The sequence below is a fragment of the Bacteroides sp. ET489 genome (genome assembly GCF_030518095.1).
Taxonomy (GTDB): Bacteria; Bacteroidota; Bacteroidia; order Bacteroidales; family Bacteroidaceae; genus Bacteroides; species Bacteroides ndongoniae.
Genome location: NZ_JAULLJ010000029.1, coordinates 1 through 48449, shown reverse-complemented (window position 1 = coordinate 48449; position 48449 = coordinate 1). Strand labels below are relative to the sequence as shown.

The 48449-nt window shown below is 40.8% G+C and carries 54 protein-coding genes and 2 tRNA genes; 53 read left to right on the top strand and 3 right to left on the bottom strand.

Annotation, left to right across the window (positions count from 1 at the left end; all coding sequences use genetic code 11):
* Positions 1–180: 180 nt before the first annotated feature.
* On the bottom strand, positions 181–438 hold the full coding sequence (locus Q3C19_RS14145; protein WP_302730145.1) for a hypothetical protein: 258 nt from the start codon (positions 436–438) through the stop codon (positions 181–183).
* A 34-nt stretch (positions 439–472) separates the two neighbouring features.
* On the opposite strand from Q3C19_RS14145, the gene Q3C19_RS14140 reads away from it, so the two are divergent.
* Positions 473–706 carry a hypothetical protein gene (locus tag Q3C19_RS14140; RefSeq protein ID WP_302730143.1) on the top strand — a complete coding sequence of 78 codons (234 nt, stop codon included), beginning with the start codon at positions 473–475 and terminating at the stop codon, positions 704–706.
* A gap of 428 nt (positions 707–1134) precedes the next feature.
* Here Q3C19_RS14140 and Q3C19_RS14135 read toward each other — a convergent pair whose 3' ends face one another.
* Both Q3C19_RS14135 and Q3C19_RS14130 read right to left on the bottom strand, forming a co-directional pair.
* Positions 1135–1500, bottom strand: a complete 366-nt coding sequence (locus Q3C19_RS14135; protein WP_302730141.1) for a hypothetical protein — start codon at positions 1498–1500, stop codon at positions 1135–1137.
* Positions 1497–2204, bottom strand: a complete 708-nt coding sequence (locus Q3C19_RS14130) for a S24 family peptidase (protein WP_302730139.1) — start codon at positions 2202–2204, stop codon at positions 1497–1499. The genes Q3C19_RS14135 and Q3C19_RS14130 overlap by 4 nt, the downstream gene beginning before the upstream one ends.
* Before the next feature lie 178 nt (positions 2205–2382).
* Between Q3C19_RS14130 and Q3C19_RS14125 the strand changes: the two genes are divergently transcribed.
* The 52 genes from Q3C19_RS14125 to Q3C19_RS13870 all read left to right on the top strand — a co-directional run bounded on the left by Q3C19_RS14125 (position 2383) and on the right by Q3C19_RS13870 (position 47118).
* Positions 2383–2685 (top strand): hypothetical protein, encoded by a 303-nt coding sequence (locus Q3C19_RS14125; RefSeq protein WP_302730137.1) that lies wholly within the window; start codon positions 2383–2385, stop codon positions 2683–2685.
* A gap of 414 nt (positions 2686–3099) precedes the next feature.
* Complete coding sequence (locus Q3C19_RS14120; RefSeq protein WP_302730135.1) at positions 3100–3309, top strand: hypothetical protein; 210 nt, start codon at positions 3100–3102, stop codon at positions 3307–3309.
* Positions 3306–3692: a helix-turn-helix transcriptional regulator gene (locus Q3C19_RS14115; protein WP_368045239.1), complete on the top strand. Its 387-nt coding sequence runs from the start codon at positions 3306–3308 to the stop codon at positions 3690–3692. The genes Q3C19_RS14120 and Q3C19_RS14115 overlap by 4 nt, the downstream gene beginning before the upstream one ends.
* Complete coding sequence (locus Q3C19_RS14110) at positions 3689–3952, top strand: hypothetical protein (protein WP_302730133.1); 264 nt, start codon at positions 3689–3691, stop codon at positions 3950–3952. Before Q3C19_RS14115 ends, Q3C19_RS14110 begins: the two co-directional genes overlap by 4 nt.
* Positions 3953–4203: 251 nt before the next feature.
* Positions 4204–4324: transfer RNA gene (locus tag Q3C19_RS14105), tRNA-OTHER, on the top strand.
* Between the two features lie 124 nt (positions 4325–4448).
* Positions 4449–4552, top strand: a tRNA-Asp gene (locus tag Q3C19_RS14100).
* A gap of 312 nt (positions 4553–4864) precedes the next feature.
* Positions 4865–5803 carry an ATP-binding protein gene (locus Q3C19_RS14095; protein ID WP_302730131.1) on the top strand — a complete coding sequence of 313 codons (939 nt, stop codon included), beginning with the start codon at positions 4865–4867 and terminating at the stop codon, positions 5801–5803.
* The gene (locus tag Q3C19_RS14090) at positions 5787–6605 is read left to right on the top strand and encodes an HNH endonuclease (protein WP_302730130.1); all 819 of its coding nucleotides are present in this window, start codon (positions 5787–5789) and stop codon (positions 6603–6605) included. Before Q3C19_RS14095 ends, Q3C19_RS14090 begins: the two co-directional genes overlap by 17 nt.
* Positions 6606–6651: 46 nt before the next feature.
* Positions 6652–7032 carry a hypothetical protein gene (locus Q3C19_RS14085; protein WP_302730128.1) on the top strand — a complete coding sequence of 127 codons (381 nt, stop codon included), beginning with the start codon at positions 6652–6654 and terminating at the stop codon, positions 7030–7032.
* Between the two features lie 2 nt (positions 7033–7034).
* Complete coding sequence (locus Q3C19_RS14080) at positions 7035–7667, top strand: hypothetical protein (RefSeq protein WP_302730127.1); 633 nt, start codon at positions 7035–7037, stop codon at positions 7665–7667.
* Positions 7668–7926: 259 nt separating this feature from the next.
* Positions 7927–9357, top strand: coding sequence for a DEAD/DEAH box helicase (locus tag Q3C19_RS14075; RefSeq protein WP_302730126.1), 1431 nt, complete (start codon positions 7927–7929; stop codon positions 9355–9357).
* 6 nt (positions 9358–9363) lie between these two features.
* Positions 9364–10005 carry a DUF3560 domain-containing protein gene (locus tag Q3C19_RS14070; RefSeq protein ID WP_302730125.1) on the top strand — a complete coding sequence of 214 codons (642 nt, stop codon included), beginning with the start codon at positions 9364–9366 and terminating at the stop codon, positions 10003–10005.
* Positions 10002–10364, top strand: a complete 363-nt coding sequence (locus Q3C19_RS14065) for a VRR-NUC domain-containing protein (RefSeq protein ID WP_302730124.1) — start codon at positions 10002–10004, stop codon at positions 10362–10364. The genes Q3C19_RS14070 and Q3C19_RS14065 overlap by 4 nt, the downstream gene beginning before the upstream one ends.
* The gene (locus Q3C19_RS14060; protein ID WP_302730123.1) at positions 10361–11125 is read left to right on the top strand and encodes a hypothetical protein; all 765 of its coding nucleotides are present in this window, start codon (positions 10361–10363) and stop codon (positions 11123–11125) included. Before Q3C19_RS14065 ends, Q3C19_RS14060 begins: the two co-directional genes overlap by 4 nt.
* A gap of 148 nt (positions 11126–11273) precedes the next feature.
* Entirely contained in the window at positions 11274–11618 is a 345-nt protein-coding gene (locus Q3C19_RS14055; RefSeq protein ID WP_302730122.1) for a DUF6633 family protein, read from the top strand.
* A 247-nt stretch (positions 11619–11865) separates the two neighbouring features.
* Complete coding sequence (locus Q3C19_RS14050; protein WP_302730121.1) at positions 11866–12264, top strand: PcfK-like family protein; 399 nt, start codon at positions 11866–11868, stop codon at positions 12262–12264.
* A gap of 135 nt (positions 12265–12399) precedes the next feature.
* The gene (locus tag Q3C19_RS14045; protein WP_302730119.1) at positions 12400–13572 is read left to right on the top strand and encodes a PcfJ domain-containing protein; all 1173 of its coding nucleotides are present in this window, start codon (positions 12400–12402) and stop codon (positions 13570–13572) included.
* A 114-nt stretch (positions 13573–13686) separates the two neighbouring features.
* Positions 13687–14610, top strand: coding sequence for a radical SAM protein (locus Q3C19_RS14040; protein WP_302730117.1), 924 nt, complete (start codon positions 13687–13689; stop codon positions 14608–14610).
* On the top strand, positions 14607–15260 hold the full coding sequence (locus tag Q3C19_RS14035) for a hypothetical protein (RefSeq protein WP_302730115.1): 654 nt from the start codon (positions 14607–14609) through the stop codon (positions 15258–15260). Before Q3C19_RS14040 ends, Q3C19_RS14035 begins: the two co-directional genes overlap by 4 nt.
* Positions 15261–15278: 18 nt before the next feature.
* Positions 15279–15494, top strand: coding sequence for a hypothetical protein (locus tag Q3C19_RS14030; protein ID WP_302730113.1), 216 nt, complete (start codon positions 15279–15281; stop codon positions 15492–15494).
* Entirely contained in the window at positions 15491–15898 is a 408-nt protein-coding gene (locus Q3C19_RS14025; protein ID WP_302730111.1) for a hypothetical protein, read from the top strand. Before Q3C19_RS14030 ends, Q3C19_RS14025 begins: the two co-directional genes overlap by 4 nt.
* A gap of 1 nt (position 15899) precedes the next feature.
* Positions 15900–16412, top strand: a complete 513-nt coding sequence (locus tag Q3C19_RS14020) for a hypothetical protein (RefSeq protein WP_302730109.1) — start codon at positions 15900–15902, stop codon at positions 16410–16412.
* A gap of 71 nt (positions 16413–16483) precedes the next feature.
* The gene (locus Q3C19_RS14015) at positions 16484–16960 is read left to right on the top strand and encodes a hypothetical protein (protein WP_302730107.1); all 477 of its coding nucleotides are present in this window, start codon (positions 16484–16486) and stop codon (positions 16958–16960) included.
* A 17-nt stretch (positions 16961–16977) separates the two neighbouring features.
* A complete protein-coding gene (locus Q3C19_RS14010) occupies positions 16978–17157 on the top strand; it encodes a hypothetical protein (RefSeq protein ID WP_302730105.1) in 180 nt (59 codons plus the stop codon).
* A 310-nt stretch (positions 17158–17467) separates the two neighbouring features.
* Positions 17468–17905: an ASCH domain-containing protein gene (locus Q3C19_RS14005; protein ID WP_302730103.1), complete on the top strand. Its 438-nt coding sequence runs from the start codon at positions 17468–17470 to the stop codon at positions 17903–17905.
* Positions 17883–19184 (top strand): hypothetical protein, encoded by a 1302-nt coding sequence (locus Q3C19_RS14000; RefSeq protein WP_302730101.1) that lies wholly within the window; start codon positions 17883–17885, stop codon positions 19182–19184. The genes Q3C19_RS14005 and Q3C19_RS14000 overlap by 23 nt, the downstream gene beginning before the upstream one ends.
* A 221-nt stretch (positions 19185–19405) precedes the next feature.
* A complete protein-coding gene (locus Q3C19_RS13995; protein ID WP_302730099.1) occupies positions 19406–19897 on the top strand; it encodes an HU family DNA-binding protein in 492 nt (163 codons plus the stop codon).
* A gap of 117 nt (positions 19898–20014) precedes the next feature.
* Positions 20015–20227, top strand: a complete 213-nt coding sequence (locus Q3C19_RS13990; RefSeq protein WP_368045238.1) for a DUF4248 domain-containing protein — start codon at positions 20015–20017, stop codon at positions 20225–20227.
* Positions 20228–20351: 124 nt separating this feature from the next.
* Complete coding sequence (locus tag Q3C19_RS13985) at positions 20352–21638, top strand: AAA family ATPase (RefSeq protein WP_302730097.1); 1287 nt, start codon at positions 20352–20354, stop codon at positions 21636–21638.
* A 47-nt stretch (positions 21639–21685) separates the two neighbouring features.
* On the top strand, positions 21686–22315 hold the full coding sequence (locus tag Q3C19_RS13980) for a hypothetical protein (RefSeq protein ID WP_302730095.1): 630 nt from the start codon (positions 21686–21688) through the stop codon (positions 22313–22315).
* Positions 22316–22589: 274 nt separating this feature from the next.
* On the top strand, positions 22590–23093 hold the full coding sequence (locus Q3C19_RS13975) for a Rha family transcriptional regulator (protein WP_302730093.1): 504 nt from the start codon (positions 22590–22592) through the stop codon (positions 23091–23093).
* Positions 23090–23824 (top strand): Rha family transcriptional regulator, encoded by a 735-nt coding sequence (locus tag Q3C19_RS13970; protein ID WP_302730091.1) that lies wholly within the window; start codon positions 23090–23092, stop codon positions 23822–23824. Before Q3C19_RS13975 ends, Q3C19_RS13970 begins: the two co-directional genes overlap by 4 nt.
* 116 nt (positions 23825–23940) lie before the next feature.
* Positions 23941–24429, top strand: coding sequence for a DNA-packaging protein (locus tag Q3C19_RS13965; protein ID WP_302730089.1), 489 nt, complete (start codon positions 23941–23943; stop codon positions 24427–24429).
* The gene (locus Q3C19_RS13960) at positions 24422–25738 is read left to right on the top strand and encodes a phage terminase large subunit (RefSeq protein ID WP_302730087.1); all 1317 of its coding nucleotides are present in this window, start codon (positions 24422–24424) and stop codon (positions 25736–25738) included. The genes Q3C19_RS13965 and Q3C19_RS13960 overlap by 8 nt, the downstream gene beginning before the upstream one ends.
* A gap of 1 nt (position 25739) precedes the next feature.
* On the top strand, positions 25740–26285 hold the full coding sequence (locus Q3C19_RS13955; RefSeq protein WP_302730085.1) for a hypothetical protein: 546 nt from the start codon (positions 25740–25742) through the stop codon (positions 26283–26285).
* On the top strand, positions 26282–26710 hold the full coding sequence (locus tag Q3C19_RS13950) for a hypothetical protein (RefSeq protein ID WP_302730083.1): 429 nt from the start codon (positions 26282–26284) through the stop codon (positions 26708–26710). Before Q3C19_RS13955 ends, Q3C19_RS13950 begins: the two co-directional genes overlap by 4 nt.
* A gap of 2 nt (positions 26711–26712) precedes the next feature.
* On the top strand, positions 26713–27180 hold the full coding sequence (locus Q3C19_RS13945) for a hypothetical protein (RefSeq protein ID WP_302730081.1): 468 nt from the start codon (positions 26713–26715) through the stop codon (positions 27178–27180).
* Positions 27167–28264, top strand: a complete 1098-nt coding sequence (locus Q3C19_RS13940; RefSeq protein ID WP_302730079.1) for a hypothetical protein — start codon at positions 27167–27169, stop codon at positions 28262–28264. Before Q3C19_RS13945 ends, Q3C19_RS13940 begins: the two co-directional genes overlap by 14 nt.
* Positions 28261–30156 carry a hypothetical protein gene (locus Q3C19_RS13935; protein ID WP_302730077.1) on the top strand — a complete coding sequence of 632 codons (1896 nt, stop codon included), beginning with the start codon at positions 28261–28263 and terminating at the stop codon, positions 30154–30156. The genes Q3C19_RS13940 and Q3C19_RS13935 overlap by 4 nt, the downstream gene beginning before the upstream one ends.
* Positions 30157–30158: 2 nt before the next feature.
* On the top strand, positions 30159–33446 hold the full coding sequence (locus Q3C19_RS13930; protein ID WP_302730075.1) for a phage tail tape measure protein: 3288 nt from the start codon (positions 30159–30161) through the stop codon (positions 33444–33446).
* Between the two features lie 433 nt (positions 33447–33879).
* Positions 33880–35013: an ATP-dependent Clp protease proteolytic subunit gene (locus Q3C19_RS13925; protein WP_302730073.1), complete on the top strand. Its 1134-nt coding sequence runs from the start codon at positions 33880–33882 to the stop codon at positions 35011–35013.
* Positions 35014–35035: 22 nt separating this feature from the next.
* Positions 35036–36103 (top strand): hypothetical protein, encoded by a 1068-nt coding sequence (locus tag Q3C19_RS13920; RefSeq protein ID WP_302730071.1) that lies wholly within the window; start codon positions 35036–35038, stop codon positions 36101–36103.
* Positions 36104–36117: 14 nt separating this feature from the next.
* The gene (locus Q3C19_RS13915) at positions 36118–36729 is read left to right on the top strand and encodes a hypothetical protein (protein ID WP_302730069.1); all 612 of its coding nucleotides are present in this window, start codon (positions 36118–36120) and stop codon (positions 36727–36729) included.
* Complete coding sequence (locus Q3C19_RS13910; RefSeq protein ID WP_302730067.1) at positions 36726–37358, top strand: hypothetical protein; 633 nt, start codon at positions 36726–36728, stop codon at positions 37356–37358. The genes Q3C19_RS13915 and Q3C19_RS13910 overlap by 4 nt, the downstream gene beginning before the upstream one ends.
* A gap of 20 nt (positions 37359–37378) precedes the next feature.
* Positions 37379–38566 carry a hypothetical protein gene (locus Q3C19_RS13905; RefSeq protein WP_302730065.1) on the top strand — a complete coding sequence of 396 codons (1188 nt, stop codon included), beginning with the start codon at positions 37379–37381 and terminating at the stop codon, positions 38564–38566.
* On the top strand, positions 38541–39053 hold the full coding sequence (locus tag Q3C19_RS13900; protein ID WP_302730063.1) for a hypothetical protein: 513 nt from the start codon (positions 38541–38543) through the stop codon (positions 39051–39053). The genes Q3C19_RS13905 and Q3C19_RS13900 overlap by 26 nt, the downstream gene beginning before the upstream one ends.
* Positions 39053–41233, top strand: a complete 2181-nt coding sequence (locus Q3C19_RS13895; RefSeq protein ID WP_302730061.1) for a hypothetical protein — start codon at positions 39053–39055, stop codon at positions 41231–41233. The genes Q3C19_RS13900 and Q3C19_RS13895 overlap by 1 nt, the downstream gene beginning before the upstream one ends.
* 1 nt (position 41234) lies before the next feature.
* Entirely contained in the window at positions 41235–44186 is a 2952-nt protein-coding gene (locus Q3C19_RS13890) for a glycosyl hydrolase family 28-related protein (protein ID WP_302730059.1), read from the top strand.
* Between the two features lie 2 nt (positions 44187–44188).
* Positions 44189–44491 carry a hypothetical protein gene (locus Q3C19_RS13885; RefSeq protein WP_302730057.1) on the top strand — a complete coding sequence of 101 codons (303 nt, stop codon included), beginning with the start codon at positions 44189–44191 and terminating at the stop codon, positions 44489–44491.
* Position 44492: 1 nt separating this feature from the next.
* Positions 44493–44768: a hypothetical protein gene (locus Q3C19_RS13880; RefSeq protein WP_302730055.1), complete on the top strand. Its 276-nt coding sequence runs from the start codon at positions 44493–44495 to the stop codon at positions 44766–44768.
* 8 nt (positions 44769–44776) lie between these two features.
* A complete protein-coding gene (locus Q3C19_RS13875) occupies positions 44777–45715 on the top strand; it encodes a hypothetical protein (protein ID WP_302730053.1) in 939 nt (312 codons plus the stop codon).
* On the top strand, positions 45712–47118 hold the full coding sequence (locus tag Q3C19_RS13870; protein WP_302730051.1) for a glycine rich domain-containing protein: 1407 nt from the start codon (positions 45712–45714) through the stop codon (positions 47116–47118). Before Q3C19_RS13875 ends, Q3C19_RS13870 begins: the two co-directional genes overlap by 4 nt.
* Positions 47119–48449: the final 1331 nt, after the last annotated feature.

Here is a 48449-nt window from a genome sequence, read left to right as displayed (position 1 = left end):
GCATAAAAAAAGAGGGTGTATCTTTCGGTACATCCTCTTTCGTGGAGCATAGCGGACTCGAACCGCTCACCTCGACACTGCCAGTGCGGCAGATATTTCTTTATATATCTCTATGCTACAGCTATTTATGTACTAATTGCAAAACGCCTCCGATTCGTTTTGGGTAAAATGTGTGTTAGCTTACGATTTGGAATGTCCTATATTTTCAAGAACTTCATCAATGAACAAAGAACGGTAGTGTGGACATTCCAGCACTCCTTTCTCTTTTGCTTCCCTATATACCTTAGAGAAGAGCTTTGCTTTCTCTTTGTCTGTAGTAGGTATTTCATCGATGGGTGTCCCAAGAAACCTACATCCCCAACCTTTGCAAGTTGGAGTAAGTTGGCAGTGATTTTCATTTTTCCACTGACATGAGCAGTCAGTAATTATATTATTCATATTGCGTATATTTGTTGAACTTAAAATTAAAGACATGGTACTTGAAAGAATTCGCAAAGCCCATGAACTTCTCTTTGAACTTGAGAATGTTCGCTATACACTCGTTACTATTGGTACATTAACTAATTCTCATTTGGCCGAGACCTATGAGGCAGAACTGATAGAAAAACTGATAGAAACAGAAATGCTTCTTGATCGCATCAAGGATTGCCTCTCAAAACAAACGGTTAATCCACCTTTATCCCCAGATGCTGTAATAGAGGTTTGATACATTCTCTGTTCCTTTCTGAGATGACGCCAATAGGTGCCCCGCCCAAGAATTCATATACTTCTTGTAATGAGATCTTGTAGGCTGTTATCATATCCGCATAAGGTTGATAAGTCTTGGAATGGAGATTGATTTTGTTCAACCGTTCAAGCTCTCTGCGGGTATCTTCCAGGATTTCTATCAAATCCATATTGCAGCATCGGGTAATATAATGGTCGAAGCTGTAATTGTCTTTATGTAAATCTATGATATTCATAGTTTATAGATTGATTACCTATAGGTAGTTTGTCGACTACTTATAGGTAATTTGTTCACTACCTATAGGTAATTGGTAAACTACTTATGGGTAGTTTAAAATCCATCTCTTATATCATTTGATGCTTTGGCATTGGAATATAAACAATATTTTTTTAATTAACTCATTTATTTCAATCTGATTTTCTTACAAATTCAATTTTCCCATCAGTGTTGATATAATAATTGAAACGAACAGTATCGTATTTTGAATCAAGAGATTTCATATAAATATACCGAACTTCAAAATCGATATAAGCTTCCCCCTTTGTATTTACTGCTATTTGTAAACTATCAAAATCTTCAAATTCGATTATTTCAGGTATGCCGAGCTGTCGAATTTTTACATCTCTCTTGACTTTCTCATAGCATTCTTTAAACTTTATATTTCTATCCTTTATTTCACTCTTTTTATTTACATCTTGAATATAGAAATAAGTGAAATAACCGATTAGTAGGATAATGATAGAACAAACTATGGTAATTATCTTTTTTTTCATAATCTCATATTTCTTTCCACAACCTTAATAACATTATATATCTCGACAACATCATCCAAATTAAGCGTGTAGTCATTGAACATGTTGTTTAATGAGTGGCATGTTATATTTCCGTTCTCGTCCTGATTGATAATTTGCTTAATTGCGATGCCTTCTGTACGGTGCACAATTACAAAGTACCAGTCGTTGATGTGAAGTTTCGGGAGCCATAGATCCCGGCGTACTTCCCGACAGAGAAGTTTGTCACCGTCACATATTGAATTACGTGTACCATCGTCCATGCTGTCACCTTCTGCTTCGAATATCATATACTTCCCATGATATGTACGGTCAACGATAACAGGCATTGTAGGTAGTGTTCCTATATATCCTGCATCTTCATATCCTGCCAGATACCCGCACCGTGCTTTAATATGCACCACTGGTACACTCATATAATCGAGATTCTCTACTATATGAGCATTAGGGTGAACAGTCGGTGTTGTTTGGTTTAGCATTTCTCCTTCGCCTGTAAGCAACCATTTAAGATTGTATTTAGGGAAAGCAGCTACAATCTTATCGCATGTACTTTTTGAAGGAGAACGTTTTTCATTAATTATTCGAGTTATTGTGACATTATTAGAAATGCCAATAGCCTTGCTGAAAGAATTTTTGTTTAATCCTTCTTCATCAATGATTTTTTGTATTCGTTCCCAAGCTTCCATATATAGTTGTACTAACAGTTAGTTAAATGTTGTGAATATACTAACTTTTAACGTGATAAAGTTTGTATTTATGCTAACTGTTAGTATCTTTGCAACATCAACAACGACATCAACGACAAATTAAGCAAAAATCGTTGAAACAGCAAAAAAAGTAACATACCTAAAAGACAGTATAGCAATGAAAAAGTACGATTTGCACAAGATTATGAAAGAAGCTCATGAGATATACAGTAAGTATTTTAAGCTGTATCAGATTACTCACGGAGTTAAGAGTTTCGGTGATTGTCTTAAGGTTGCATGGGCTAACGAAAAGAAACTCGTCGCTGAAAATGAAGCACGGGAAGCGGAAAAGTCGGCTATGAAGGATGCTTTACTGCAACCGGAGCGTAGGAGTTCATTCGATTTTTACAATGCTTCTTATTCGGCATATTATAACAAGAATAGCAAAGGATATATGGGTTCGCATTATTGCGGAGATTAAATGGAAAAATTAAGCTGCTGAAAGGTTAGTGCTATTATCCGGTGACAAAAGCCGCGAGGGATGCCAAGGCGCCGGCTACCCCTTTACCCCGCACCGGGCAGCTTACTAAATATCCTCACCTGGTCATAGAACCTACCCTTTGATGTGGAGGTGGGGAACTGAATGGAGTGATGGCCCTAAGCAATCCGTTCCAGAAAGCGATACTGGCGCATACCCTCAGACCCAGCATAGAGGACGCGAGAGATACCCGGAGTAGCAATAATCCAGCGATGATATGAGCGGAGGACTTGCAACGGTGCGAAATAAGAAGCCGACATGCCTCGAACGGTCATGCAGTGAAGAATAGTAGCTGATAACTCCGGTGGGAAGAGCAGAGAGAGCTTATCGAGGCACTAACTAATAAATAGATTGGATATGAAAAAGGTAATAACAGAAAACTACACTCCTGCATTGCGGGAAATGAAAGTCGGGGATATCTATATGTTCCCCGTAAAAGCATATACATCGGTAAAATCTACTTTAATTCCAAGGTTAAGATTGGAAATGTGTGTAGAAGATGCTAACTGGGAGGTCGGAGAGATTGACAAGAAAAAGGGTATTTTCCCGGTAGAAAGGACAGCATGATGGTACCTGTTCTATCTCCTACGGAAAGGTTGGTCGCTCAAGAATACTGCAAGGGGCTTGCTGATAAGGAGGTGGCAGATAACCTCGGAAAGTCTGTCTGGACTATTCGGACACAGAAGCGGACCATTTATAAGAAGCTCGGAATTTCAAAGGACACTGAGCTTCTTCTATATATGATCTGTGACCGGCTGAAACGGAACTTTGATTTGAAAGAGTTACGAAAGCACGGTCTTGAACTATTGTTCTCCATTCTATTCATCGTGATGCAGGTAACATGTAATGGAATAGATTTGAGAAGGATGCGCATATCTGGAAGAGCACGTACATCTGTACGTTGTTTTCGTCCAAGTCGGAAATGTAACGATGTAGATTTTTGTTTATGAGATATACTAATCAGATACTTATTGATGGAACGGCTGAAGCAAGATTAGCCGATATTATGGCCATTATGGACCTTGAGACATTTGGGCAACGGAAGTCTGCAAAACTTGTTGGGGGACTTAAAAGGCTTATGAGATTGATGGAAGAGGGTAAGATTCGCACTGATAAGCCTACTAATAGTCAGAATGGGAAATGGTTCTGTAATGCTGCTGACGTGTTAAAATATGCAATTAAACCATATAGAAGGAGGAGAGCGGTATGAGTGTTAGTAGATTATCTTCTATTATGGTTGTATCATTTGTTCTCTGTGCGGTCACGGTTTCAGGTTTGGGGCTGTTGTTTTGGATATCGTTGACCGTTTTTTCTTGGTCCTGCCTATATATCGCGAGACACAAAGATGACTTATTTGCAGAGCTTGATAAATTATTCGGTAGTGATGAAGAATTCAGATGAATGCATTTTGTGTGAAACAGTCAGTGTGTGCGGTCTGTGAAGATAGCACACAATTTTTATGGGTGATTAGCTCAGTCAGGTAGAGCGGCGCATATTTCGGTATTTGTTGTGTGTTTTCCATAGTTTATTTAAGGTTAGTTAGATATGCGCAGGTCGCGGCGTTCAAGTCCCGCATTACCCACATTTGATTCAGTTATCAGTAATTGTTTAATTCAAATTGCCGGGTTAAAGGAGCCCGTAGGGAGAATGCCCCTATTTAAGTTTTTATAATCCAATTAACAGACAGCCCGGAAAGACGGGCATATGGTTCCGTGGCGGAATTGGGAGACGCTATGCTCGATGATTGGACGGTCAATCCATAGATGCAAAGAACTGACAACTCATGCAGGTTCGAGTCCTGCCGGTACCACTATCTGCGCAGATAAGGCAAGTTGGGAAGACAACTGGAGGACATTAGTTTAAGCAGGTAAAACAGATGGACGCATCTATGCGAGTTCGACTCTCGTATGTTCTGCAACCCTTTACAAGAAATCCGCTACAATCCGAAAGTAGGGCGAAGATAGCGCAGGTTTTATCCGCGCGGCATCGGTTAGCCGCTGACTCTATCTGAAAGGTAACGCGAAATCGGAAAAGGATTAGAATGTGTCATGTGCTGTGCCCCGGAGAATACGCTTCGGGGCTTTTTGTTGGACTATTATTAACCACTTTAAATATTATCATTATGGGATTAATCAAAAAACCTAACGAGCTGACCGTTAAGACTACTTTGTCAGCACTGATTTATGGACAACCAGGTATGGGTAAAACAACTTTGGCTTTGAGTGCACCGACCCCTCTTCTTCTAGATTTCGACGGTGGTGTACACCGTGTGAATGCTGCACATCGTGTAGATACTGTTCAGATTTCAAAGTGGGAAGATGTTAACGAAGTACTTTCTTCACCTGAAGCAGCGACTTACGAAACGTATGTGATTGATACTGCTGGAAAGATGCTTTCCTTTATGGATGTGTATATCATGCAGAACAATCCAAAGTTACGTAAGAGTGATGGAACACTGTCCCTGCAGGGGTATGGAGTACGGAAGAACATGTTTATCGACTTCGTGAAGAGAGTGACTATTATGGGGAAATCTGTGATATTCGTTGCGCACGAGCGAGAGGAGAAGGTTGGAGAGGATAAGCAGATTCGCCCTGAAATCGGTGGCTCATCTGCCGGCGACTTGATTAAGGAACTGGACTTAGTAGGATATATGGAAGCAATCGGTAAGAAGCGGACTATATCATTCAATCCATGTGAGAAGTTCTATGGGAAGAATACGTGTAATCTGCCAGATCGTATGGAAATACCGACCATAATTGATGAACAAGGTAACCCCACAGGGGCGAACAGCTTCATGACGAAAATCATAGTAGCATATACTACGTATCAAGCAAAGCAAACCGAACTTTCTTCCGAATATGAGGCACTGATGGATGTCATCAAAGAGAATATCGAAATGGTAACAGATGTTGTAAGTGCTAACGAAGTGGCAACTGCGATAGGTAATATGCAACATATTTTTGATTCCAAGTTGAGAGCTGGAATGCTGCTTAATGAGAAGTGCAAATCGATGGGCTTGAAGTTCAATAAACTATCTAAAAAATATGAAGCAGCAGCCTAAATACCGTATCTACCCGTCACTGCTCGACAAGTTCGAGCAGTACTTACGGGCGGACGAAGAAGCGGAAAGCTTTTTCAACATAGATAATGAGACGGGCGAATACAAGAAAAGTCCGGATGAAGTGGAGGAGGAGTTGAAGCAATCACTTATTGATTGTATAAACCGCGTACCGTTTGCCAGTGAAGCTGCTGATAAGGGAACTGCATTTAACGCAATTGTGGATAGCTTCATTCATCGTAAAAAGCATATACCTACTGAACGCGAACCGTACACAATCATTGGAGACAGTGAAACGAATGTGGTACAAGTCTCTTTCCCGAAGTCGGAATTGATGGAAGAACATCATTTCATGTTTGACCGACAATGGTGTATAGAGCAAGCTTCCTACTTTGAAGGTTCATTGAGCCAAGTGTTTGTATCTTCCATTTTACATACTCGGTATGGCCCAGTTGAACTATATGGGTTTATTGACGAATTGCGAAGAGATGTAGTTTATGACATCAAGACAACCAGCAGCTATACGTTCGGTAAGTATGAACATGGTTGGCAACGTCATGTATATCCATATTGCTTGATTGATTCCGGGCAGATGGCTGGCGTAAAAGCATTTGAATATACAGCTTTTGCTTTAAAAGGTGGAACGAGCCGCACCCCTCTCATCAGCGGTACTCGCTATCCAGAATATTATACGTACAACCATGAGCAGACGGTGAAGTTGCTCACAGTACATGTGGAACGGTTCATCGAGTTCCTGGAAGCCAACAGAGATTTGATAACTGATAAGAAAATATTCGGAGAGTAATATGGCACAAGAAGCGATCCTTGAAAAAGTAAAAGGTGAGATACATATGGAAAAGTCTTTTGACTTCATGTGTAGCCAACTTCGCAATGGTAGATATCGGGTGAAAATAGAACGGTACACGGAGCCACGGACTATTCCGCAAAATGCACTAATGTGGATGTGGTTCACCTGCATCGAACGGGAAACCGGAATGGACAAGCAGGACATACATGACTACTATTGCAGTCGTTTCCTTCGTAGGACGACTTGTATCAATGGCAAAGAAATCGTTGTGTCCGGAAGTACTTCCAGACAGAATACATTGCAGATGACAGATTTTCTTAATAAGGTTCAGGCTGATGCGGCTGCCGAGCTTGGAATACGATTGCCGCTTCCGGCCGACCGATATTACCAAGAATTTATTGACGAATATAAAGATAGGAGGTAAAAATGAATATCATTAAAGCAAAGATCACTAAAGACAAAACATTAGTGGCCGTTTATAAAAATGAGAATGACGACACGGTGACCGTGGAAGGGAAGAACCTTGTTCACAAGGACCTTGAAGCTGCCTTGGATGCGTTGGTCCCTCACTTGGCCTTCCTTTGTGAACAGAAGGAAGCAGATGACAAGACCTTCATTGAGGATATCCCCGAGGAAATTCACAATGTACTTGAGGTGAGTGGGTATAGTATAGGTAGTACTGATGAAGATAAAGGTGTCACGCTTATTGGCAAGCGTTTCTTGAAATCCAAGAAGGTACTTAATCTGAGCGCACCATTTACAAAGTTCAATAATGAGAATGAAGAATACACTAACGCTTTCGAATTGCAGCAAGCTATTGAAGCATGTAACTACGAAGTGGAGCAATACCTGACGGCCAAGAAATGGGCCATCGTACAGCAGGAACTTCCGTTTGATGAATCGGAAACAGGAGACATAAAAGCGGACGATGTTCCGGATGCACCATTCGGTGAAGCGCAAGCATTTATTAACAAGGCGCTTGATGCAGGAGCGAACATTACTATTAATGGTACGCGGATGAAGCCGCGTCGTAACCGTAAGAAAGAAGCTGTAGCTTGATATGCCGGCACCATTTATAATCAATCAATACACAGACGGCTTCAAAATAAAGTTCAATTTCAATCCAACGCTCAATATTCTTGTAAAACGAATACCGTCGGTTGCAAATAATCCTAAGAAAGCATATCTGTTTCAGGAGAAGGCTTGGTGGGTTGATAAAGCTGACGAATATTATGTTAATACGATGGCGGATTGGGCTGTGAAACACGGTTATTGTGGAAGTATCCAGCGATATGAACAAAAGCGTTCATTAGATAATATGGATATTGCTCCAATGCCTAAGTTAACCGTTCCACATGGATTGCTATTGGAACCGTATGAGTATCAGAAAGAGGGCATCGCTTACGCATTATTGCATAAGCGGTGCATTTTCGGAGATCAGCCAGGGCTCGGTAAGACTTTGCAGGCCATTGGTACGGTGACTATAGCAAAATCTTATCCGTGTTTGGTGATCTGTCCGGCTGCGCTGAAGATAAACTGGCAGCGTGAATTCAAAAAGTTTGCCGGCAAACAGGCACTGATCCTTGATGATAAGAACAAGAATTCTTGGCACCGTTTCGTAGAGACAAAGTGTTGCGATGTATTTATCACGAACTATGAGAGCCTGAAAAAGTTCTTTGTCTTGGACGTGAAGAATGACACACGCTTCACTCTCCGTTCCATTACGTTTGATCCACGAATTAATCTGTTCAAGTCGGTAGTTATTGATGAAAGCCACAAGTGCAAGTCAACCAAGACGCAACAAAGCAAATTCGTGGAAGGTATCTGCAAAGGGAAAGAATTTGTGTTAGAGCTTACCGGGACACCTGTTGTCAATGACAATACTGACCTTATCCAGCAGTTGAAGATTATGGGGCGTCTTGAGGACTTCGGAGGATATAAAAATTTCGTGGAAAGATATTGTAATGGTCCCAAGAAAGCTTCTAATCTGAAGGAACTGAACTGGCGCCTGTGGACATCATGTTTTTTTCGCCGGGAGAAGGCCAAAGTGTTGACGCAGCTTCCTGACAAGACAAGGCAGTATATCGAGATGGATATCACGACAAGGGATGAATATTCCCGTGCTGAGAATGACCTTATCAATTATTTGCGGGTCTATAAGAATGCTTCCGACGAGAAGATTGAAAAGTCTATGCGCGGCGATGTGATGGTCCGGATGGGTATCTTGAAAGCTATATCTGCCCGAGGAAAGATTAAGGCAGCCGCGGAGTTTATTCACGATGTCATCGACGGCGGAGAGAAGCTGATAGTATTTGCCTATCTGAAAGAAGTCGTGATGGAAATGAAGAAACTGTTTCCCGAGGCTGTTACGGTAACAGGCGAGGATAATGTTGCCCAAAAGCAGGCTGCTGTAGATTCCTTTCAGAATGATCCGAATTGCAGGCTGATTATTCTGAATTACAAGTCCGGTGGTACGGGCCTCACGTTGACAGCTAGCAGTCGTGTAGCGTTCATAGAGTTTCCTTGGACATTCAGCGATTGTGAGCAGGCGGAGGACCGAGCCCATCGAAACGGTCAGAAGAATAACGTGAACTGTTACTACTTCCTTGGGAAGGATACCATTGACGAATATATGTACCAGGTGATACAAACGAAGAAGAGCATCGCTAATGGTGTTACTGGTACGGATGATGTCGTCAAAGAGAACGTAGTAGATATGGCTATGAATATATTTAATCAAAGATTATAATTGATTATGAATACCTATTTCAAATTTTGTCCGAATGTTTTTCTTGCAAAGTGCGAAGAGAAGCATGAAAGAGGTGAGTCCATTTTTGTGACTACCAAATATGGTAAAGAGAATGAATGTCTTGTGTTCAATCTGATATTTGAACGTGATGGCTTCTATTATTACTCGATAGTTCGTGCTGATGGCTTTAACGTTCAAGAATGGGCAAAGCGAAAAGCAGAACGCCGGTTGGATTGGGCCGCCACTGCAGAACGAAAGAGTGAAGAATACTTCAAAGCATCAAATAAAGACAGTGATTTTCTCTCGCTGGGTGAACCTATTAAAATCGGCCATCATAGCGAAAGACGACACAGAAAAGCCATTGAAGATGCCTGGAATAATATGGGCAAGAGTGTAGAGTTTGACGAGAAAGCCAGAGAGCATGAAAGAATTGCTCAGTATTGGGCAAATAAGGCTGATACTATAAACCTTTCAATGCCTGAAAGCGTGGACTATTATGAGCATAAGTTAGCAGTGGCTAAAGAGTATCATGAGGGGTTGAAATCCGGCAAATATCCACGTGAACACTCATACTCTTTGACGTATGCAAAGAAAGCGGTAAACGAAGCTCAAAAAAACTTCGATTTGGCAAAAAAACTTTGGTTATGAAAAGACAGACTACACCACAATCCGAAAGCCAACTCCAGCATAGCTGTTTGGAATGGTTCCGGCTTCAGTATCCCAGCTTGAGCATGATGATGTTCGCCGTTCCGAATGGTGGAAAGCGTGATACAAAAACGGGGGCACAGATGAAGTACGAGGGCTGTATTCGTGGAGTGGCTGATTTGATTCTGCTAATCCCCAAGAAAGGATACGCCTCTCTCTGCATTGAAATGAAAACTCCGAAAGGGGTACAGAGCGAACACCAGCGAACGTGGCAGAGAGAGGCAGAAAAGTACCGAAACAGATACGTCGTATGTCGTTCCCTGGAACAATTCATAAATGAAGTAAATACTTACTTGCGATGACTTATATTGACTACATCAAGAACTTTTGGTTGCAACATAACGCATATTCGCTAACTGTCACAGAAACCGCTTTGTACTTCTACCTGTTAGAAACTAACAACCTCTGTAGGTGGGCGAATACGTTTAACCGCAACAATAGCAAGGTTCTTGCCGATCTTGGTATAGCGTCATTGAAAACTCTTTCAGCAGCTAGAAACCGGTTAAAACAAGTTGGTCTGATTGACTTCAAAACGAAGAATGGAAGCCCAAATGTTTCCTATACCTTGGTAAAATTTACCGAGGTCAGGGAGCAGGTTGATACCGAGGTTAGGGAGCAGGTCAGGGAGCAGGTTGTTACCGAGTTAAATAAGACAAAGAAAAAGACAAAGACTATAGGGGAAAATAACTCTGGCGAGTTATTCCCGCCCGACCCACCACCGAAGAAACCTTCCAAGCAAAAGCAGGAGTTTGTACCACCGACTATCGACGAAGTGAAAGAATTCTTTCGCGGCCAACTTCCGGACTGGGAAGAGCAGGCTACGTTATTCTACCATCACTTCAACGGGTTGGGGTGGAGGACGGCTACTGGCGCTAAGGTGGAACGCTGGGACAGCCGGGCAAATCTTTGGATAACCGAGAAACAAATCAAAGCGAAAGATGGAAAACAAGACCATAGGCCAGTTGATAAAGCTGCAAAAGCAAGAATGCTCGTTGACGAATACGCGGCTATCGAGCAGGGAGGTGATGCTGGAACACGTACGGCAGAGATACCCGACCTTTAGCCAAGCTGCCGCTGCCTTTTCAAGTTCTCTTCAGCCGTTATTGTTGAATGATTTGGAGAAGGTGTACAGCGAGAAGTCGCCTGTCATAAGTGATCTGGATCGTATGTATTCTCCTGGATCGTCCGCATTGTGGGTGAAAACTCAGCTTTTGACTATAGACTTCACGTCATCGGTCAAGGAGGGGGCGGATATGTCAGCATTGGAAGAGTTCTCCAAGTTATTTGCGGCTCAGTATCACTACATCAAGCTGACTGAATTTCTGTCATTCGTGGCCCGCTTCAAGCTTGGCAGATACGGAAAATTCTATGGCTACTTCGATACAATGACTATTGGTGAAGCTTTCCGCAGGTTTCTGAAAGAGCGGAGCGATGAACTGGATACCGTTATTCGTCGTCGTAAACCTCCAGAAACAGAAGTGAAGGTTGAGAGGAACCATGAAATGCCGGATTATCTAAAGCGAATACCATCATGGGGGAGAAAGAAAAAAAGTTAATCTATGTGTTTTGCCGTCGGTGCAGGAATGCTTCGCAGTTTATTGAGAATTCATGTTATTGCCGATCATTCAGAAAGAGAGTATGTGCTTGCAACCGGTATGGCAGAGTCTGTGATAAATTTGAGAAAAGATGAAAGACATCAAGATTATGGCGACAATACTGGCTATTCTTGCTGCGTATGTCGCCTTTTATGTTGCCTTATATTGGGTGACAGATTATTGTTTAATCCATTATTTGTAATGCGATATGGAAGCAAAAGAAGTTATCAAGAACTATTTGGATGAACGTGCTAAAACAGATGAACTCTTTGCTAAGGCTTACTCAAAGGAAGGGAAGAGTATTGACGAGTGCTTTGACTATATTATTGGGGAGGCAAGAAAGCGAGGTACACAGGTATGTATGAGTGATGAAGAAGTATTTGGCCTTGCTGTACATTACTATGACGAGGATGATATCAAGGTATCTTCTGTCTGTGATACCGCAAGGGTAGCAACATCCAAAGAAGTAAAACTTAGCGCAGAGGATGAAAAAGCTGCCCGTGATGCAGCGATTAGGCGGCTTACTGAGGAGCAATATTCCCTGCTGAAGAAAAGGCCGCAGAGGGCAAAGAAAGAAGCGGATGTTCAACAAATGTCATTGTTCTAAGCCATGAAACCGAGAACAGAGTTGGAAAAGAGGGTTGTGTCACTGAGCGAGCATCTTCCATTAATTACTACTTCTCAAGAACAATGGGCCAAGAAGCATTGCTTTGAACGAATTGCCTACAGATGCAAAAATGAAATGTGGTGCACAGTATGCGGTGGAAAATGGATAGATGCTACTGGACAGAAAAAAGGGTACATTACATGCCCGCACTGTGGAGTAAAGCTGAAGGTAAATGTTAGTACAAGGAAGAATCTGAGTGAAGCTTCCTACATGACTATTGTCACTACTTCGGAAGAGTTCCAAGTACTGCGTCATATATATATAAGACGTTATCGCAGAGAGAATCATAATAATGGCGAGGTATTCTACTTTTTGTCGGAAGTATGTCAGCAATGGTTTAGCTTGGAACATAGAGAGCTGGTCATTTCAAGGCCGCTTACCATGTTCAACAATGCATGGAAGTACGAAGAGCCTATGACATTAAAAAAGGAGAAATGTGAATGGTATAGCAATTACAATAAGTACAATATCAATGGATGGGTATATCCTTCAGTGAAACTGCTTCCCATACTTCGCAGGAACGGGTTGAGGACATCATTTCACGACATCACACCGGCATCATTGGTACGAGCATTGCTGAACAACGATGTTTTAGTTGAAACCCTGCTGAAGACACGTCAATATGACCTGATCCGATACCGATTCAGTCATTATTCGATTTCGTATAAATGGGCAATCAACATCTGCAACCGGAACAGATACATTGTGAAAGACGCAAGCATGTGGCAAGATTACCTTCATCTGCTGACCTATTTTAATCTTGATACCCACAATGCCCACTATGTATGTCCGAAGAACCTGAAAGTGGAGCATGACCGCCTGAAGAGAAGAAAGGAGAAGCATGATGCAGAGAACCGTCGTCGGATGATTGAGGAGGACAGACGTAAGAACATCGAAAACCTAAAAAATGACATACACGAGTTCATTCAGCGCATACGTCCGTTTCTCGGAATGGAGATACGCGGACAAGGCATCGTCATACGGCCACTTGAAAGTGTCACGCAATTCTATGTCGAAGGAAAGGCAATGCACCATTGCGTATACACCATGAAATATTATTCACGTCCTGACTGCCTCATTCTTTCGGCCCAAAAGGAGGGAAAGCGACTGGAGACAATAGAGGTTTCACTCAAAACGTTCAATGTCGTTCAGAGCCGTTCGGTCTGCAATAAGATATCCGACTACCACGATAGTATATTGAATCTGATGAAAGATAATATGTGGATGATCCGGAACAGAGCATCATGACCATTTTGGGTAGTCAACCACGCCCCCATGCGACATCCGCCCGGATGACATGGAGCTGTTGAGGGAATGCGAGAGGAGAGGTTTTTTGATGATAAAATTAAAAAAGGAAACAGAATGAAAATTAATAAAATAGGACTTCTTGCAATAGACAGCACTTATCCCAATCTGGCACTGATGAAGATAAGCAGCTATCACAAGCAGCGCGGAGATATTGTTGAGTGGTACAACCCGTTGGATCATTACGACAAGGTGTATGCAGCCAAGGTTTTTACCTTCACACCAGATTACGGGTTCTACATCAATGCTGACGAAGTAGAGTTTGGAGGAACTGGTATCGACATCCACAAGACGCTGCCGGAAAGTATAGACCGGTGTACTCCGGACTACAGCCTATATCCTTCCATCGACAGCCGAACCGCATACGGTTTCTTGACTCGCGGATGCCCGAACCGATGCAAGTGGTGCGTGGTACCTCAGAAGGAAGGAAACATACGACCTTACATGGATGTGGACGATATTGCCGTCGACGGTCGGAACAGACTTATTCTGATGGATAACAATGTGCTGGCAAGCGATTACGGATTGCAGCAGATTGAGAAGATCGTTCAAAAAGGATATAAAGTCGATTTCAATCAAGCACTTGATGCACGTCTTGTTACAGATGATATTGCTAAACTACTTGCAAAAGTAAAATGGATTAATCGCATACGATTTGGGTGCGACACTCACGGGCAGATAGCCGAATGTGAACGAGCCATTAACTCGATTCGGTCGCATGGCTACAAAGGGGAATTCTTTTTGTACTGCATTTTAATGGAACTAAAAGAAAGCTATCAACGCATAAACTACTGGAAGAAGTACAAGAAAGTTCTCCCGCATGCGCAACCTTATCGCTCACTTACCGATCGAGCACAGATCGTTCCTCAATGGCAAATTGACATGGCCAGATGGACAGACAGAAAAGAGATTTATCGAACTTGTGATTTTTATGATTTTGAACCCAGAAAGGGATTTAAATGTAAGGAGTATTTTTTATGAGAACAATATCCCAAATCAGAACCCTTATCAATGCCGGCGTCGGAACCAGCATATCCGCCGGCGAACTGATGGCATACAATGTACCACCGGAGACAACCCTGAAGCTGGTATATATCCCAGTTGTCACCAGCCGCGCGGCATTCGAATACGCAGATGTAGTTTGCCAGATATGCGCACAGAAAAGGCTGAACTACAAAGAACAGACCCGAACGCTCAAACAGGAGATGAAAGAATATGAGCGCGAAACGATGGGACTTGTAGGTCATGAGATAGAAGAAGACCTGAAAGACAAGGTAGATTTCTTCTTCGACGAAGCATACGGTCACATCGAGAAGTTGCAGCAGTCGGTTTATGCTGAAATGAAAAAGCAGTGGCCCGATCTGACAGACTATACCTTGCTACTCAACCTCTACATGTGCGTCATTTTGATAGACTACATTTGGAAGTTTGAGCGTGCCACGGCACAATTCATCCAGAAAGCAACCATGTCGCCATACATCCCACGGCCCAACCAGCACCTTGTTAACATCCGCCGTGCGTGCATGTCCATTGCCGGCGATCACGTACTTCCCAGTTCGGATAACATTCGTCTTGCAATCAAGATTCTGGCGATGAACATCGAAAAGATGGTAAAGGTAGAGTTTAATTAATAAAAATGAGAAAGCATAATGGCAAACAAGAACACATTACCTCCAGCTAAAGAGCGCAAGGCTGATACCAGCAAGAACGGTAACGATCTGACCGAATTTATTCAGAGACAGTTGAAGCGTGAAAGGAATCTTTATCCATTGCGGATTAATGCAACTACCGTCATTTACGTCACCAAAGCAAAGTGTACGAAAGAGTATGCTGAGAAATATAAGCGGGAGAAGATGAGACTATGAGTAAACTGAAAGTCTATTATGGGTGGTCGAGAATAGGAAATGTCCGCAAAAAACGTGCATTGTCCGTTATGTTCGAAAACGAAATACAGGGCTGCCGAAGCGACCGTGGACAAAGATGTTTGCGGACAATACAAGACACTGTATTTGAGCGGTACCAGACAAATGAAGAAATGGCCGATGGGAAACGTCAAAACCGGATATTCACAGAGTACAGCCTGTTCCTCGATGAGAAACCTATCAGCGGGAGCCTTGAAATATGCTTGCTGATTAATAACGAAGCTGATAAGAACCATGTGACGAAGGCTATGCGTGATAGGATCTCAGATGCTTTAAGAAAGGCTTTCCTTCTTGCAAATCCCGGGTATAAAGAACCGAATAACCAACTCTCTTTAAACTTCGAATGATATGGGAAAGCAGGAAAGTATGGACGACTGGTTCCAGATGGCTAAGGATTATGCCAAAGCAGAAAAGGAACTGAAGGTTGAGCAGTGGGTTGAAGTAACTCTGTATTATGGATATGCAGATAAACAAGTGAGTCTTTATCACTACAACCTTCCCCGTGAAATGTATTTCAGATATGAGTGGGTAATCAGATGGAGGATGGCGAGATTACAATGTAAATATCCCAAACAGATTATATCTAAAAGCCTATATTTCTATGACAAGCGATCTGGAGAGTCTATGGATGTTAGCAGTTGCCTTTCTAAGTTGATTTCCGCCAAAGCCCAGGTGACGAAGGCCGAGCGGATGATGCGTGAATACATCGAGCACAACCGTCAGAATAACATGTTCTTTGACGAGAATACGGACGAGGAACTGATAAGATTCCGTAAGAAGTTGGAGAGTAAGAAAAGCAAGTGTGCAGAGTGTGAGGAGAGGTTAGAAGTATTAGTTCAAAGAAGGAGAAATAATCAATGAAAATGAAATTGTATTACCTGTTCCTAGCAGTCATGTGGTGGCTGCTGGGGTAGGTGGAAAGGAGAAACGAAATGAGCTTACTTGTACATGAAACGCCGTTGCAGCGAATCATCAGAAAAACAGGCCGAAAACCGGTCCAGTGTAAATGCAAGTTATGTAAACAGCAATGTCATACGCCCTGCTTGGGTACTCCACAAGATATTCTAAGGCTTATCGAAGCAGGATATAAAGATAGACTTGCACCAACGGATTGGTATGTAGGTATCATTATGGGAGTTACTGAAATGTCTATACCCATGGTACAGGCCAAACAAGAAGGAGACTGGTGTACATTCTACAAAGACGGTCTATGTGAACTGCACGATGCAGGATTGAAGCCGACAGGGGGAAGATTATCACACCATAGCATTCGAATTGATAATTTCAAACCAAGTAAAAGCATTGCATGGAATGTGGCCAAAGAGTGGTTGAATGAAGAAAATGTTGAGTACATAGTTAAGATATGCGAGGCTATGTCACCATATAATGAAACAGGATTCGTTGTGTAATCGAAAGATATTGATCTATGAAGAAGATACTAAACATCATCAAAGAAATACTTGGCGTAATAGCTTACGGTTCAGGAATGACTTTGGTTGTGATAGGGTTGTATTCCAGGTTTAGCGTGCTTGAGTTGGTATTGATAGCAACATGTGCAGCAATTCTGTACATTGGTTTGTCCAAGACATTGAAAAACCTTGAATGAGATTAAGAGCATTTTAAGAGCATTTTAAGAGCAAATTAAGAGCAATTTAAGAACAGAGCCAACCGTTCGGAAAAGTCGAACGGCTCAAAAAAGGAGAACAAGCAATGACAATACATAAAGTTTCAGTTAGTCTGCATGGCATCAGGAAGTATGCCTGGCGGAAAAATCTTAGTGGATTCTTTAGCGTCAATGGCCGGAGTTTGACCAATGCAGAAGTAAGAATGGTAGTCGATTACGGAATAGCGAGAGGCTATGAAACAAACGAAGATATACCTACAGAGGAAGTGATTAAATTGTTAGGATGGGAGAAATGAAAGCAATATCTATCAAACAGCTGTGGGCGAGCTTAATCGCTCACGGTATCAAAGACATTGAGAACCGGACATGGAAGTGTCCTCAGAAGTACATCGGCCAAAGGGTACTGATTCATGCTTCTTCTGGTAAAGGAGCACGTACATGGAGTTATAATCAGGATGACGAAATTCGTAAAGACAGGAACATATATTTCAACTGCGTATATGATAAGTTCCCTAAGGGAGCTATCATAGGAAGCGTAGTGATAGCCGACTGCGTACAGAACCATCCGTCTGTTTGGGCTGAGAAAGGTTGCTGGAACTGGGTGCTGAAAGATGCGGTTCTGTTTGATAAGCCTACTGAAAATGTGAAAGGAAATCTAGGTTTTTGGAATTGTAATATTTATATTTGCGATAAATATCAGCTAAGCTATGAAAATAAGAAAAGTAAATGAAGTATATGGTGTTTCAAATCAAATGATAGAAACATACATTGAACGTACAATGGTGGACGGTTTATTTTTAGATGGCTTACATCGAAATAAGCATATTATTGTATATGGAGCCTCCAAACAAGGTAAAACTTCTTTAGTAAATAAACATCTGAAAGAAGAAGATTATGTGAAAGTCAATTGTTCTACTGGTACAAATGTTATTGATATTTATAAATCAATAATCAGACAGTTGGGGATAGAAATATTAAGTTCTTATGATGATACGAACTCTACGGAAGGAAGTGTATCTGGAGGATTAAAAATGAAATTTAAGATTCCTCTCATGGTAGAGTGCGAAGGCTCTGGAGAAGTTAAAGGAGGAAAGTCGAATGAGCATGTGGAAAATTATAAAACTGTTGAATATAATTTGGAATTAGCCCAAGATATCTCAGAATTGTTAATAGCCATAAATTTTAAAAAGAGAATAGTCTTGGAAAATTTCCATTATCTTCAAGATGATGTTCAACGCCGGCTGGCGATTGATTTAAGAATATTTGAAGATTACAATATTTTATTTATTATCCTTGGTATATGGCGAGAACGTAATAGATTAAGTCAGTACAATGGTGACTTAGTTGATCGAGTAATAGAAGTCCCAGTAGAGCCATGGGATGCACAAGACTTAAAAAGAATTATAGAAATTGGACTCCCTTTGCTTAATGTATCTTTTGAATATGTCGTTGATGATATAATTTCTTCTTGTTTTGATAGTGTAGGCGTTTTTCAAGAAATATGTAAAGAGGCATGTTATGCTTGTAAAATTCATCAAACATCTGAAGAACTAATATATATATCTAAGGATAATGTCAATTCTGCTATTCAGAAAAAACTAGATGATTATTCAAGTAGACATATTCGATGTTTAGAGAGTTTTATAGAACAAATTGTGAAGAGTTCAAATGAAATACCATTGTATATACCATATTATTTTGTAAAGGTTTTGTTAAAAGAACCTTTTGAGCAGATTAATAAAGGAATAAAGAGAAGGTATCTACATGAGAAGATTAAGGAAATACATCATAGACCTGAAGATGTAAGACCTTCTGATATTGGATATTTTCTAAAGAATTTGGTGCAGAACCAGCTCAAGAAAAATATATCACCACCCATTTTTGATTTTGATTTGAGTACCAATTCTGTTAAAATAATTGACTCAACTTTCTATTTCTTTATAAAAAACTGTGATCGGGATGATGTGTTAGACACGCTATCTGTTCCTAAAGGAATCCCTATATCATAAAATTTAATTTATTTAATCGAATACCCGTTAACTGCTTTGTGACGGTTATCGGGTAACTTTATGTCCGTAACGCAAATTATGTATTATAAAACCGAATTTTACCATTTATTACCAGTTTTCCCGTCTTAGTGCGTCATGTCGAACACCGTGATAAAGATTAGGGATAATTTCGCATCGTGATAATCAAACGGAGTATTAATTAAAAAAGAAAGGAGTAAATTATGAGTGTGAATTATTCCCTTGCTCACATGAGCAGCGAGCCGGGCAACCCGGGCGGTGAGAAGAAGTACTACGCCAAGGCGCAAGCCAGCGGAGAGGTGACAATGGACGAGATGGCAGAAGACATTGCCTACGCAACGTCGCTGACAGACGGCGACGTTCTGAATGCCCTTCGGGCACTGATAAAGCAGGTGAACAAGCACCTTGCAGCTGGAAAAATTGTGCGGCTGGAAAATTTCGGCAGCTTCCAGCTGCAGCTTCAGAGTGACGGTACACTGACAGAGAAAGAGTTTACGTCGGCCAACATTACGGGTGCAAGCATCCAGTTCCGTCCGGGCAAGCCCATTAAGGCTGCCACCCGTGCAGGCGATGGCGGACTGACGTTCAAACGCGTGCCGACCTTGAAGGAAGCCGCATTGTCGGGCAGTGAGGATGAGACACCGGGAGGAAGTACGCAACCGGGAGGTAGTGACAACGAGGATCCCTTGGGCTGACAAACTACCTATAGGTAACCAGTTAACTACCTGTAGGTAATTATCTGACTACCCGTAAGTAGTTTCACAACTACCTATGGGTAGTTTTCAAACATCCGTGAGGACTTAATAATTGGAATGATGAAAGCTATATATATGAGTGAACTGGCGCAATCCTATTTTCCGAAAAACACACCGCGCAGTGCATCGGCACAGCTTCGCCGATGGATTCAACTGAACACTGACTTGCTCCGCAGGCTGGAGCAGCTTCATTACAAGCCCCGACAACGTGCATTGACGCCGTTGCAACATGAGGCCATTGTGACGTATCTGGGAGAGCCGGGAGAATAGATTTGTAATGTGCATTAGAGAAAAACTTCATTAATATCAAAAAACAAATTAATTATTGGATTTCTTTAATCAATTAAAGAATTTCTTTTGTTATCTTTGTATGCCCAACAAGTGAATAAATAAAATGAACCCTGTAGTATTCCATATTAAAAAATTAGGTGCTGTAAGAAATTCAAAAATTGAACTCAAGCCCTTAATGATATTTTCTGGTGAATCTGGATTAGGTAAAAGTTATGTTGCTTTCTTAGTTCATTATCTTTATACTTTGCTTGTATCAGATAGATTAATTTCTTTTTTTAATGAAAAAAGCATTGATTTTAAATCAATCTTTGAGAAAAAACAATCAGGTCAAGTACTTCTTAGCATCCCAGCAGACGAGTTATTTGCTTGGATTAATAAGGATGCTATTAATTACATAGGATATTTGATAGGGCATGAGAAGTTTGAGGGTGAAGTTGAAATACAGTTTCCGTATGAGAATCAGACTTTAGAATTCATCTATGATGATGAATTGAGTGGTTTAGATAATAAAGAAGAATTATTTTATAAAATAAAGTTAGATCATTTTACATATCGTGTCGTATCCCGCTCTTTTCAACCAGATTCAGTACCTTTTTCTGATTTAACATGTGCGGTATTATTGGATGCAATATGGGGTGACTATCGAGCTCTAAAGTATTGCTATTTACTCCCACCTTCAAGAGGAGCTCTAATGGAATTGACGGAAAGACCGGCTTTTCGTTCAGGGATGTATGAAGAGTTTTTTGATTTAAAAGTGGCTTTAAGTAGGCCATTGGCAAAATCGGTGGAACAAAATGCTACCATAACAGAGTGTCTGTCGGAAGTGAACATGGGAAGTTTACAGCAAGTAGAAGGACGAATTATGTATTACACGAAGGATGGAGCAGACATGCCTTTGACAGCAGCGGCTTCGTCCATTAAGGAACTTGCACCTTTTACAATGATGCTGAACAAGTTCTCTCCAGAGGGAATCTCAATACTGTTTGAAGAGCCGGAAGCTCATTTGCATCCGGAAAGACAGGTTAAGGTCGCGGATTTAATAGCCTGCTCGGTCAACAAAGGTTGTCAAATGCAAGTAACCACTCACAGTGATTATTTCATCAAGCGTATTAACAATTTGATGAAACTTCATTTGCTGAAAGAAAGGATGTCATCAGAAGAGTTTTCTAAATTATTGGTTGCTTACAATATTGAAGAAGATTGTCTGATAGACCCGGAAAATGTGGGGGCATTCCTCTTAAGAAGAAATGGAAATGGATATTCTGAGATTGTGACACAAGATATTTCTTTGGATAATGAAATTCCATTTGAGTCATTTTACCAAGTGATAGATGAAGATATTCAACTGTCCGGCACAATTAGAAACTTGTTTAAAAAGGAAGGGATTTAATTATGCCGTTTTGTGATGATTTGAAAGTTTTGTTCCCTAAGTATTCCATGGAATATTGTAAGAGGACTGTATCCATAACAGAGGATTCTTCATCCGCAAAGGTAAAAGAACTGATTTGGTCTAATTCAGATTTTCATAAAATAGATGCAACTATTGTGAAAGATATGACTTCCTTTTTTCAAAAGGCAAACTCTTCGGATATTTTTCATTTAGATTGCGATGGGATTGTGATATTTGAAAAAAATGGGAAAAAATACATGTTTTTTTCAGAGCTAAAATCAACATTTAGTAAATCGGAACTATTTAGTGCTAAAGACCAGATAATTTCCTCATATCTAAAAATCAATATGCTTATGCATTTGTTACGCTGTTATAATTACGATGATTTTGTGATAAAAGGGTTCATAGCATGTCTGCCTCCGAAGAAAGGATATTTGCGTGATTTAAATAAACAGCAGTTATCGAAACCTGGTAGTAAGTATAAAACAGATGCAGATTTTGTAATTGATTTGTGTTATTATAAAGAGAAAAAGACTAAGCTTGTACCAACGGACTGCTTTAAATTGAAAGGACTTCCTTTGGGTAATACTGGTATTTTCAAAGAAATAGAGTTTAATTATGTGGAAGTACCAGAAGGGACTTCGTCTATTACACTTGATGTTGACAATTACATATAGAAGCGGAACTTAAAAACTTCCGCTTTCCTTTTGTCCTCTCAAAAACAATTCATACATTTGCAGTACCTTACATTACGACAAAGGGCAAGCGATAGTTTGCCAACATAGAAGTGCTGGCTTTTTTTATGTCTGCACGTGTGCTGCATATTCATAGTATAGCGGCTTTGTACCCCCGTGTGGAGCGTTAATGCGCCCACTGCCCTTGTCGGTGTAAGGTAACGGGAAAGGCAAAGCCGTTTTCTTTTGCCTATAATGCCAAAAATACCTTATAGACATGGCAACAACATTATCTCTGTTCCCAACTCAGGAACAAAACAGCCAACATTTAGTAATGGTCAGCAATGACCAAGTAGTAACAACATCCTTGCAAGTCGCAGAGAAATTTGGTAAACTGCACAAAAATGTAATCAGAGCCATTAAAAATCTGGATTGTAGTGAAGAATTTAACCGGCTCAATTTTGAGCCCGTTGAATATACAGATGCCAAAGGTGAGAAACGAATAATGTATTATATTACTTGTGATGGGTTTGCTTTCCTTGTAATGGGGTTTACGGGAAAGAAAACTTCATTTATCTCTTGTGCTTTAAGAAAAATGATGTACTTTTGCAGTGCTACAACTACATATATTAGCATTGCAAAAGCAATGTGTTGGAATGAGAGAAGATATTGCGTCTCCCATAGTCCGTTCATATATTCCAGTAATATATGTGGTTGTAGCAAACTTGGATTATGTGGAGACGTTTTTTTTGTTTCATCATCTAACGCTACAACCAGATGAAAACATTTAATTCATTCCGAGCTCAGGAAGAAAAGGAGCAAAACAATCAAATTACTATTCCTTTTACCGTAAAGGAAGCAGAAGAAACTTATGAACTTGTTACAGCTGTTAATGGTCAGGCAGTAACCACATCTTTAAGAGTGGCCGAATATTTCGGAAAGGCACATAAAGATGTGTTAAAAGCTATTAGGGCTCTTGAGTGCTCAAACGATTTTCAAGGGCGCAATTTTTCGCCCTCGTTCTATACCAGGGACTTACCTAATGGAGGAACAAAAAAAGATCCTATGTATTACATGACTCGCGATGGTTTCACCTTTCTGGCCATGGGTTTTACCGGAAAGGTGGCAGCTCAATTCAAGGAGAACTACATCAATGCTTTTAATCAAATGGAAGACATCCTGCGCAGCGGGCAGGAAAACAGGTATGCTCTCTCGGTACTGAAAAGTGAACTGGTAAAGGTGAACAAGAACCTGCGAAAAGCCATTACGGCAGGCAGGTTGAAGTATGGCAACGCATACGGGCCGGCTGGCGACATCCCATCATCATTCAGTTTGTACGAGCAGGATAGCTTCATCAAGAACGTGAAGAACATCATGGCACACGTAAACAACGCCTTGCTTACCGCTTATTTCCTCAATACGGAGTTGCAGAAGAAAGACGAAACCATCCAGGAATTGGAGCAGACCATCAAACGTATCCGATTGGAAACTTCAAAAGTATTGGGATATTGAACGTAAAATAATCTACTGACACGAAGATGTCAGTGCTTTTATGAAGTACCGGGTAGTCCCCCTGTGGATTATCCGGTACTTTTGTTGTATATACCAATAAATAAATTGATTAGATTATGGCTGCACCGAAAGGAAACGAGTTTTGGAAACTGAGAACCAAGACCGGAAGAACCAGACTGTTTGCCGAACCTAAAGCTTTGTGGGAAGCGGCGTGTGAATATTTCCAATGGTGTGACGAGCACCCCTGGTTGGTAGTAAAGAACCGGACGAAAGGAAAGACAAAGGAAAAAGAAGAGTCACCCACGCAACGCCCGTACTCTATCACGGGACTTGTGCTCTATCTTGACATTTCGCTCCAGACGTGGTATAACATCAAGGAAAGAAATGAAAAAGAATTTATGGAGGTCTTATCGCGTATAGAAAGGGTTATCGAGACCCAGCAGTTCGAAGGAGCCTGTGTCGGAGCTTTCAATGCGAACATCATTGCACGTAAGCTTGGCCTGGCCGATAAACAAGAATTAGACCATACCACGCAAGGTAAGTCGTTCAGAGGATTCGATTTCCTTCCATATACACCTGAGGCTGATAAATTAAAGGATGAATAACAAGGTCAACATAAAGCAGCGGTTAGCGTACAACTATCTTCGTGATGACACGACTAAGTTTCTGTTGTACGGTGGCGCCGGAGGAGGTGGAAAGTCGTGGCTCGGCTGTGAATGGCTGATGCAATGTGCCTACTACCTTCCCGGCACCCGCTGGTTTGTTGGCCGAAACAATCTGAAGGATAGCCGTGAGTCTGTAACCGTTACTTTCAACAAGGTAGCTAAGTCTCACGGATTCACCGCATACAAGACAATCAGTGACGGTATAGTTTTCGACAATGGAAGCGAGATTGTCTATATTGACCTGACCTATTATCCGGTAAAGGATCCGATGTATGAACGGTTGGGGTCTAAAGAATATACAGGCGGATGGATTGAGGAAGCTGGAGAGGTGCATTACCTTGCATTTGAAGTTTTGAAGACTCGTATCGGCCGGCACATGAACGATGTGTACAATGTACCTGGTAAGATACTTATCACATGCAATCCCAAGAAGAATTGGTTGTACCGTGACTTTTACAAGCCGTGGAAAGAAGGTAAGCTAAGAGAACCGTACGCCTTTATCCAGGCACTTGTGCAAGATAACCCGTGGGCAACAGAAGACTATATCGAGAGCCTGCGTAACACGAAGGATAGGGTAACCAAGGAACGACTCTATTTTGGCAACTGGGAGTATGATAATGACCCGACGGCGCTTTGTGAGTACGATGCTATCTGTGACCTGTTCACGAATGAGTTTGTCAAACCTGCAGGAACTTCGTCCGGTTCTGCCGACCTTGCGATGAAGGGCCGTGACCGTTTCATCGCCGGCCACTGGAAGGGAAATGTGTGCTACATTAAGCTGGATCAGGAATACAGCACGGGTAAGTCCATCGAAACAGACCTTAAGCGTATGATGATTGAGTGCTCCATACCCCGTAGCATGATGATAGCCGACTCTGACGGATTGGGTAGTTATTTGGAAAGTTATCTGAATGGCATCAAAGAGTTCCACGGAGGAACGCGGCCTATCAATCCCGAGTATGACAACCTTAAGTCCGAATGTGCCTTCAAGCTGGCCGAACTTATCAATGCCAGGAAATTGCGTGTTGTTTGTACGGATGCACAGAGGGAACGCATCATAGATGAACTGGGCGTATTGAAGCAAGCACACATCGACGCAGATACGCGGAAGAAAGGTATCATCAGCAAGGAGAAGATGAAAGAGATACTGGGTCATTCGCCGGACTATCTTGATATGCTGATTATGGCAATGTACTTCCGTATCAAACCTATTGTACAACGGCCGAAAGGCAGATTAACGGAGAATTGATATGAACGTGAAAGAGTTTTTGGTTTTGGGGTCGGTTGCAACCAATACAGCCGAGGTGGTGGACAGTATGAAGAAATTGCCCCCTCCCAAATTTGTAGGAGAACATAAGGTTCCTGATAGCTTGAATGATCTGACAATCGGTGAGCTTTTGTCACTGCAAGGTATGGGTGAGGTGAAGGATTGTCTGTTTGTCGTTTGCCGGGTTTTGTTCGGTATGAGTGAAACGGAAGTACTTGCCACATCTGCGGAGGACGTGATTGCATTGTCTGCATGGGTGGCCAAAGAGGTGGAACGTATTTCGAAGCTGTTTACGTCCACTTCTGTTCCCCCGACAGACGAGGAAAGGCAGGCTGGGGTAGGTGATTTGAATTTTGGCATGTTTGGCATTTTAGACTATTTCGCTTTACGAATGGGCATAACCAATCATGAAGAGGTAGAACGTGTGCCATGGATTCGGGTGTACAAGTGTATGGAGATGGATGCTGAAAAGATAAAATATGAACGTAGATTGAGAAAAGTAATTCAAGAAAGGAGCAAAAAGAAATGAAGCTGAGTGTAGAGAGGAAAATAGCTTCGGTTGCCGAGAAGCTTGGTATCACCTATTTGTATGAGAATTGGGCTACAGCTAACGTTCGGCTCGATAAGATGGAACTTCCGGCCATCATCAACTTGCTACCTGCTTCCGGTCGTTTTGTCATCGGAAAGACACAGCTTCGTGACAGACCCAACTGTATGATTGCCTTTGCTGATAAAACAAAATTCGATTTTGATGGTGTGGAAAATGACGAAATCATCGAACGTTGCAAGGCATATGCGGTGCAGTTCATTCGTGAGTTGAACAAGAGTGGCATGTTTGAATTCGTATCGGATGAAGTCCCTTACTCTGTGTTCTATGACAAACTGAATGTAAATGTTACGGGTATTGTCATCGAGCTGTCACTTAAAGAGGTCCAAGGAGTACCTATGTGCTGACTATGAATGATCCGAGAGCTGAAATAAAGGGAATACTGGGTGAAGAACTTGTAAGCTTGAGGCAACGTATCATTGAAAACCATATACGTGCAGGACAGCGAGCCAGTGGAAAGACTATCTCCAGTTTGCGTGTCGATGTGAAAGACAACCAAGGTATATTGTTCGGTCGTCAGGCGTTTGGTGTGTTGGAAACCGGACGAAAGCCGGGTAAGGTTCCGAAAGGGTTCTATCAGATAATCCTGCAGTGGGCGAAGGACAAAGGAATACAGGTTGAGAACCCGAAGTCGTTTGCTTACTTTGTTTCCAGAAAGATAGCACGGGAAGGAACCGAGCTGCACAGGCAGGGTGGGCGAGCCGACATCTATTCGCCAGAAGTAGAGAAAACGATACAGGAAATCATGAACCGTGCGTTTGCCATCTTCAAGGATGACGTGACGCACATAAATCTGAATAGCAATGAGGACGCATAACATTGAAGACACTACTATTGAGTACCCGGATGTTATAGGATTCTGTTTTAATCCGGTAGTGATAAACATCTACGGGCACGAATGGGCATGGGTGGAGGTAACGGTTACTGATGTACTTACTGGCACATTACACAATGAGAAAAGGGCCATGTTCAAAACGGCTTGCTTCTTCGATATCTCCTTCTATATGCAGTCGGCATTCGATGCTACGGAATTTGGAAAGATAGACTACTCACAAACTACAGCGCAAGACAGTCAGCTTGGCCGGCTTTTCTCTGTTGAAGTTGATATGTACAGCTCCGATTCTGAGATTGGACAAAGTTTCCAATTTGATACATTCATTATCTGGGGAGCTATGAAAGTGGGGGAAAGATATAACGGAGACAGGGTGCTGACATGGTTCAAGAATCTACCTTTCACAGTAGGCATGTACACGGCAGGTAGTGGAGAGGTGAGCGTGACCGCTGACGGCCAGGTAATGCCCTCTATCGCATTATCGGAACGCCGTGTATATAATCTTATGCTGAATGGAATTGACGCCGTGAATGAGGTCGTTTTAAATCTGCCGGGAACAAGTACTGGCGCCAGCGTATTTGACCATACATTTGATTTTACATTTCAGGAGATGCTGAATATGGCGGCCAATGTGAAGCTGGTGGTGGATGAGTGTACGGATGGCATATATCTACGATGGGTGAACAGACATGGGTTTTATTGCTACTGGCTCTTCAAACGTGGGGATGCCCAGCTTGTTGTCAGCAATGACGGTGAGTTTATCCGCAACAATATGCAGGACTATTCATACAAGAACGGTTACCATGGTGGTAGCGGACGCAAACAGCGCAAGACAGAGGAGAACACGCTGCCTGTATGTGCTCCGTTGGTTGACAGCGATACTTACGACTTCCTCTTTCAATTGGCGTTGTCTCCAGTAGTTGATATGTATGCAGGAAAGGATAGCAACGGAACGGACCGTTGGATGGCTGTCAATATTTCTGTCGGTACCTATAGCAAGACGCGGGCTGTCCTCCAGGATTTTGTGGCTGAGATTATATTACCAGAAACAAGAGTACAGAGCTTATGAGAGATGAAATGCTTTTTATTGATGGTGAATTAGTGGATTTGGATGAAGACACCAAGATTACTTTGAACATCAAAAGTAATCTGTTCACAGACCTTAGCAAGATTGTTAGTAACAATAGCTATACCATCAAACTACCCAAGACAGTGCGGAACCAACGCATTATTGAACATGCAGATTTGCCGGCATGTAATACTGACTATTCGAGAAAATATCATCAGGGTAGATATTTTCGAAATGGTGTAGAGATAATATCGGATGCTAAGGTTGTACTTATATCTGTTTCAGATAGTATAGAAATGGCAATGACATGGGGAAATTCAACAGCTTTCCAAGATTTGGTGGATGCGGATTATTCTTTGAATGACCTAATTGAAGTAAACGATTCAGGAATAGCAAGATATCTTATTTGGAAAAATTGGGGTGAGAATGATCGGAACTTCCCTTATGTAAATTATGGTTTCCGGTCTGACGAAAGTCAGGTATGGTACCATCCTGCTGTCTCATTAGAAAAAATCTTAGGCTATATAAGCGAAGATTTTGGTGTTGCTTTTGATTGGCCATCAGAAAAGGAACACATCTTAAGTGACCTGTTCATTCCGATTGTTAACAGGAATCCCAGTGAAGCGTATTCAGAATATTGTTCGATTACTGTAGAGATTAATGGAGTGTATTTAGATAATGCAGAACATGTTAGTTTATATTTTAAAAATGTAACAGATAGATCATATTATGGGAATATGGTTCAAGTCGGTGGTATTGTTGGCTCAAATACAGTGACTGCATATCATTCATATATTCGGAATTCCGTTCCGAAGATATCTGGCAATTTTGAAGTATTGGTAAGAAGTTCCTCAGAGCCTTCTACAGCTTTATTTGAAGTGTATAATTATAACTTTGATGGAACTGGTTCAAATCTGGACTCAAGTACTGTATTAGAGGTTTCTCCTTTTAGTATGGAGAACATGAATAATGGTACTTACAAATTAGTTTTTGATTTCACAGATGAACAGTCAAGTTTGCTTTCTACGGAATGGTCATATCCATATATAAAGTTTGGTATTAAAAATATTGGAGATGTCAATAACGTCGTGTCTATAAGTGGAAATGTAAAGATAAAGAATATTGAGGAGCAAATCTTGATGCAAGAATATTTGGACGAAGCAATGGATAAAAGTGCAAATGGTAGATTCTGGATTATTCCTAATTTGCCTGATGTAAAAGTGATTGATTTCATTAAAATAGTATCATCACTGATGGGAGTATTTGCTTCTTCAACTGAAAAGAATGTGCTTCGCTTTATTACTATTGATAAATTGATATCAAAGGAGAATGCATATGATTGGACTAAACGTGTAGTTGCTTCATATTTGGATAATAAACCAATGCAGATTTCATATACGCTTGATGGGTTTGCACAAAAGAACATATATAAATGGCAAGATGATGATTCGATACGTGGAAACTATGATGGTTATTTGATTGTGGAGAATAGTACCATTGCTGACGAAGCTGAGGTAATAGAAATTCCTTTCTCACCAACAAATATGGTTGGCGGTATTGCTAATATTCCATTATATACGTATGATGATGAAACGGGGCTTCAATATAACAATGTCGAGCAGCGTCTATTACGTTATGATGGCAATAGAGGGGTATTTACAGGTTTAGACTGGGGTACGATATTAGCAGAGAATTATCAGTCTTATCAAAAGATAATTAGAAAACCTGTTATCATTAATGAAAAGATTGAGATTAGCGATATTGAATTGAAAGAATTAGATGTTACGATTCCTGTCTATTTGGCTCAATATGGTAGATATTATGCGATCATATCTATAAAAGCTGAGAATACAGGAATATGTGAATGTAAACTATTACAATTGGAGGTATAATTATGGCAGATGCTACTGAAAAAATCCTTGAGATAAAGGTGAAATATGATGATGCTATTCGGAAAATTGCGGCATATCAGACAGAGATTGATAAATTGAAGAACGAAGAAAAGAAGTTCTCTGACGAACTGAAAAAACGGCTGAAAGAGGAAAACTTATCTGCTTCGGAACGGGAGGCGGCAATGACACGTTATAACGCAGAAATGGCTAAGTCTAAAGCCGAAAGACAGCAATATGCGGATGCAATTAGAATACTCAATAAGGAAATTAAGAATGAGAGAATACAACAAACGGAGTTAGAAGGGTCAGCCAAAGCCTTACGTGCAGAGTTATCCAATCTGACAGCGGAGTATGACTCTTTGAGCCGGGCAGAGCGGCAAAGCGCTAAAGGAACAGAACTTCAAGATAAAATCAATGCAATAACCGATGAGCTGAAAGGAGCTGAAGAGGAAACGCAAAGGTTTTATCGAAATGTGGGGAATTATGAAGAGTCCATCAAAAGAGCGGTTGGCATCAATAATGATTTTGCTAATTCTCTGATTAACATATCACAAAATTCGGATGGCTTTAAAGGATTCATGTCTAATGCTAAGGCAGAAATATCATCTTTCACTTCATCGCTTACCGGATTGCTTAAGAATAAGGTGTTCCTTGGAATTGCCGGGATAGCTGGAGCAGGCTACGCCTTTAAATGGTGGTACGACTATAACCAAGGGATTAAAGAGGCTACAAAGTTGACGAAACAATTTACCGATTATTCAGGGAATCAACTGAAAGAGTATAGAAGCGAGGTACAGGCACTTGCTGATTACTATGGTAAGGATTTCAAAGAGATGCTTACAGTAGTCAATGCGTTATCTAAACAATTCGGCATTGAAAACACAAATGCGTTGAAACTTATCAGGGATGGTTTCATTGCAAATGCTGATATTGGTGGAGATTATCTTGATATTCTAAAGGAATATTCTTCATCCTTCAAAGAAGCGGGCATAAGTGCAGATCAGTTTATTGCTATTATAGCACAGACAACCCAAATGGGTATATTCTCAGATAAGGGTATAGACACAATTAAAGAAGCAAATATCAGATTGCGTGAGATGAATACAACTACTGCAGATGCTCTTGATGGGATTGGCATATCATCTAAGAGGGTTCAACAAGAACTTCAATCTGGCTATAAAACTACATTCCAGATCATGCAAGAGGTATCTGCGAGATTGAATGAGCTCCCTGGAACATCACAGAAAGTTGGAACTGCTATTGCGGATATATTTGGAGGACAAGGTGAAGACGCTGGATTAAATTATATTCGAACATTGAAGAATATATCTACTGATTTGGATGCTGTCAAGAAGAAAACCGGTGAACTAGGGAAAGCTGAGGAGGATATGATAGCTTCGCAAACAGAACTTACCAAGGAAATATCACTTCTTTTCGATGCGACAGGAGGGTCATTTGAAAAAATGACATCGAAAGTGAAATCTTTCGTTAATGATGTATTGTCAACTCTTATACGTGATGTTAGAACATTATTTGAAAGTGTTGAGGATATAGCAGATCGGGAAACGAATGCAGCTAAAGAACTTGGTAGGAGTGTGGCATCTGAGAATATAGCTAGTGAATATCAGAAAATAGAAGATATTAAATCACGATATGTTAAGCAAGGTATATCAGAAGAAGAGGCACTTAAAAAAGCAAGGGAAGAACGGCTACAAGTATTACAGTTATCTTTGCAGCAAGAAGAGGCATATTTGCAAGAAACATATTCAATTAACGAAAAGTACAATAAAGAACGTCAAGAAGCATCTTTCTGGAGACAGGGTGTCGGGCTGGATCGTTCAAACAGTGCCATTTATCAAGACATTGCTTCATCATGGAAGGATTACACAAACCAAATTGCAGCAGTGGAAGCTACAAAAAAGGAAATAGAACTGATTTCTTCATACAATCCAAACAGCATTACTAAAACATCCGGAAGCTACTTGCTTGATTCTGAAGCTCTTGAAGCAAAGAAGAAGGAAATAGAAGAGATACGCAAGGCAGAAGATGAAGCGCTAAAACTCATAAAAGAAGGGAGAAAGAAGCAAACATTAGCAATAGAATACGAATATGGCAGGCAAATTGAGGATTTAAAACAACGTTTGGCGGAAGAAGAGAATCTTACACCTAATTCAAGAAAAGCTATCAATCAGCAAATTGAATCTCTTGAACAGCAAAAGACAAATGCTTTAAAGAAACTATCTGATGAAGAGCTTGAAAAAGAATTAGAGAATAGACAAAAACTAATATCTCTGCAGCTTGAGTCCGTTAAAGAAGGAAGCGAGCAAGAGTATCAGTTGAGGGTACAGCAGCTCGTAGCGGCTCGTGATGCTGAACTGAATCAGAAAGAGTTGACCGAGCAAATGAAACTGGCAATCGTAGCGAAGTATAACAAGCAGATGGAAGACCTTTCTGTCCAGCATGATGCAGAGATTTTGCAGAAGCAGAAAGAGGCTATTCAACTGCGCTATGAAACAGAAATAGCACAAGCATATGGGAACGAAGAAGAAATACTTCGTATCAAGCTTGAACAGAAACAAGCAGAATTGGACTCTATACAACAGTTGGAAGGAGAGAGCACGGAAGCGTTCAATCTTCGGAAGATTGAGATGCAGAATGAATACTTGGCTGCCAAACAGGAATTAGCGAACAAAGAGATAGAAATAGAGCAGGCTAAATATGAAGCTGCGGAGTCTATTGCTGGTGGATTCTCAAATTTGTTTAATTCGATGGGGGAGGATAACAAGACATTTGCTATGCTTAGTAAAACGTTAGCTCTTGCTGAAATTGCTATTAATACAGGAACTGCAATAGCCAAGATGGTTAGTGCAGAAGCAGGAAAAGGTATATTTGGCCTTGCAACAATGGCATCTGGTATTGCAACGATACTTTCTAATATCGCATCTGCTATAAGTATCGTAAAAAGTGCTAAATTTGCAACTGGAGGTAAAGTCGTAGGTCCTGGATCAGGAACGTCGGATAGTGTGCCTGCCATGTTAAGTAATGGGGAAAGTGTATTGACGGCTGCTGCCACTTCAATGTTTGCACCGTTGCTATCTTCGTTTAATCAAATTGGTGGAGGAGTACCAATCAATGTTACGGAGTCTAGCAATCAAGCGTTGGGAGAAGATATGTTGGCGAGGGCTGTAGCAAAGGGGGTTATGATGGCACCAGCTCCAGTGGTCTCAGTTGAAGAGTTTACTTCAGTTGCAAATAGAGTTAAGTATGTAGAAAGTTTGGGTGACGTATGAATGGATATGAATTGTTGATGCTAAATAGGAATGTCCTACAAATAATGAAGGATGCATCTCTTGATATAGGTGATATAAAATATCTGGCTATGTATCAAGAGTATGTCAGGTTGTCTAAAGAAGGTCATAAAAAAACATATATTGTTCAATATCTGTCTGATGAATATGGAACGTCAGACAGGAATGTGTATCGTATAATCGACAAGTTTTCGAACGATATCAATTTTAAGGGGGCTGATCAATAGCTCCCTTTTTTATATGATCGTATGAGCATTAGTTACTCGGTGCAAGTCCATGTTGAGTTCTAATTGCAGACTTGCTTATACCCTATTTCATTAGAAAAAACACTGACAAGGCGTGTCAGTGCTATTCTTTTATAAAATTCTTATAGCCATATCTCGTTCATTACCTTTGTTTCAAACATTTATGAGATATGGCTAAATTATTTATCAACAAAGACATTGTGGCCGATGACGATAAGATGAAACATTGGTATCTGACTGGTGCAGATGGTATGTCATTCAGTGATGTGCAACAGTTCATCAGTTGGGTAGACCCAGATGATAATCATATCGACATTGAGTTTCATTCGTGTGGAGGAGATGTAGATGAAGGATATGCCATTTATGACGCCATTCGTGCTACTGGGAAAGAAATATCTGCGACCGTAGTCGGAAGATGTGGTTCTATGGCGACAATAATCCTTCTTGCTGCTCCACTTGAACGAAGAAAAATGTATCAGCATGCAAAGATTTGTATTCATGACCCGTATTGTCCGGGTATAGATGGTGCTCTTGACATTGATACATTGGACGAGATTAAATCTGGTCTCGAAACAGAAAGGAACAGGATGCTTTCCTTGTATGTGGAACGGTGTGGAGTAGATCGGGATGCTCTTGATGCTCAGATGAAGAAGGCGAATTGGTTTGGTGGAGCGACAGCTAAGCAGCTTGGTTTTGTGAGTGAGGTAATCATGCCGAAGTCGGCAAAAGTAGTAATCAATAATAAAAGAAGTATGGCAAAAAAAGAAGATGAAGTGACGGTCAGCAAGTCGTTGCTTGGCCGTTTGCTGGCCAAATTGGGCTATGCAAAAATTGAAGATGTGCCTGCTGTTGCACTTGAGTTGACAACGGCTGGAGGTGATGTGTTGACTGTTGAACGTGAAGAAGGTGAGCCACAGGTTGGTGATGCAGCTTCACCTGACGGAGAACATGTGATGCCGGATGGTAAGACGATTGTTGTAACAGACGGTGTCATTACGGAAATCAGAGAAGATGAAGAATCTACTGATGAGGAGGTACAGGCTCTTAAGAACCGTATTGAGGAACTTGAGACTGAAGTAGCAAGTCTTAAAGCGAATGCTCGCACAGTTGAAGACAACAAGATACTGAATGCTATCAAGATGGCAGGAGGTGTGGATTGGTTGGCAAAAAACTGCTCCACTTATAAGGTTGCCGGTCGTTCGCAGACTGTAAGAACCTTTGGTAAACAAGACGTCGAAGATGGTGAAGAAGACGAAATCAAGCGTAAGCTGCGTGAGGAGAAAGAGAAACGTGGTATGAAGTGATTTTAGAAAGGAGGAATAGAATATGCCTAAGTTGGATTTTGAAAAATTGACGCCGAGCAATCAGGCCGTACAGGACCTGAGAGAGTTGATGGAATTGACCGTTTTCCAGAATGAGGATCTTGCACGTTTTATGACGTTTGTCCCGAACGTGACTAACGGGAAAAAGGTAGGATTCGTCGGAGAAATGGAAGACGTTGGCCAGTCTGGTGGAGGATGTAATCCTACTTACAAAAGTGCCAAGATAGCTGCTGCTGAAAAAGAATGGGAACTTGGTTCATGGGAAATCCCTTTGTCTCTGTGCTATACTGATCTGGAGAATACCATTGCTCAGTATTGCTTGAAGAAAGGTACAGATATTGCAGACCTTACCTCTTCACAATATATGAGTGGTATTGTTGAGCCCAAGCTTTCCAATGCTATGATGAAGATGATTTGGCGCTTTGTATGGTTCGGTGACAAGGATGCAAAGAATATCTCCAGCAGTGGACAGATTACGGACGGTTTGGACACCAAGTTGTTCGATACTTGCGATGGTTTCTTCAAACGTCTGTTTGCTATCTGTACAGAGAATGAGGGACAGCATACAACGATTGCTGCGAACTCCGAGGCATCATACGCCTTGCAGAAGTCAAAGTTGAAAGAGAGCGGTGTTGCTACTTCCATCTTTGATGAAATGCTGGAGAATGCTGACAGCAGAATTTTCCAGCATGATGGTCATGCAATCTTTGCTACGAAATCTTTGTGTGACGCTCTGTCACGTGATATCAGGGACAAGTATAAGGTAATCATGCCTTGGCAGACAGTATTTGACGGACTGGAGGTCGGAGAATATGATGGTGTGCCGGTTGTCAAGTGCTCTATTTGGGACCGCTTCATCCAAGCCTATCAAAACGACACTTCTAAACTTAATCTCCCTCATAGAGCTGTGTTGTGCTCTCCTGATAACCTTTTGTATGGTTGTGAGGGTACGGAAGCTATCTCAGACTTGAGAATCTGGTTTGAGAAGAAGGATAAGAATAATTACATCTATTCGGAAGGTAAGCTCGGCTCTGTGATTGCAGAAGACAATCTTGTACAGGTGGCTTACTAAAAAAGGAGGTAAACATGGGAGTATGTGACGAAATGTTGAAAAAGGACATCGCACCGTCGTGCGATGATCCTGTAGTTCCTGGCTATGAGCAAGAAGGCGTCATTATGAACCGGGATGAGGTTGATTTTGCTTTGACTACCTTCAATGCAACTCAGAAGAATGTCATCGAAACCTTAGCGATGAAATCCGGAAAAAAAGGATACAAGGTTGTTGTACCTGGCAAAACGCCTTATACTGGTTCCAAAACTTCGTTGGCTACCGGTACCTATCGCAATACGTTCACGAATGCGTTGCAGATTGTGGTTTTAGACCATGGACCTGAAGTTTGTTCGGACATTATCGATGGTCTGGCTAATGGTAGTTACGTGGTTATTTTGGAGAACAAGTACAAAGCCCTGCAGAAGGAATCGAATCCGGGGAATGCAGCATTCCAAGTGTACGGTTATTATCAAGGGCTGACTGCAACAACGCTTGAAAACGATAAGTATAGCGAAGATACTGAAGGTGGTTGGCTGGTTAATCTAGAAGAGACAAAGTGCCCGAAGTCAGCTTTGTTCTATTTCAAGACCGACTATGATACTACCAAACAGGCTTTGGAGACCTTGGTAACGACGCCTGATGAATGATGGATGTACAAGAAGTGGTAAAAAGAATGCAAGAGTTGGGAAGCAAGGCTTCCCTCTCTTCTTCCGAAAGGTCTGAAATAGAACACTGCTATTATGAAGCACTTGGAAAGACTTTCCATAAGACATCCTGTGGCGACTGCTATCGTGATGCAGCTATCGAGATTTATTTATATCTAAAACGTAACGGAAAAATGAAAGAAAAATCAAATTATGCGCTTAAAAACGGAATCCTTCTCCAGCCGGAGTTTGGAAATTCATCGTTCTATACGAATGCCAATCTCACTGACGAGGTCGCTGAGAAGTATTTGGCTAAACATCCCGAAAACATCAATATGTTCTCTGTGTATCCAAACGACTGGGAAGAAAGGGTGAAGGAACGAGTGGCACCGTCATCTGATATTAATGATAAGCTGGTTGCAGAGCTGATGGAAGCCTTGAAAGTAGAAGATGCTACTGACAAAACCGTCAAAGAAGCCTTCAAGACATATCAGCTTGGTGGAAAGAAGGTGACGGCTAAAGTCCTTGATGCACACATTAAGGAAGCTAAGGCTAGAATTGAAGTAGAGTCTGCTAAAGAACCGACAGTGGATACCGACAAGATCGATAACTCCGAGGAAGCAGAAGAGTAACTAATTAACATCACGGGACCATGAAAGTAAGTGACCTGAAGAAAAAAAGCACTAACAGGCTTGAAACTGGATATATCAGTACATTGGGGATACAGAGCTACGGTGAGGACAATCTTTACCCGCAGATATTGAATAATATCATTTCTGCGAGTTCTACGGGGAGCGAATGTGTCGAGCGGTATGCTGATTTTATTGAAGGTAACGGGTTCCGTGATGTTTCATTTTCCGAATATACCGTAAATCGGAGAGGTGATACAGCAGATGATATTCATACTTTAGTATGTAAGGACGTTGCAAAGTATGACGGATTTGCCTTACATGTCAATTATAACATATTCGGTGAGATTGTTGAGATACAGCATATACCTTTTGAAAATTGTCGGCTTCAAGAAGAAGATGAGAATGGATATGTTGGTAAAATAGCAATCCATCCCGACTGGACTGGTAGAAAAATTCGAGATGGTAAGACCATCAAAATAGACAAAAAGCATACTGACTATATAGACGTGTTCAATCCTCGGAAAAATGTCGTATATGAACAGATCCGTTCGGCAGGAGGCATTGAAAACTACAAAGGGCAGGTGTTGTGGGTTAGCGGAGCAGGAAATTTAGTCTATCCTATATCTCGTGCGGACCGTGTAGCTACGGAAATGAGTACAGACGAGGGTCTGGCCAACGTCAAATACCGGAATGTACGATGTAATTTCATGCCAAGTGGTATGATTGTCACTAAAAAGGGTAGCTCTGTGAATTTCGATGAAGAAGGGAAACCTATTCCGGATTATGAAAATGAAGATACTGGATTTTCTGATACCATAAAGCAGTTGCAGGGAGATACGAATGCTGGAAAATTACTTGAGGTAACTCTTAATTCGGATGAAGATAAGCCGGAATTTGTTGACTTGAGCTCAAAAAACTATGATAAAGAATTTACGGTGACAGACGCTAGTGTCGTAGAACGTATTTATTCTGCATTTGGGCAGGAACCGTGGTATTGCATACGTGTTGGAAAACTTGGATTTTCAGGTGATATTTTGGAAGATGCGTTTGAGTATTATAATTCTATTGTTAGCAGACAGCAGCGGATGATTGAACGCTCATTTATGAAGATATTTGAGCATTGGTATGAGATTGCAAATTCTTCTAATGACTATAGTGTACAACCTTTGAAATATGTGAGAAATGCGGAAGTATCTAATAACATTTGATGAAGTTTCTTTACTTGCTCGTGGTATGTCAATGCACATTGAACAAGAAAAAATAGAGATCTATATACGTGAAAGTGAGGATATAGACATCAAACCGGCTCTTGGTGATGCTCTTTTTATCGATATACAAGATAATCCGAATAAATATGATCTTCTTATAAACGGTGGAGTGTACGAAGATAAAGGTGGTAAGCATGTGATGACAGGTTTAAAAACAGCACTTGCTTATTATTCTTATGCCCGCTTGGTAAAGAATGGGGACGGGAATGTGACACGATACGGATTTGTGAATAAGGAGGACGAATATTCTTCCAGAACGGATTCGAAAGAGAGAGTGATGGCGTACAACGATGCTTTTTCCATTGCAGACAGCTATATGAAAGAGTGCGTGCTATATCTTAAATCTCATAAGAACGAATACCCTTTATACAAAGGTGAGGGAGGTTTGAAAGCTAACAGAACTGTATTTCGAATAATTGGAGACTGATGGCAGATAGCATTGACATATTAAAGAAATTAGCTTTGCAAGTGCGTAATGCTTCGTCTGCTGGCGAAAATACGGCAGAGAGGGTAGGCCGTACGCTTGTAGGAATATTGGAGTTAATAGGAAAGGCTAATATTGATGAACTCGCAAAATACTTTATACGTAAAGACAAAGAAGACGAGACTGAGTATATTGTCAAGTTCCTGTCAGGTATTGAATTTGGCCAATTCGTATCTGGCCTTCTCGGTACAGGTGGAGCTGTACAGATAGACGATGATGGCTGCTCACACGCCGAGTTCGACTATTTGACTATCCGCAAGGTAGCTCTATTCATCGAACTAATCATACAGGAGGCCAAGCACGTGGGTGGTATGCTAATCGTTTCTCCATCTGGAATGACGATTTCCAAAGTAGAAGAGACTGACACTGCATACCGATGCTACTTCGAGCGGACGGACGGAGATCGTACCTTGCAGAACCAGTTCACCGTCGGCACGCAGGCCCGTCGGCAGACGTTTAACCTCACCAACCAGGCATACTATTGGCGGCTGGTGACGGAAGTCGGAGATGATTACGTGGATCTGAGCAAAACCGACTGTGACACAGGTTCGACCATCCCGCTGGCCGGCGACGAACTGGTAGGCCTCGGCCATCGGACAGATAAGACACGCCAGTCGGCCATCATCATCTCGGCGTTCGGTACTGATTCTCCTTCGATAAAGTATTACCAAGGCATCGATTCCTACAACCTTGTGGACAAGGCTGTGAAGATGGATTATTACGACCCTGTTAGCGGGCGTTTCAAGTCTGTGACTTACGGTGATACTTATGTGGGGGCCAAGGATGGGAGCACGTATATGAAGTACGACCAGGAGAACGGTGTGGAAGTGAAAGGTGTGCTGCATATCGAGAACGGAAGCACTGGAGCAGGAAATATTAAGGATCTTCCGGAGGAGGTGCAGAAAGCGGCGGAGTTCGCCGTCAAGGTAGGTGGCGTAAACCTGCTGCTGAACTCCGGATTCACTGGAAATTACGAGACCGAAGAACTGGAAGCTGATACCATGCTGGAGGAAGAAAGCGAACTGTACAGCAAGGCACTGCTTCACTGGTCTGGAGTGGCAACCGTACAGGAAGATATAGAATCAGCATCCGGAAGATCTGCTGTAATTGGCAGTCTGTCGCAATCAGTAAACTTAATTCCAGATGAAACGTATGTTATCAGTTATAAGGCAAAAGGCGAAGAACTGGCTGTGTCGTGCGGTGACTATAACGTTGCTCAACCTCTTACGTCCGAATACGTCCGATATACGCATCGATTCACCTTCACAGGCACAGGTGTATTTCTTGTCAGTGGTACCGCAACCGTTTGTGACCTTCAGTTAGAGAGAGGAACGATAGCAACTGACTGGAGTCAATCACCCCAGGACAACGACAAGAGTATGTCAGAGTTTCAGACATTGAAGTATCTGGCTGATGCAATCAAGAACGGGAGTGTAGACATTCTTGGCGGATTGATACTTGCTAATGTAATCCAGCTGGGTAACTACAAGGACGGTGTACTACAGAAAGTGACAGCAATCCTTTCGGGTATATATAACGATGACGATGATGTAGCCTTTGCATCGGGTGGTGACATGGAGAAAGCCATATATACTGTCATGAAGTATAAGGATAATCCATCATACCAGCCAACCGAAGAAGAGTTGTTGCACATGGCCAAGGCAGTGATCACGCATGGAGGTAGGTCAATTTTTAACGATGTCATTATACGCGGATATGTATATGCCATCGGTGGAAGATTCCTCGGAGACATCGAAGCAAAAACGTTACAGCTTGGGATAACTACCAACGAAGATGAGGAGACGTGTGACGGCGCATGTGTTTATTTCTCCAACTTAGGGCTACTACCAGAATTGCAAGAAGGTAGATGTAGAGAAATAAAAATGATCGTTCCGTTGGTTACAAGATTACTGGTAACCTATCGGTTTAAGGGTGAGAATGACAACGTGAAAATTGCCATCAACGGAAACTACTTGGATAGAGGAATTGAATTTACCGCATCAGGATCGGGAGGTTCTGCCTTCTTGCTTGTAGGTACAACTTATAATAATGAAACAATCTGGAGCGTGTTCTCGCTGAACGATACCGCAAAGGAAATACTTAATACAATGTTACCGGAATAATATGGAACTTAATACAATTCAAAATAAAAGCAACTGGGGTAAAGCAACAGAATCGATTAATACGAACTTCGCGCATGTGGGTTCTGAGATCGACAAGTTGAAGTATGCGGCCTATAACAGTAAGCTGTACCCATCGCTCGAAGTTCTCCAGCAAGAAAAGCCCAACCCTTCAGTTGGAGATTGGGCCATCGTCGGTGATACTATACCTGGAGCAATATACCGTTGTTCGACAGAAGGCGTATGGTCTGCTACTGGTGAAACCGGTGGTGGATATGGGATGAACGTTACGGAAACGAATGTAACAGAGAATAACCATTACGGTGACATAATTAATAATCCGGATGATGAAGATCTGACGGAAGAGACAAACGAGAATGAAGAAAAAGTCATGAAACTGGCAGACAAGGAATACAATGCTGCCGGGTTCAGCGGTCTTGGTCGTGTTTATATTCGAAGAAATATCTCTGCGTCAAAAAATATACTGACGCAGGATATGATGGGCAAAGCGAATACGAGATATATTATTCAGTATGATTATGACCTGAATGGTGGAACATTGAATATACCAGAAAATTGTGAACTTGAATTTCAAGGTGGTTTACTAAATAACGGTGTTTTATCATTTAGCAAACCATGCAATATAAATGCGGATAGGCAGATTTTCAATGGAGTTACATTGCAAGCAGATTCTGTATTTTGTGATACTGACATTAACCCAGCTTGGTTCGGAGTAAAAGGTGATGGTATTACTGATGATACAGAAGCTATCAAGTATATGTTGTCTTTCTGCAAGAATATTAGAAACAAAATTCATGAAATGAGGAATGGTGCGGACTATTCTCCTCGTATCGTATTCAAAAAAAGAGCATATTACAAAATAACATCACCGATATATATAAATTTCAAATGCCATATACTTGGCGACCCTGTATTTTTATATACAGGTGAATCTATTGCAGAAGATATTAATAATTTTAGTACTACAGGTGCAGCAATAATAATAACAAATCAATACAACACTAAATTTGAATTTTCTGTTGTTCGGATGGACACAAGCTATGTTGAAAGTACTGAAGTAACGACGGATTTAAGCGATAATATCCAATTCGCAGCCGTTAAAACTGGAACTTGTGTCTGGTGTAATTTCAAGATTCACCAGATATTTGGATTTAATACTGGAGTGTATATGCGTTGTAAAGGATTTGATTGCACTTGGCAGTGTATATTCGATGTGCATTATATTTCTTTTACGTTACATGCTTTTATTGTGAACACTATAGAAGAAGGCTGGAGTAATGGAAATAAAATTTGTAACACTATATTTCTTGGACAAAGCGGTACTGCAGGAGGAATAATTGTTCCATCTGATTTCAATCATGGTAATTTTTTAAAATTTATCGGAGACGGAACTTATGCTGCTAATTCATGGGTTATTGACAATGTTCAAATCGAGACTAAGATATTGAACAAATACCCTATTTATTTTATGGAAATAGAATTAGATAGCGTTGATTCTTCTAAGCCTTTTAGAGATTTCTCTATTAAAAATCTTAGACTGGAAAATATCGGTTCAACAATTAGTAGTGGAACCCTCTGGAAATCCAACGCGCCACATCAGAATATTAATATTGAAACTAATCTATATACTTCTGTTGCGACTATGGAAATGGATTATTATGGGGTTACAGTTTCACTGAATAATCCTGTAGTAAAATCCACAGGAATAATATACTCTAATAACACAATATATGGGCTGGCTTTTGATTACAAAGCGATGGCATCTATGTTATATTATTGTGGCCGGTATTATAACATTGATAGTAAGATAAGACTTGTAAGTAGACAAACTGATGTTAGTAATACGGATTCTATATCCTTATTTGCTTGTCCTTCTTATATTATTAATATTGCTCCAGGACAGATATTTAGATTCACTAAACAACAAACCCAAAGAGCATTCTTTATGTTTTATGATTCTTCAGGTACAAAGATAGATGTACCAAGTGATATAAAATATGGAAGCAGCTTATATGTATTCTCATCTTCAGGGTATAAAAATCATCTAAGTACCGCAAATGATACAGATGGAAGCGCATGGTTTGTTAATCAATCCACATCTGTAACTTATAGGTTTTCTATACTTTATTTAGATGACTATACGATTGAAAGTAATAAACCTATTGTTACGAATACTGTTACCAAACTTCGTATGCGAGGTGGCAATGCAGACAGACCTTCATTGACATCAGCATCTGATGGTTTCGAATATTACAACACGGATTCCAAGAAAAAGGAAATACTAATTGGAGGTGCATGGACTTCTATTTCAGGATCTGTAAGTAGCTCTGCAGGTCATTCATTCGACTTTGATTATGCGAAAAGATGCTTAAGATACCTTGGCATGTATTATAACATAGATGATAAGTTCGTATTGGTAGGAATTAATAATTCAATTCCTAAATACACGTCTATCCTCAATCATTTTACAACAATAGGTGAAAAGATCAAATTATCTCCTTCACAAAAAATTTCTTTTTCAAAGAAAGCTAGTGGCAGAATGTATATCGTATTCTATGACAGTAACATGATAAGGATTGATTATCCATCGTCAGATATTAGCTACGATACAACCAATTTATATGAAATCACTTCTGGAAGTTATAAAGCATATATTCAAGCAAGAACGGATGAGACAACCAGTGGATTTGTCCAGAATGATTCAGAAAACGAATATTATGTATCATTTATTTTGACAGATGATTACACTTTAATTAGTAATAAAACTATTGAAGTGGCTACGAATGAGAATAAGCTGTTATTTTCGGGGAATAATGACGGTAGACCTTCTTTGGGTTCTAATAACAATGGATACCAATATTATAATACCGATTTAGGTAAACCTATATGGTGGAATGGAAGTAAATGGATTGACGCAACAGGAACGGAGGTATGATTATGAGCAGCATAGGTACAGAACTAAAGATAAATGTCCGTATCGACAGACTGGACGGATATAAGATGAGTGACATAGATTTTACCTGTGAATTTTATGTATATACCAACCGTAGGGTGACGATGGCTAAGGAGCATATGGTAAAGGCTGACGATGACAATTATGTGGCTTTGGTTGACTCATCGAAGTTGGGGACGGGTACAATCAGATGCCGTGTCACTGCACACATACCTGATGCGGACTTTGATGATGGAATCCGTACTGAGATTGAGGAAGTGAATACGGGCATTACAATAGTCAGATGAAATGGGATGTCTGAAGGTCATAACAAATCGTATCGGTGACGGTATCCATGCACATTCCGCACGTGTCGGAGAAGGCATTCAGATTCTTGCCGACCGGATAGGTGGAATGAGTGTTTCATGTGGACTTGTTTGCACAGTAAACTCTCAGGATAAGATATTGTGGTCGGAAAAGTACTTAGTTTGGCTAAACAATGAAGTCGGAGTGGTGAAGTACAATAGTCTGCTATCGACTCAGGATTGGAAATTAGAAGAAGTAACAATAGAAGAACTTTTATAAATAAAATTATGGGTAGTATTAAAATTGGTAAGTTTGAGATTTCGCAACAGAGTGGAACTGCAGGAAAAACGCCTATTGGGCATAAGCTCACCGAGAAACACACAGGTAGAAACAAGTATCAGAAGATGGTGCGTGCGAGTATATCAGCTCCGGGGTCACAATCGGAGGCGATTGAGACTCTTGAAGTGCAAGGTATGACACCTTATCTGACATTGAACACTTCGCAGACAGAAGTTGCCTATAATGTAACGACAGCAACACTGAACGGGAAGAGTAATGCAGAGAAGTTTCGTGTATCTTCAACTGGCAAATCAATCACGCTTGTAACTAACACTGGATATACTGTGTCTGAAAACATAGGTACTTTCTCTGCAGGGTTCGGCGAACAAGCGGAAGGTTCGGTGGCAATTAAGCTACAATTTGCAGCAAACAATACGAGTAGCTCGGAGACTATTCCCATTCTTGTAGAATATTGGGATGGTAGCGAATGGCAAAGTGCAGGTACACACAATATCATCCAGTCATCTTCGGATGCAGATGTTTCGTTCACTATCACACCTAACACTCTCGAAGATTTTGCAAAAGAAGGAGGTGTGCAAACAGTGTCGATCACATCTAACGTGGCTTATTCTATCGAAGTGCAAGGAGATGTTGAAACAAGTTGGTTGACACTATCCCGCCAATCAGGTACCGCTACAACAGAAGAGTTGAACATTACAGCAGCAGCGCAAGCTGTAGGAGCAGCAGCAAGAGAAGTATCGATCAAATTCAAGTCGAACATTACAGGCAGTGTTATCGGTACTCTTGCCGCAAAACAGGTTGCTGGAGAAGCATACGCAATTTCGTGGGAAAGCGACACGATTACGTTCACGAACGATGATCTTAATCAAATCAAGAATAATAACTTGACAGCAAACTCAGACTGGTATATTGAGGAAGTCGTATGAACATTGATTGGTTAGCCATCACACCGCAGTCCGGAAAAGCTGGAACAAATCCTATAAGTTTCCAGCTTATATCCGAGAACGATAGTTTTGAAGACAAGACTATTCGGATTAGGGCTATATGCGGTAATTCCAAATCGGAAAAAACGATCGTTCTGAAGGGAAAAACATATCCAATTGGTACGGTCTTCAATTTTGCTTATACGGGGTCAGTGCAGGAAATCACTCTTCCGAAAGGACGTTACAAGTTACAATGTTGGGGTGCTCAAGGAGGTCACGTTAGTGGAAGTTACACGGCTACCGGAAGCAAGGGAGGATATTCCGAGGGAGTTCTGACTCTTACAGAACCTACAACCATCTATGTGTTCGTGGGTGGACAGGGTACATCTTCCTCAACATCGAGCACAAGTGGTACCGCTAATGGTGGTTGGAATGGTGGAGGTGCTTCTATAAGAAAATCATCGTACGATAACAGTGATATTTACGGAGAATCTTATCCTCGCCCCGGAGGTGGAGCTACAGATATGTGCCTTGTTACTTCCACTATGAATTATTCTTCAGGGAGGACAAATAGGAGCTCTGTATCACTATTGAGTAGATTTATAGTGGCAGGCGGTGGCGCAGGAGCATCTATCAGGTATACAGAAGAAACAACAGAGACAACTAGTACAAGCTACGAAAACGTAGGTAATGGAAAACTATCGTATTCGTGGAATAACGGTACATATTGGTATTATTACAAACAATATTTGAATGATAGTATAGTCAAGGGGAAAAGATATAGGTTAACTATAAATGGTGGCTCATTTAATAGATGTTTTATTCAAATAAAAAATAAAAGTACTGGGCAACAAGTCACTAATTTGGGCACCACTTTTAATGCTTCTTATGATATTGATACTTATAATTATGAATTAGCTTTAGAAAGTGTACTTGGATCGAGCATTTCGTACACTTATATTTTAGATGAAGTAATAACAGTTACTGATACAGAGACTACTACTTCTTCCGGAAAATCAAATTCCTCACAACAAGGAGGAGGTACAAGTGGTCGTGGACAGTACCCTGGTACGCAAAACTCGGCAGGCTCAGGAGGTGCATTTGGATTAGGAGCAAACCAAACGACTACCAACTACCGCTATGATGCGGGTGCAGGAGGTGGTGGATGGTATGGTGGTGGTACAAGCCATTCGGACACGGGTACCAGTTATGTGAACTATTCAGGAGGTGGATCTGGATTTGTCAACACAGCTGCAAATGCGGGATATCGGCCAAGCGGTTATACAGGTTTGCAGCTTGAAAGTGGAAGTACAAAGGATGGTTCTACATCGTTTTCTTCTCCTTCAGGTGGGAATGAGACTGGCCATTCAGGTAATGGATATGCGAGAATAACGGTAATAGAATAATTATAAATATCTACAACCATGTCAAACTCATTCTCTACCTCAACGATGGCGACAGTTCCCAAGCGGCTGCTGTTGGGAACTGTCATCTTTGTCTTGCTTGCAGTGCTGGCAGAGAGAATCCGCAGGGCTAAACACGGAGTTTGATCGAAATATCACGTAATATCACGACACAGAAATAGTCCGTCACGATCAATGTGACGACCTCTTTTATACATAGGTATCGTCTAATTATTTTTAGTCATTCTTTAGGATATTTAGTTCTTCTTATTATCTTCTATGAATTTATTAGTATCTAATATTATTCTCTCGTAGATGTTTATATTCTTATTAAATAGTCTAATGTCGTGTATGTTATCAAAATTTATAATCACAGTACTTGAATCTATTCTGTCATACAAAAAATATACACTATTACATTCACCTATATAATTATAGACAGAGTCGGTATAATGCAAATTGTTAATTGTTGTAATCTCAAATTTAACGTTATTGTTTATTCTATTTTGTCTGGAATTATAAATAGCTAATAGTATGGCACATACTAACAATGTGAAAAATATTATAAAAAATGATATGATATCGAAATAATTCTTTACAGATTTGATTTTAATTTGTTGACGTACATCTTGATAAGCAGGATACACAGACGATGATAATAAAATGAGAATGGATATAAAAAAGTACTTGTATGGAACGCTGAAATTATTAACATATATATTATATGGTATAACGATTCCAATTGTAGCTGCTAGAATCGCATAAATAGATAAAGTAGAAGGAGGTATATTATTTTTAGATTGATATCGTTTCAATTTTCCTGTTATTGGATTTAGTTTGTTTCTAATCCATTGATTGATTTTTCCTAGTATACCTTTCTTATTATTAAATGTTGTATGCCTAATCCTTTCAAGATAACTATTCACAATCATAAATGAAAAAGATAACGACACGAATATAATTATTGGTATTAGTGTAGACACAAGTATTTCGGATAGCGTAATATATGAAATTATATTTATTCCAAATTGATAGTAATATGTGATATAATATGCAAAACCTAAAATATAGATTACTAGTGCTATGATAGGTGTAATTTGCATTACATAAGCTTTTATCCAATTTTTTGATTTCATATGAAATTGTTGTGCATTTTAATTTAATGTTTTACTTGTTATTTGCAAATGTATAATTTTAAATAATAATGTGGCAATTTCTTTTTTCTTTTTTCAAGCTGACATAGCTTGTCAGTTGATTGTGGCCGTGTCCTTTTATCTGCAAACCTTTCACGATTATCTTTGCCTATCAAAGAATAATTACTATATTTGCCCGTG

Coding starts and splice junctions, on each gene's coding strand:
- Q3C19_RS14145 (WP_302730145.1), bottom strand. CDS start 438: ATGAATAATATAATTACTGACTGCTCATGTCAGTGGAAAAATGAAAAT.
- Q3C19_RS14140 (WP_302730143.1), top strand. CDS start 473: ATGGTACTTGAAAGAATTCGCAAAGCCCATGAACTTCTCTTTGAACTT.
- Q3C19_RS14135 (WP_302730141.1), bottom strand. CDS start 1,500: ATGAAAAAAAAGATAATTACCATAGTTTGTTCTATCATTATCCTACTA.
- Q3C19_RS14130 (WP_302730139.1), bottom strand. CDS start 2,204: ATGGAAGCTTGGGAACGAATACAAAAAATCATTGATGAAGAAGGATTA.
- Q3C19_RS14125 (WP_302730137.1), top strand. CDS start 2,383: ATGAAAAAGTACGATTTGCACAAGATTATGAAAGAAGCTCATGAGATA.
- Q3C19_RS14120 (WP_302730135.1), top strand. CDS start 3,100: ATGAAAAAGGTAATAACAGAAAACTACACTCCTGCATTGCGGGAAATG.
- Q3C19_RS14115 (WP_368045239.1), top strand. CDS start 3,306: ATGATGGTACCTGTTCTATCTCCTACGGAAAGGTTGGTCGCTCAAGAA.
- Q3C19_RS14110 (WP_302730133.1), top strand. CDS start 3,689: ATGAGATATACTAATCAGATACTTATTGATGGAACGGCTGAAGCAAGA.
- Q3C19_RS14095 (WP_302730131.1), top strand. CDS start 4,865: ATGGGATTAATCAAAAAACCTAACGAGCTGACCGTTAAGACTACTTTG.
- Q3C19_RS14090 (WP_302730130.1), top strand. CDS start 5,787: ATGAAGCAGCAGCCTAAATACCGTATCTACCCGTCACTGCTCGACAAG.
- Q3C19_RS14085 (WP_302730128.1), top strand. CDS start 6,652: ATGGAAAAGTCTTTTGACTTCATGTGTAGCCAACTTCGCAATGGTAGA.
- Q3C19_RS14080 (WP_302730127.1), top strand. CDS start 7,035: ATGAATATCATTAAAGCAAAGATCACTAAAGACAAAACATTAGTGGCC.
- Q3C19_RS14075 (WP_302730126.1), top strand. CDS start 7,927: ATGGATATTGCTCCAATGCCTAAGTTAACCGTTCCACATGGATTGCTA.
- Q3C19_RS14070 (WP_302730125.1), top strand. CDS start 9,364: ATGAATACCTATTTCAAATTTTGTCCGAATGTTTTTCTTGCAAAGTGC.
- Q3C19_RS14065 (WP_302730124.1), top strand. CDS start 10,002: ATGAAAAGACAGACTACACCACAATCCGAAAGCCAACTCCAGCATAGC.
- Q3C19_RS14060 (WP_302730123.1), top strand. CDS start 10,361: ATGACTTATATTGACTACATCAAGAACTTTTGGTTGCAACATAACGCA.
- Q3C19_RS14050 (WP_302730121.1), top strand. CDS start 11,866: ATGGAAGCAAAAGAAGTTATCAAGAACTATTTGGATGAACGTGCTAAA.
- Q3C19_RS14045 (WP_302730119.1), top strand. CDS start 12,400: ATGTGGTGCACAGTATGCGGTGGAAAATGGATAGATGCTACTGGACAG.
- Q3C19_RS14040 (WP_302730117.1), top strand. CDS start 13,687: ATGAAAATTAATAAAATAGGACTTCTTGCAATAGACAGCACTTATCCC.
- Q3C19_RS14035 (WP_302730115.1), top strand. CDS start 14,607: ATGAGAACAATATCCCAAATCAGAACCCTTATCAATGCCGGCGTCGGA.
- Q3C19_RS14030 (WP_302730113.1), top strand. CDS start 15,279: ATGGCAAACAAGAACACATTACCTCCAGCTAAAGAGCGCAAGGCTGAT.
- Q3C19_RS14025 (WP_302730111.1), top strand. CDS start 15,491: ATGAGTAAACTGAAAGTCTATTATGGGTGGTCGAGAATAGGAAATGTC.
- Q3C19_RS14020 (WP_302730109.1), top strand. CDS start 15,900: ATGGGAAAGCAGGAAAGTATGGACGACTGGTTCCAGATGGCTAAGGAT.
- Q3C19_RS14015 (WP_302730107.1), top strand. CDS start 16,484: ATGAGCTTACTTGTACATGAAACGCCGTTGCAGCGAATCATCAGAAAA.
- Q3C19_RS14010 (WP_302730105.1), top strand. CDS start 16,978: ATGAAGAAGATACTAAACATCATCAAAGAAATACTTGGCGTAATAGCT.
- Q3C19_RS14005 (WP_302730103.1), top strand. CDS start 17,468: ATGAAAGCAATATCTATCAAACAGCTGTGGGCGAGCTTAATCGCTCAC.
- Q3C19_RS14000 (WP_302730101.1), top strand. CDS start 17,883: ATGAAAATAAGAAAAGTAAATGAAGTATATGGTGTTTCAAATCAAATG.
- Q3C19_RS13995 (WP_302730099.1), top strand. CDS start 19,406: ATGAGTGTGAATTATTCCCTTGCTCACATGAGCAGCGAGCCGGGCAAC.
- Q3C19_RS13990 (WP_368045238.1), top strand. CDS start 20,015: ATGATGAAAGCTATATATATGAGTGAACTGGCGCAATCCTATTTTCCG.
- Q3C19_RS13985 (WP_302730097.1), top strand. CDS start 20,352: ATGAACCCTGTAGTATTCCATATTAAAAAATTAGGTGCTGTAAGAAAT.
- Q3C19_RS13980 (WP_302730095.1), top strand. CDS start 21,686: ATGGAATATTGTAAGAGGACTGTATCCATAACAGAGGATTCTTCATCC.
- Q3C19_RS13975 (WP_302730093.1), top strand. CDS start 22,590: ATGGCAACAACATTATCTCTGTTCCCAACTCAGGAACAAAACAGCCAA.
- Q3C19_RS13970 (WP_302730091.1), top strand. CDS start 23,090: ATGAAAACATTTAATTCATTCCGAGCTCAGGAAGAAAAGGAGCAAAAC.
- Q3C19_RS13965 (WP_302730089.1), top strand. CDS start 23,941: ATGGCTGCACCGAAAGGAAACGAGTTTTGGAAACTGAGAACCAAGACC.
- Q3C19_RS13960 (WP_302730087.1), top strand. CDS start 24,422: ATGAATAACAAGGTCAACATAAAGCAGCGGTTAGCGTACAACTATCTT.
- Q3C19_RS13955 (WP_302730085.1), top strand. CDS start 25,740: ATGAACGTGAAAGAGTTTTTGGTTTTGGGGTCGGTTGCAACCAATACA.
- Q3C19_RS13950 (WP_302730083.1), top strand. CDS start 26,282: ATGAAGCTGAGTGTAGAGAGGAAAATAGCTTCGGTTGCCGAGAAGCTT.
- Q3C19_RS13945 (WP_302730081.1), top strand. CDS start 26,713: ATGAATGATCCGAGAGCTGAAATAAAGGGAATACTGGGTGAAGAACTT.
- Q3C19_RS13940 (WP_302730079.1), top strand. CDS start 27,167: ATGAGGACGCATAACATTGAAGACACTACTATTGAGTACCCGGATGTT.
- Q3C19_RS13935 (WP_302730077.1), top strand. CDS start 28,261: ATGAGAGATGAAATGCTTTTTATTGATGGTGAATTAGTGGATTTGGAT.
- Q3C19_RS13930 (WP_302730075.1), top strand. CDS start 30,159: ATGGCAGATGCTACTGAAAAAATCCTTGAGATAAAGGTGAAATATGAT.
- Q3C19_RS13925 (WP_302730073.1), top strand. CDS start 33,880: ATGGCTAAATTATTTATCAACAAAGACATTGTGGCCGATGACGATAAG.
- Q3C19_RS13920 (WP_302730071.1), top strand. CDS start 35,036: ATGCCTAAGTTGGATTTTGAAAAATTGACGCCGAGCAATCAGGCCGTA.
- Q3C19_RS13915 (WP_302730069.1), top strand. CDS start 36,118: ATGGGAGTATGTGACGAAATGTTGAAAAAGGACATCGCACCGTCGTGC.
- Q3C19_RS13910 (WP_302730067.1), top strand. CDS start 36,726: ATGATGGATGTACAAGAAGTGGTAAAAAGAATGCAAGAGTTGGGAAGC.
- Q3C19_RS13905 (WP_302730065.1), top strand. CDS start 37,379: ATGAAAGTAAGTGACCTGAAGAAAAAAAGCACTAACAGGCTTGAAACT.
- Q3C19_RS13900 (WP_302730063.1), top strand. CDS start 38,541: ATGCGGAAGTATCTAATAACATTTGATGAAGTTTCTTTACTTGCTCGT.
- Q3C19_RS13895 (WP_302730061.1), top strand. CDS start 39,053: ATGGCAGATAGCATTGACATATTAAAGAAATTAGCTTTGCAAGTGCGT.
- Q3C19_RS13890 (WP_302730059.1), top strand. CDS start 41,235: ATGGAACTTAATACAATTCAAAATAAAAGCAACTGGGGTAAAGCAACA.
- Q3C19_RS13885 (WP_302730057.1), top strand. CDS start 44,189: ATGAGCAGCATAGGTACAGAACTAAAGATAAATGTCCGTATCGACAGA.
- Q3C19_RS13880 (WP_302730055.1), top strand. CDS start 44,493: ATGGGATGTCTGAAGGTCATAACAAATCGTATCGGTGACGGTATCCAT.
- Q3C19_RS13875 (WP_302730053.1), top strand. CDS start 44,777: ATGGGTAGTATTAAAATTGGTAAGTTTGAGATTTCGCAACAGAGTGGA.
- Q3C19_RS13870 (WP_302730051.1), top strand. CDS start 45,712: ATGAACATTGATTGGTTAGCCATCACACCGCAGTCCGGAAAAGCTGGA.